Genomic DNA, 55,352 nt, shown 5'->3' with positions numbered 1-55,352 from the left:
TGACCTCTCCCCCAACCCCTCTCCTACGAGGAGAGGGGAGAAGAGGGGAAACTTTTTCATCCTCTAATCTTTCCTCTCCCCCTTCCCTTGCAGGGAAGGGGGTTGGGGGGTTAGGTGACTCTAAAGAGCTGACCTCTCCCCCAACCCCTCTCCTACGAGGAGAGGGGAGAAGAGAAGAAACTGTATCATTCTCCCTTCTTTCTTCTCCCCCTTCCCTTGCAGGGAAGGGGGTTGGGGGGTTAGGTTTTCCCCCACCAACAACAATTAACCGCGCATCACTCAACTTTTGCAACACAGACTCCATCACCTCCTTCCCATACTTCTTACCCAACAACTCCGACTTCAACACCCGACGGCGAGTATCCTTTCCCTCCTCACCCAACTGCACCAACTCCAGAAAAATAAACTGAGCGCAACTCTTCTCCTCCTCACTTAAATCGTTAAAAACCTCCTCCGCTTTATCCTGCAACACCTCCTTAAAACCTTTAACTACCTCCTGATAAACCTGCAAACTCAACATTCCATCCCGCCTCTTCTCCCACAACTCCCGCAACACAAACTGCAACAAAGGCAAACCCCCCAACTCCTCCTGCACTCCATCCAACAACACATCCACCAAACCAGACTCCACCTTTAACCCCACCTTCTCAGCAGGTTTAACTATAGCGTCTCGATATTCCTCCTCCTGCAAATTCGGCGACACCAAAATCAAATTCTGCTCAACCAAAACCTCCAACTCAGGCACCTCCAAACAATTACCAATAAAATCATCCCGCAACGTAATTATCAACCTCAACTTATCCGACGTTTCCCGCAAAGCACCCAACAGCAAATTCAGAAACTCCAAACGTTCCTTTTCACCACTCAAAGTAAATAATTCCTCAAACTGATCGACCACCAAAACCACCATCGGTTCGACCCGACGACGCAACCACCACACAAACCATTCCACACCCAAATGCAACGAACCCTCCATTTCGTCAGCGTTCCCATTAGTCGCCAATACCTGAGCTAAAGCACTTATCAGAATTTTATGAGTTTTATGAGTTTTGTTAGTTTGGCCAGAGAGAAAATCACTAGGGCGAAAACAATAGCACAAACATTTACCAGGCGGTTGCTTCCCGGCCGCCAGTAGTGGCAAAACACCAGCTTGCACCACCGAAGACTTCCCACTACCCGAAGCACCAACCACCGCCAAAAACGAACTATCCCGCAACCTTGCCAAAATTTCCTGTGTCAGCTTTTGCCTACCAAAAAAGAACTCCGCATCCTGTTGACGAAACGCTTCCAAGCCCTTATAAGGGCAGATATTAGCATCAAAAATTGTATTAGTAGTTTCTCCAGGAAGTAAAATATCAATAGCATTCCCAGACAAATAAGTAGTAATTTTCAACCGTTGCTGCAATTCAATAATTAACCTTGCAACAGTCAAACCATGTCGAGCATTTCCCAATATTTTCACCAACTCCAGAGAAAACTGCAACGACGAGGAAGCAATAATACATTGAGACTTATTCGCTTGTTGGTTTAAGTCTTCCACCCATTCAGAAAGCACATCATTTTCAGCATCAGGAAAATCAAGAATAATCACCTGTTGACGCATATTAGAATTCCGTAACTGTTTCTGCAACCAAAAACAACTAATACGAACCCCTTCTCCCAAAACCAAATAAGACTCATCATCATTATTCTTTTCCACCCCACCCCGAATATACAAAAACAAGGTGTTATTGTCCGACTCCCCCCTTTGAAAGGGGGGTTGGGGGGGATTTTCAATATTCAAACATTCCAATATTCCGTCTTTTACTCTCTGCCAAGAGCTGTCTGTTCGTGGCCAATATCCCACAACAAATTCACCCCGACTGTGCAAAATACCTGATAAAGAAACAGTCTCTTCACATCCAGCCAAACCATTAATAATTACAGCCTGTCGCCGACTATTTTCATAACTATTAATCGGCACAATTCCTAATACAAATTCTCCCGCACCTTCCACAATTCTTAGAGGAGTTTGCCCAGGAGATTCCGACTGAATATTTGATTCACCACGATTAGCTTTTTGTTGATTAGTCAAACGAATTTGCTGATTAGTTTTATCAATATATTCCAAAGTGCGATGATAAACATATTTATATAAACTATCCGCCTCAATTACTCCCGACTTATCCGCAGCTTTCCCCAAAAAACCTTGAATCAAATAATAAGTAAATAATCCATGTTTTAAATTTTTCCATTCTTCAGATTGTTCATACTTATCGCAAGACAAAAGCGCATAAAAACCTTTACTTTTAGCAGCCCTTTGCCAAAATAATTCAATTAATTGTGGAGCAATACTAGATGTTTCAGATTCAGATAATTTCTTACTTTCAGACAAATGCTGAAAATTAATACTCGTTCCACCACTATGACAAGCATCAATAAAAATCAATTGATATTTAGCACCACTTTCTGCCAACTTTTGCAAAATTTCTGCCACAGGCAAACCTGTTGTAGCTAAATTATTAGTTTGAGTATCTTGCAGACATAATATTGGTTGCTGAGTTTGTTTATCTAAAAAACCATGACCAGAAAAATAAATTAAAATAGTATCTTCTTTAGTTGCTTGAGATACTAACTTTTCTAAACTATTTTTCACCACATCAAGATGAGGAGATTCAGGAGTATTGTCGTGATGGATAATAATAGTTTTATTGGTGAATAATTGTGTAGCTAATTCTAGTGCAGCCTTTAATTCTTGACAATCATTAACACAATAATTAAGGTTATTTATTTTGGCATCATTATATTGATTAATTCCCACTAAAAGAATTAAAAGTTTAGCTTCACCAGTTTGAAGTTTTTCTACATTAGAATTACCAGCCGATCTAGGCATATATTATTCTCCTTGAGGAAGTGAGGAAAGGGAGATAGAAGTCAGAAGTTTTTGTTTGTAGAATTGCTCTAGCCCATGAAATATTTATCGGGCTAGAGCAATTCTACGAGCCTTGTTTTAAGCATTTAGTAATTTGCTAATCTCTACTTCGACTGCTATACAATATATACGATGACAATCATAAAAATTATTCAAATTGAGGAGAATTATTTAGAATTACCTGCTGATTTCGGCATATATTATTCTCCTTGAGGAAGTACAGAAAGGGAGATAGAAGTCAGAAGTTTTTGTTTGTAGAATTGCTCTAGCCTAGAAATATCTATCGGGCTAGAGCAATTCTACGAGCCTTGTTTTAAGCATTTAGTAATTTATTAATTTCTACTTCGACTGCTATACAATACATACGATAATAATAAGAAAAATTATTCAAATTGAGGATAATTATAATGAACCATATTAACAACAATGTAGGGACGTTGCATAACAAAAATGCGAACGTCCCTACTTTGTTGTTAATTAATTTAACTTGATATTAGTCAACTAATTATTCAAGATGTTAACTAACACAGGACTTACGCATGAGGTACGAAAAACTAGGATTTGAGATTGCTTCCCTGTCGGTCGTAATGACGAAAATACGTTGTACTGCGTAAGTCCTATAACAATTAATTCACAGCTTGACAATATTCTTCATAAACACCATCAAGCAATAAATTCAAAGCATCTACCGCTTTTGCTGCTGCTGCTAATGCTTCCTGTTTTTGAGCATCAGTTTCACATAGTTTTACCAATGCTTCTTTTGTAACTTTGCTGTGAATTTCATCAGCTTTTTCATGTACTTTAAAAAAGGATAAAGCTGCTTCAGAATCAATACCATAAAATTCTTTCAAACCAGCAATTTTTGTAGTAGCAACTTCGGGAATTTGTGACTCATAAGCATAAAGAGCAGCCAAACCTTTAGCAGGATTTTCACTCCGAGCTAACTCCTTGAGAATACTTACAGATTCCTTAGTTTTTGCTAAATGTTCCCGCTCTTTAACTGCTTCTCTTTTTACTCCTAAACCTTCAGCAAAACGTAACCATAATTCAGGGTGATTTGCTGCTCCCATTTCTTCTTCAATCAAATTTTCTAAGAGCATTTTCCGAATTTCTAAATCGTCACAAGCTGCATGAGTAGCACTAACATAAGTAGGGAAATAATGAACTTGTAGATAATATTCTTGGGCGTACTCTTGCAACATTTCTAAAGATAATTTTCCTTCATTCCACATTTGATAGAATGTGTGCTTAAGTAAATGTTGTTTTTCAATAATCTCGTCGAGTAGGGAAATGAACTCTTGTGCAGTCATTTGTTTGTCTTGAAGCAACATACTTATTCGCTTAATTAATGGTTAAATATGGATAATAGCACAATTTTCTGGCTTGTCAAGAGAATAAAATGTTTTTTTGATAAATTAAATTCATCTGTGAATGCTGATAGCTGAATGCTAAAAGTTGATAGCTAGTTAATGATAAAATCTTTGTCGTGCGGGCATCTTGCCCGCCACAAGTGTACCTCCTATCCTCCAACAGGTTCGAGTCGAATTAATTGCCCATTTGGCCGATCGGTGAGAATGTACAATAGTCCATCAGGTCCCTGTCGCACATCCCGGACTCTCTGACCCACAGGAATAGAATGCTGACCGATAACGTTACCTGCTTCGTCTAGCTCAATGCGACGAATATCTTGTGAAACTAACCCACCCGCAAACAAATTGCCTCGCCACTGGGGAAAGCGATCGCCGTTATAAAAAGCTAAACCAGAGGGAGCTATGGAAGGAGTCCATATCACTTTGGGGTCTATCAGACCGGGGCGAGATTTTTCGGGAGAGATGAGTCCTCCAGAATATTCACGACTGTGAGTAACTACAGGCCAACCATAGTTTTCTCCCCCCTCAATCAAATTTAGTTCGTCACCACCTCTGGAACCATGTTCGGTTGCCCAGATTCGATTTTTTGCCGGGTCTAATGTAATTCCCTGGATATTGCGGTGTCCATAACTCCAGACGGCAGGTTTGGCATCTGTAGAGGTGGCGAAAGGGTTATTGGAGGGTATAGATCCATCATCATTCAATCTGATCGCCTTGCCTAGATGACTATTGCGGTTTTGAGCTTGTTGCCGAATAAATTCGCCATTGAATTCAATAGGTGGGTTGCCACCATCGCCAATACTTGCCACTAGAGTTCCGTCAGACAACCAAACAAGACGCGACCCAAAATGTTGTGCGCCTGGTTTAGTTTGGGAAACCTCAAAAATTACCTTTAGGTTGCGCAGAGTATTATTCTCAAGTCGAGCGCGGGCGATACGAGTCCGGTTTGCCGAGCGATCGCCGTGGGAATAGGTTAAATAGATCCAACGATTTTCTGTAAAGCGCGGGTGAACTGAGACATCCAATAAACCACCTTGACTAACAGCAAAGACTTGAGGAACTCCGGCAATAGGAGTCGGGTCTAAAATTCCATCACGAACAATTCGCAACCGCCCTGGTCTTTCGGTAATTAGCATTGCTCCATCTGGCAACCAGGCAATACCCCACGGATGTTCTAAGTTTTCTACTACAGTTATTTTCTGGTAGTCTGAAGTAGAGGCGATATTTTGATTATTAGAGACGGATGAATTTACGGTAGATTTGCTTTGAGTCTGAGCAACGGTGGGAGATTCAAGTTGAACTTTTGTGGTACAGCTTACAGTTCCTAATAGAGCGATCGCCATTGTAGTACGAAAGAATATTGTGCTTCCCCTTGTTATGAAGCAATAGATAATATTAAGTGGTTTTTGTTTTGGTTGAGAAAACAAATTGTATTGAAACATACTTCACTCTGCTATATGATACTGAAATTTAATCTATTTTAGCTATACTGAAACTCTTGTTAAAAAGAGTCTTAATATGATATAATATTTAACAAAAGTTTTGAATTTTTTTGGACATTTTGAAACAAGGAAAATCTAGATGACAAATACAACCTGCTTTGATATTTTTGAGCAGTGCGTAGGGGATAAAATCAAAAATTTTCGTTGATAGGATTTTACCCCTTCTTTTAAGAAGAGGTAATTATTAATTGTTAATTGCTGAATGATTTTTTGGTCATCGCATTTGTCTTTGTTGACGCAACTGCTCTTGTTGTTCTTCAGTTAAAATATTTGCGATTTGTTGGCGTGATGACTGCATGATTTCACGCATTTGAGTTTTTTGCTCTTCAGAGAGATTTAACTGCTTCATTACTCTTCTTCCTCGTTGACCTTGTGAAGTTAAAGTTTGGAACTGTTCCTGTTGTTCAGGAGTAAGAATATTTTGAATTTGAGCTTTGGTTTGCGCCCTAATTTCTTCCCACTGGGTTTTTTGTTCGGGAGTCAGATTCAAATTTTCAAGTTGGGCAACAACTCTCTGACGAAACTGCCCAAGTTGTTCTTCAGTTAAAATATTTGCCATTTCTTGGCGTGATGACTGCATGATTTCACGCATTTGAGTTTTTTGCTCTTCAGAGAGATTTAACTGCTTAATCGCTTTTCGTCTTCGTTGACCTTGTGAAGTTAAAGTTTGGAACTGTTCCTGTTGTTCGGGAGTGAGAATATTTTGAATTTGAGCTTTGGTTTGTGCCCTAATTTCTTCCCACTGAGTTTTTTGCTCGGGAGTCAGATTCAAATTTTTAGGTTGGGCAAGAACTGTCAAAGGATTAGCAAAAAGAATGGTGGTAATAATGCTAAATAATATAGCCAAAGAACGACGTTTCATTGTGTTTATTCCCAATTAATTTTTTTTATTGAGTGTTTACTTATGTTCTATCCTACAAGTCGCAACTCTCAAATAACCTGAGATAAAAGTCCTAAATTCCTCTAGGACTTTAGTCCTACAATGTATCTGATTAGATATTTATTTAACTTGACTTATGTAGAGAAATTTTCTGCTAGACATGAAAATTTTAGTCTGATGATTCATGCTAAAATTGTGCCAAAATTAGCTCTCGACAGACTTATGATTATTTTCCCGAAAATAGCTAAACATCCTATTCGTTTTTTACTATACTTAGAATGGATTTTATTGGTAATCATTGCTCTGAGTGAAATTCTGAAATTCCCTCTCTATGGTCGTCGTAGAATACAGTTTTTTCCTACAACAGAAGTATCAAATCTACTATATATAAATCTTTTGCTCCTGATAGTATTTAGCATAATGGGGCTATTTTTACCTATTAATAAATCTCGTTACCAGAAAATTATTTATACTACTGTCGAAATTATTTTAATAATTATTATGTCGTTCTTGGCTGGTTTGCATTTATCTCCACTTTTATGTCTAATTTTGGTGATTCGGGATTGTTTTATTTTTGCAGAACGGCAAAATATAATTATCAATATTTTTGTTTTTTCTTTATTTACACTTATTCAAATTCAAAGATTACAAAAACTGACTAGACTGCCATTATTTGCTAGAGAAAGATTCATCTTAGTTCTCTTCAGTTCAATAATTTTATTTGGATTATTAATAATTTTTCTCCAGTTATTAGTAAAAGCAGTGATGTCAGAACGAAAAAGTCGAGAAGAACTAGCAATTGCCAATGAAAAACTACGACAATATGCCCGAAAAATAGAAAACATTGTCGCTTTAGAAGAACGAAATCGGATTGCCAGAGAAATTCACGATTCTTTAGGGCATTATTTAACAGTTTTAAATGTTAGTTTAGAGGCAGCTTGGAAACTGAGAAAATCAGAACCAGAAGAATCAATAGAATTTTTGGCTTCGGCTAAACAACTAGGTTCAAAAGCTTTAAATGAAGTGCGTCAGTCAGTGGCAGCTTTACGGGATAATTGGTGGCTAAATCAATCTTTAGAATCAGCGATCGCTAATTTAATAGCAGATTTTTATAAATCTACTGGTATTTTACCCACAAGCAATATAAATATCAATTATTCTCTGAATTATGAAGTAAAAATTGCTATTTATCGTATAGTGCAAGAAGCGTTAACTAATATTTATAAATATGCCTCAGCAACTATAGTAGAAATTCATATTTTCACCACCACAAATTTACATCTAATTGTTCAAGATAATGGCCAAGGATTCAACTTAAAACAAAATACTACTGGATTTGGCTTGCAGGGAATGCAAGAACGTACTGTAGCATTAGGAGGTGAGTTGGAGATTTTGACTGATCCTGGTGCAGGATGTAAAATAATTGCTAATTTTCCCTCTTTTAGGGAATAGGGAATAGGGAATAGGGAATAGGGAAGAAAAAAATATAGGTGTACCTCATTCGTATTAAAAACGCTATATTATATAAAGTATGCTAATGTTTTCTACCAAAAATTGATGGGAAGATGGGCTGATTCATAAGTAGGACAATTTTTTGTATTTCATAAGTGCTTATGCAAAACTAATTACACATTAGTGTTGATGCAAAATTAATTGCACATTTTATTATAAATCTCGAATATTATCCATAATATCATGTCCGGTTGAATAGTTATAATTAAAGCTCGTAGTTTTGCCCTAGTCCTATCTATTATCGGGCTGAAGCCCTACTACAAACAAAAATTTTTTTATCACTAATTATCCGGACATGATATAAATTATCAATTATTTATCCCTATTCCCTATAAATTATGATTAAAGTCTTATTAGTTGATGATGAAAATTTAATTCGGCGTGGATTAAAAGCTTTATTAAAGTTAGAAAATAATTTAGAAATAGTGGGAGAAGCGGAGAATGGAGCCACTGCAATAAATCAAATAGAAAATCTACAACCAGATGTAGTTTTAATGGATGTACGAATGCCAATTATGGATGGAGTAGCTGCTACTAAAGAAATTTGTCAGGGTTTTCCAGAAATAAAAGTGCTAATATTAACTACATTTGATAATGATGAATATGTTACTCAAGCATTGAGATATGGGGCAGCAGGATACTTATTAAAAGACACACCTTCAGAAGAATTAGCTCAGGCAATTCAATCTGTATATAAAGGCTATACGCAATTAGGACCAGGTATAGGTAAAAAAGTGATTTCTCAAATCTCAATTCCTGTTAATAACCCTCCCCAAAATTGGCAATATTTAACACCAAGAGAACAAGAAATTTTACAGTTAATTGCTTCTGGTGCAAATAACCGAGAAATAGCTCAAACTCTCTATATTTCTGAGAAGACTGTCAAAAATCATATTACTAATATTCTCCGGAGGTTAAATTTGCGCGATCGCACTCAAGCTGCTATTTTGGCTTATTCAATTTTATCTCGGCAAAGTCAGTAGTGTTGCTCAAAACTTTGTTGCTCCAAGCAATTTATGGAATTTTTAGAGAAATAATTGTCATTCACCCCAACTCAAGGAGCTTAGACTGCAGTTTCATATACCGTCGTTGACCTTCATCAAGAGTTATTGGTATTATGCCAATTCCCAAAAATAATGCTATACTTCCGATGGAACTTCAGTTATTAAGTAATAATAATGCTTCAGCAATGTTTGTAAAGATTATCGGTATTAAATCAAAATATCTTATGTCTTTTAACCCTACTCCCTACTCCCTACTCTGTACGGACGTTGCATGCAACGTCCCTACTCTCAAGGAGATGTAGCAATACTTTTGATAAATGGTATTACTGATAAACAATTTAAAAAATTAAGAGAAAAGGCTCAAATTATAGCCGAAAATCAAAAATCAGAAATATAGCAATCAGGAATGAGATGTGAGAATTGAGGTGTTCCTTAAAAGGATAGAATATAGCAGTTATCTTATGAAGAAGATACATTTTCTTGTTCCATGTTCCCTATTCCCTGTTCCCTATTCCCAGTTAAGTGTTCCCTAAAATTCTCCAATATCTCACAACTCAAATCATATTGCTATAGATCAAAGAAAAAAAGGATTAATTAAAGCAGGAGGAGGCAGAAAAAAGTGCTTAATTCTCATTGCTTAAAGAAGATTGCTAGAAAAACTGAGTTTATTCAACAACTCGGTTTTTCTAATTAATCAAAAATTACTCCCCACTAATATGAATTACTAATTCTCGGCAATGACTACGTTGGCGATGTTCCCAAACATAAATTCCTTGCCAAGTACCCAATACTAATCTGCCATTATTAATAGGAATTTGTTCAGAAGTATGGGTTAAAACACTACGAATATGAGCTGGCATATCATCAGGTCCTTCTGCACTATGAATATAATGATAACCTTCTGGTACTAATTTAGAAATAAAGTTTTCTAAATCAACTAATACATCTGGATCGGCATTTTCTTGAATTATTAAGCTGGCGGAAGTATGGCGTAAAAATAAATTACATAAACCTGTTTTTACCCCTGACTTTGCTACAGCTTCTTGCACTTTAGAAGTAATTCTGGATAAAGATTTACCAGAAGTATTAATTTGGAGTAATTGTTGATAGTGAGTCATTTCAGTTATCAGTTATGAGTTATGAGTTATCAGTACCTCTATGGAATAGGGAGGCTTGAAATACTCAAGTCTATTATTTTCATCCCCCTTAAAAGCAGAGGTTTAAAACCTTATTTGGTATAATATAATTATAGTTACCTGAAAAATTTATAGGGGTGAGAGTAGAGAATAGGCAATAAGTAATAGTCAATATTTTCACTGTTAATTTTTCTGCATTTTATACTCACAATTTTGAAAAAATGCCTGTTTTTTATATTTATTTAGTCATTTTCTAGGAGTTTTTTATAATTTAGCAACACTTAAACCTCTAATATAACAAAAAAAGAGTTGCTTAGGAAATAGACTAATGATGAATATTAGACGGGGAAGTATTTTTCCCACTGTTGCCTATTGCCTTCTATATATATGGGTTTTAAATTTATTCAGTCATTCCTAATTATTCATGACTTTACTATTGATTTTTGCGTAGTTTAACCCGTAGAGGTTTTAAAAATATTGGGATAGGTTGATCGTTACTCAGTTTTACATGATTAACCACGGGAAGTTCAATATTTGCTTCCTCAAAAGCTTGTTTAATCATTATACCTAAGACTTTCTGAATAATTAAATGTTTTCCTGGTTTAACTCGTGTAACTACTTCGATTAATATTTGATTTTCAGAAAATTCTTCTACTCCTTCTATTATTGTTGGTTCAATTATGTCTGTCGAATAATCCTCTAGAAGCTTATTTCCAACTTTTTCTATAACTTCATAGATTTGATTCATTTTAACTTGATAAGGAATTTTGAGCATGACCACTGCATTACTGTAGCTGGAGTGATTAACTATATCCTTAACATCACGATTATGGATAATGTGATGTTTATCTTCATAATTAATCCGAGTTGTTCTTAATTCTATTCCCGTAACAAAACCACTTACACCATTTATCTCTACAAAATCTCCTACTAAGTAATAATTTTCAAACAAAATAAAGAAACCTGCAACTATATCTTCAACCAGACTTTGCGCTCCCATTCCAATTGTTAAACCTAAAATACCTACACCTGCTAAAATAGGAGTCGGGTCAATTTTAATAGTATACAGAATTGCTATACCTGTACCAAAGTAAATCAGGTATTTTGTACAACTTTGAAATAAAGGTAAAAATGTCTCTCGTCTCTGTTTAGATAAATCATCTGTATCACCCTCACGCAGTAGTACTTCTTCTAGTAAAAGTTGACCAATTTCTTGCACAACACGACTCATAAATATAATCCCTATTATTTGCAAAGATAAAGGACCATAAGGAGCTAAACTAGCAATAAAATCAATTTTTTGAGTTACTAAAGTCGCTGTAGTAATATAGATTGCATATTCAAGACATCGTTTGGCAAGAGGAATTAATTTACGTAGGCGATTGTAGATCCGGACAATATTTCTTTGATCGGAGTATTTCTTACTAACAGCATCCACAGTTTCAATAACTGTTGTATTAGCTTTAGTAAATAGTAATCCCATAATAATAATCATATAAATCTGCAAACTTATATATAAATATTTGACAATTACTTCTGGGAAGACCATAATTTGAGCTGATATAGCAACATATAACAGCCAGATAATATTATTAAAGTTACTTTTGAAAAATTCAAATAATTTTTCAATACTGGCGTCATTGGCAGTGATTTGATCGACGTTTTTTGCCCACTCTGTTAACCAAGTTATAAATTTTTTTATATATGGAATACTCCATTTAGTTAAAATTAGTATGCCCAAGATCTTGAGAACTCTAATTCCTATAACTAGCAAGTAATCAAAGGAAATATTTTTAATCAAAGAAGTTTGGTATTCGATTAAATTTTTTCCTTGATAAATAAGCCATCCATTAATTCCTGCCACTAATAAACATAGTAGTAAACAACTTACAGTTAATAATATCTGAGTATTTTGGTAGATAAATTCAACCTCTTTTTTCTTTTTTTTGACTGATGATACTTGTATTAATTGTTTATATGCTCTGCCGAAAAAAAATTTAATTGCTACAAAGAGACATATTATAAATACGATTTCAACTCCAGTTGCAATGATACTGTTAATATCAATTTCAATGAAGTTATTAATATTAATTTTAGGGATCATAATTGTTTTCCTTGAATCAAATAATTGGACAGTTGAAAATAATTATTGTAAATAATCTACAACAGCTTGAGCGATCGCTTCACTACCATTTTTATCTAATTTTTCAGATTTACGGGGTGCTTGTAGGGGTTGTTTGAGAAATTCCCAATCACCATCAAAAAATTCTATTGGAGGTAAGATTTGATGATAACTATAATCTTGAATTCCGTCTAATAATAATTTCGATTCGGCAAAACCTTCTCTAACTAATGACACAATAGGTACTTCTAAACGCAAAGCTTCAGCAAAGGTACTATATCCTGGTTTAGAAATAATCCTGCCACAAATCGGCATTAAATCTACAGGGCGAATATGTGGTAAATTTGTATCTATTTTTTCAGATTCTTTTCTGACATTTATGAGATTGGGAAGTTCAGGAGTGTTACTATCAAATGTAATAAATTGCCACTCAGGAAAACGAGAAAGATTTTGATAAGGAATATGGTCTAAACCTAAACCACCAAAAGTAAGTAAAATAGTTTTTTCTTTGTCGGCATGAATATCAAATTTTGCTTTAATTTCCTCTGGTTGATAACGTGGAGTTCCCCCAGTTAAACCAACATCAAAAATATTAGGAAAAGCACTCATAGTTTCGTGGAGTGGGAGGCGAAATAAACGGTCACACTCTCCAAAACATTCACTAATCCAATCAGCAATTTCCACAAATTCACCACCCCAAGGACGATAAATAAAATCCCAACCAAAATTATTCATCATCCAACCAGGAATATTAGCAGCTTGAGAAATTTTAGCAGCAATTGGTGGAATATCTGCTAACAATAAATCTACTCGATTTTGTTTAATAAAATTTACTTCTGCAGCAATAATTGACCGTTCTTTACTCCGAATTTCTTTCAATTTTTCTAGGGTAGTTTCTTTATCCATGGTGATACTATCTGATTGAATAACTCCCACATCGAAAGCACGGGGACGATAAATAAAATCACCAGAAATATAAGATTCCAATAACCAACGGGGAGCAGTTGTCACCATAATTAATAAAACATCTGGACACATTTTTTGCACCAGATTAGCAACTGATGATATGGGGACAACATGACCAAATCCATGATTAGTAATTGCGATATATAAGGTAGGTCGAGACATAGATTTTTTTCTAGTTTAAAGAGTAATACTATCTATTAGAATAACATAAGTATTTCATTAATTGATAATGGATAATGGATAATTATCTCTGGTTAAAACCGCAACGTAATTGAATATCAGGAAATATCCTAGCACTTTTTTTCCCCTGGAAAGGAGAGGCTTTAAAGGGTGAATTATTTAATTAATAATTATTAATTATTAATTATTCGATAAGTTATTTCAGTTATCAGTTAACAGCTAGCAGTACTTCCTGGAATAGGGAGGCTTGAGATACTGAATTTTATTTTTTTATCCCCTTGAAAAGATGGTTCATTTGATGAAAAAGCTAGAGAAGTTTATGGAAAATTATTGTTGACAGATGAAGTGCAAATATTAATTAAACAAGCAGGATATAGTCCAATTCGTTAAAATTGACCTGAAAGCAAAAAGCTGACGGCTGAATAATACTAAATCTGGTTATCAAAAGGCACTTTTAAAAATACTCTCTAACTCTCTCGCTATCTACTCTATACCCCATCTCCTTATCTGCACAAAAGGGTACTCTATAAACCGGATTTAGTATAATTACCTGATAAATTTAATTGCTGGAATTTTGCATAAATTTTTCCTATTTACCTGATAAATTAGTAAATCTTCATTTAGAAACCCTCTCTATCTGTAGATATATGGTTGTCCAATTAAGCTATCATACCATTTTGAAAAAAGAATGTTACGAATAATAAGGACTATGAAAATATTTTATCAGAAATTTTTATTTGATGAAAAAGATAAGTTACGACACAAAAAAATGTATCAAACCTATTCGTTCTGACTTTTGACTCCTAAGAAGTACCATAGCTATTTGTAGCAAACACTTATCAAATTAGTATCACAGAAAAAATATATGGAAATAGTTAAGCAAACTAGAAAAGAACTGGTTTTTCAAAATATCTAATCTTATGGTTTTGACTTTTTACTCGCTTTTCCCCGGGTAGGAGCATTGTTGCTTTTTAATTTACTAATTTTACGGCAGATGGGAATCATTAGCGTTTTATAGCAATATGATTTGAGTTGTGAGATATTGGATATTTTTAGGGAACACTTAACTGGGAACAGGGAACACAGAAGAAGGAAAAATGTATATAAATGAATAAGATAACCGCTATACTATATTCTTTTAAGAAACATTCAATTCTTACATCTGATTCCTGATTGCTATATGTCAACGGCTCAAACCAACTCAAGTTAATTGTCAGGTTAATAACTCAGAGTATTTAGGTTTAATCCAAGATTTTTCTACTTCCTTAAATCAGGTAATTTTAGCTTCATTAAGAAATGGTATAATTTAAACTAAAATTTTTTTCGGGGTAACTTAAACCGAAAATACAATGAATAAAATAGGATGCTAGTATGAGTATTATTAAGATTAAACTAATTGAAATTGAAGCCCCTGGGTTTCATGTTACTCTCACTGTTAACGATAGTAAATTTGATTCTATTGATGGTTTTTTGCCACCTTTACCATCAGAATTAGAATTATCCCTAAGTAATTGGCAGTTAGCTTATAACCAGTTGGGTGAAGTTCGTAAAATCGCTACTCGAATTAGTCCAAAACGAATTATTACTATCTCTGGTTTAGAAGAAAGAGAACGGGTGAAAACTTACATTAATCAATGGCTAGATTCTGATGAACGTCGATGGCGACCTATCCGAGAAGAATTAATTTCTGTGTTTAGTTCTCTGCAAAATTCTGAGTCAGAAATTCGTGTATTTTTAGATGTAAAAAATCCCAAACTTCGACGACTACCTTGGCAAGAATGGAGTTTATTAACATCTCGGTTTCCTCAAGCAGAAATTGCTATGAGAGCTAGAGGTAAAGGTGAATTAAAACCTTATCCTAGCTGTAGCAAGATTAGAGTGCTTTTAGTAGTTGGAAAAAGTGCGGGGATTAATACAAATCTAGATATAGAAATAGTGCAAAAACTACAGGAAAAAGGAGCTGAAGTTATCTGTTTAAAGCAGCCCAGTCGAGAAAATTTTGCTAATACATTAAGAGAAGAATCAGGTTTCCACATCTTTATTTTCTCTGGTCATAGTCGCAGTGAAGAAGATGGTACAATTGGTTGGATTTCTCTCAACAACTCTGATGAATTAAGTATTGACGAGTTTAAGAATTCTCTGAGATATGTAATAGATAAAGGATTACAATTAGCCATATTTAATTCCTGTGATGGTTTAGGATTAGCCAGTCAATTAGCTAAGTTAAGTTTACCCCGTAGTATTGTGATGCGAGAACCCATACCTGATGAAGTAGCCGTCAAATTTTTAGAATATTTTTTTGCCGAATTTACTAATAATAAATCCTTATTTTCTTCCGTTCATACTGCTAGAGAACGTCTGGAATATTTTGAGGCTAATTATCCAGGGGCAATGTGGTTACCGACAATATGTATTCGAGAGTCAGCATTAAATAAACCTTTAACTTGGCAAGAACTTACCGATCATTTAATTCCTACTCCTAAAACTTCTGTTTCGTTACTGAATAAAAAAACTTTATTTTTATTAGGGGTTATAAGTTTATTGGTAGTTGGTGGGGTAACTTGGTGGCTAATTAATGGAGTTAAAGCACCAAAAGAAGAAGTGGAAAATCTACCATTTTTACCTTGCCCAGAACAATCAACTCAGTTTATACCTTCAAGAGAAAATCAAATCAAACTAACCAGATGTTTTGCTTATATTTCTGACGTTCCTAACGGTAATTGGCTACATGGAGGTAGTACAACTTGGGCGCCAATTCGTAGTAAAGTTAATCAAAAAATCCAAGAGATTTTTCCAGAATTTAAGTTGAGTTATAAACAACATCCTACTTTACCACCTGGTTCGGGAACTGGGATTTTAATGTTAATCAAAGGTCAAATTTCTTTTTCAGAATCTTCACGACCTGTGACAGATGATGAGTTGCAGAGAGCAAGAAATAGAGGCTTTCAACTCAAGCAAGTTCCTGTTGCTATTGATGGGATTGCTATTGTGGTTAATCACGAACTTGATGTTGCAGATTTAACTTTAAAACAACTTCAGGATATCTATACTGGTAAGATTAAAAATTGGGGTGAATTAGGAGGAGCTAATATTAAAATCATTCCCTATTCTCGTCCTCTTGATAGTGGTACAACTCCTTTCTTTCAAGAAAATATTTTAAACAATAAAAATTTTGGCAAAAATGTGTTTTTTATTCCTACAACTACTCAAGCTTTACGAGAGGTAACTGCAAATAAAGGTGGAATTTATTTTGCTACAGCTTCAGAACTTATTCCTCAGTGTAGTGTCAAACCTTTAGCAATTAGCTATGAATCAGCAGGTAGTTTTGTTGTTCCTTACAAAGGTGAGTTTGTACCACCAGAGAATTGTTCAGAACAACTTCGTAATGAGCCGAATTTAGAAGCATTTGAAAATGGAACATATCCCATTACGAGACGGTTATTTGTGATTGTAAAAAAAGATGCTTCCTTTGATGAGAAAGCTGGAGAAGCTTATGGAAAATTATTGTTGACAGATGAAGGGCAAAAGTTAATTAAAGAAGCGGGATATAGTCCCATTCGTTAAAATTCAAAACTCAAAAGTTAGAAGTTAGAACGCGCGAAGTTAAATTCCTATATTTGAGAGTTTGAGAATGTCCTAACTTCCCTGACGATTATCTATACCTTATAAATTTAATTGCTAGAAGTTTTCATAAAACTCTCCTGTCTGGCTGATAAATTAGTAAATATTCATTTGGGAACCTTTTCTATCTTTAGATATATGGGATAAGCAGGTACACAAAATTAATTACCGAAAAATAAGGGTTTAGAACCTCTCCTTTAAAGGAGAAAAAGCGGTCGGAAAGCGGAGCATGACCTGGTAGATGGGATGGCAAAGTTTCCCGCTCTTTCAGAGCCGCTCCGAAGTGCCCCATATCCAATCAACCAAGAAAAGAAAAAAATTTCCCTTTTAATCAATCCTATCTGTTTTCAAGAAGAGGTAATTATTAATTATTAATTAGACCTCTCCAGAAAATAAACTTGCTCTTTATTTAAGACAAGCTATAGTTGTAAAATTGACTATCCAAAATCATTTTTCGCATCTTTGTCGTGAAAATATATTCCCTTTTCCCTACTAAACGAAAAAAATCTATATCTTTTTCGGAGATATCTATTGTTAATTATTAATTATTGAAACATCTATAAAACTTGAATTATTTGCCTTATCAAGATTGCAGAAAATTAGAATAGGTAAATAATTTTGTTTAGGTACTTATCACAGGAAAAATATATGGAAATAGTTAAGTATACTCGAAAATAACTTATCCTAAAAGATGAATTATACCCTCGTTTTGGGTGCTTATTATTTTTTGTTTTTCCCTCAGTACGAATTTCGTTGCTTTTTAGTTTATTAAGTTTATGGCAGATGAGAGTCATTAGCGTTTGATGTCAAAGGGTTGAACCAACTCAAGTTAATTGTCAGGTCAATCACTCAAAGTATTTAGGTTTAATCCAAGATTCTTCTATTTCCTTGACTCGGCTAACAGAAGCCAAATTTAATTACCACAAAAATAGTGATGGAGTATATTATTCTGTGACCCTAGTAACTAAACCAGGAAAAGAAATTGTCAGTTGGCAAGGTAATTCATATCAAGAAATGAATGAAATGGTGGCAAAAATTAACACATTTCTCAATAGTTCAACTCAGCCATCTCTGCTTATTCAGTACGATCTACGTTGGAAAAAGAAAAATTTGAGACTTTTAGCTATCAGCATTACCTCTCTTAAAATTGGAGTTTTACTTCTATACGCAGTTTTTTATCTACAAACACTAACACTTAACAAAAGTGAACGACAATTAACCCACAAAGTCTTTTCTTTATTGGGTACTAAAACCAAACACTATTCCTTTGCACAAATCCAAGAATTAATTCTGGAAAGTAATACAGATGATGATGGAGATACCACCTACCGCTTCAAGATGGTATTACCAGAAAAAACTAACGTTACTTTAATCTCTAATTCTAAGATCGAAAAAGTTAAAAAATTTGCTAATACCGTGACTAATTTTATAGATATGATTTATCAAATAAATAATTCTTGTGTGAATCGTGTAATAGGTGATGTGGAAGAAATTCCTATATCTCTAAAATAAATAATGTTAATTTTTGTAAATGGTATGAACAGTATCTGTAAACTTGCCATACTTGATTGATGAAGAATACAGTAGGAGACTTGAGTTCCTTACTTTTATTCCTGGGGATATTAAATTTTGCATAAATCTCCAGAAACTAGCTGATTATTAAGTATTAACCTAGATATATAATGGTAAATAGAGTCAATCATTAGGGTGCCGATACAGAATCACATCAATTTTAAACAGGTGAAATACCATGATGAAAATAGGTGAAATTCTCATCCGCAGACAATTAATTTCTCAAGCTCAATTAGACCAAGCAATAGATATCCAAGCTTCATGTCATCAAAAACTTGGAGAATTACTAATGTTTAAAGGTTTGATTCAACAAGATGACTTAGAAATGGCTTTAACAGAACAATATTGGCGACAAAATGGTTATTGGGTAATTGACTAAGGATTAAATCAAGTCAAAAGTTAAAAGTCAAAAGTTAAAAGTAAGAATTACAGCAGTTTTGGAGTTAGTGAGGTAGAAAGTTTTATCACTTTAATAAATAGGGGTAAAAACAGAAGCTGAAATATTACTTAAATATACTTAAACTTACTTTTTTGGCAAATTTTTAGTCGTAAATGGCAAAGCTTATGTCATACTTAAATTATTAGGTGGAGTTCCCACCGATTTTAAGCCTGTGGAGAAGATAAGTTACAGCCCATGGGGCAGTGGTCTTCATTGAAGCAGGAAGCTTGTCTCCAAAGCTCAAACATCAGTTTGGGTAAGTTTGGGTAAGTTCAGCAGAACGGAAGAGAGATTATAGTCTTCAACTGTACCTCACCATCCTCAAAAGTGCTGTAAATCAAGTTAAAAGTTAAAAGAACACTGTAGGGATGTTCCATGGAACATCCCTGCTGGGTTTTGGTTTTGACTTGAGGTCATCAATCTGAAAAGTTCTGTAATCTTGAATCTGCTTGTTTGCATAATTTTTGAAACTATAGCTGATTAATAAATATAGAACAAAGCTGATTATTCATAAGGCATTCCGTGGGATGCCTATTTTTTTGCATAAAAAAGGGAGAAATGGCTGATTAATAAGTAGAACAAAGTTAGATTACAACCGAATAAAAATGAAAATTAACTGGCAAAAAAAATCTAATTCCTACTTTAGGACTTCTATTTCTGGGAGCTTGCGCTCAAGTCAATAATTCCCCAAATTATTCAGGTGTTGAAGTCAAATTTTTAGTCGGCAGTGCTTTAGAAAAATTCTGTAACCAAGCTGCCACTCAACTCAGTCAACAAAAACCATTACTCGATAATGGCAAACCTTTTTCCTTGAAATGTGAAGCAAAAGGTAGTGGGGATGTGGTGACAGAAATAGTTTCCCTTTCCCAAAAACTCAGAAGTGGAGCTATTCAACCAGACTCCCCAGAATTTCCCACCCTAATTTCCGTAGATGGCGAAATTTATCATTCCCAACTCTTATACAAAATTAATCAACTCTATCCCGGACAAAATTATATTCCTCAAATTACCGATGCGCCTTTATTAGCAAATAGTCCGATGATATTCATGACATCAAAAGAGGTCGCACCTGGGTTACAAAAACAATCAAATATATACCAAGCTCTCGTCAACACTCAAACTCACCGAGACCTAGACTCCAGTAGTCCCCAACTGCCAATACATTATGTTCATACTGCTCCCACTCGTTCCAATTCTGGTTTGCAGACTTTGGTCGCGCAATTTGCCTCCGTTGCCAATAAACGCCCCGAACAACTTACTGTTGCGGACGTGCAACAATATCAACCCCAAATTCAAAAAATTCAGAGCAAAGTCACTCGCTACGGCGTTTCTACCAGTTCCTTAGCTGAGGATATGGTGAAAAATCGTCCGTTTTGGGCATTGATCGCTTCTGTTTATGAGTCTTCTGTAATTCAGGCAAATACTGCTAATACTCAAACTTCCTATCAGGATCTGTGGATGATTTGCAAAGACAATTATTAGAAGTTAAGAACAAGCAAAAGTAAAGTTCTGGTATTTCTCAACAGCATTTACAACAATTAGCTGCTAGTTTAGAAAGAAATATTCAGTTAGTAAAAGCTGGCAAAGATACTCGGCAAGCAAAAATTTTTAGTCTACATACAATGGTTCAAGATTCAGCAGGATTATTGCAAGAACTAGAAAATAAATTGCGAACTGCCAACTTGAATAATTATGAATAAATTCAATAGTTGCGCAGTTTAAGTGATGAATTAAATAGCTACCAAGACAACATAAAAATGTTTCTTTAAATTTAGGAAGTAGGTAGGGATATGGGGTGATAGGGAGGTGGGTTTATTCGTATATTTGCACAATTTTTTGTATTTCATATAATTTGGTAAACAGGGAATAGAAAAGAAGAAAAAAAACTTTACCTAAGTAACTTGATAAAGGCTATCTCTATATTTGTTTTCTTGAATTATATCGATAGTGAAAATACCGATTTTTTTCTGGGTTTAAAGAATCAAGTTTGCATAAACAATGATATTTTTTCTGATATATCAATAAGTACCAGGAAGAAAATTATGAATAATAAACTTGATTCTCTTTCAGTTGGATTGTTGATAACAATAACTATTACTATGGTACAAGGGGCAGAAATACCAAATAATAAGTTCAATAATAGTTGCTATAAAGCTGAAAAAACTATTATTCAACAACAAAAAAATGATCAAAAAAATGAACAACCACCTGTTCCAGAGAAAGATGGTACTAGCCGTTAAAATTTATCTAAATATAATATAGGTTTTAGGGAACAGGGAATAGGGAATAGAATAGAAATAAAGATAGGTGTACCTCATGAATCTGAGAAACCTTATATGTATTAGCTTATCTAGATTTATTTTGTGGGTAAAAAAACCTAACCCCCCAACCCCACAACTATCCCCCCTTAACCCTCTTTGAAAGGGGACTCGAGGGAAGGGATAGCAGGAGAAGCCGCTCTCCTTGCAGGAGAGGGGTTGGGGGAGAGGTCTTAATTTATGAAACTGAAACTTATCTACTCTATGTATCTGAAATATCACGGATCAATACACTGTATTGACACTGTGAAAAATGTTAATTTCATGTTATTTCGAACAGGATATTGTCAGTTTGAGATAAGGAAAATTTGTTTTCTGATGTAACTTTCAGTATTTTTACTATAGAATATTTTTTATCAATGGTATAACATAGAATTAATGACAAAAAAAATAGCATAACTCTAGTACAAATATACATTGCATAAGGATACTCAGGGATAATGTTTTTTATAGGAATTGGCCTCTTAATTCTAGGTCTAATATCAGGAATAGTAGGCGGAATATGGGGCTTGGTTCAAGCTTTTGCTGAAGGCACATTATGGGGTGCTGCTTATTTATTAATTCCTTTTGCTTTTGTAATTTTTTATATGGCAAATTGGAGTCAAAGACAAATCAGAAAAAATTTCATCTTGATTCTAGTAGGTTTGATTTTGTCTCTTTCAGGGAGTGCAGTATTAGGAGATTACATAAATAATAAATTTGTGGTTGATGCTGCCAATATACCAGATAATTCAAATATTAGTAATAAATCGGAAAATACCACGGAAAAGACAGAAGCGATCGCAGCTATTTATGACCCATTTCGAGAGGGAATAAATGCAGCAACAAAAGCAGCCGAACTTGCCCAAGTTGCTAATACTCAAGCAGAGTGGAATGAAGTAGCAATAACTTGGCATCAAGCTTTAGTTTTAATGAAAGAAGTCCCCGAATCTCATCCTCAATATGAAGCTGCTAAAAATCGCATTGATTTATATCGAAATAATCGGGAAATTGCTAATAAAAAGTCGGAAACTTGAAGAATTTAAAATTAATAATTCAGAATTTATAATTTGATCTTAATTCTCTCAATTATGCAAGAAGTCTATTAATTTTTCGGGAATAAATATACCACTGAAAAAAGCTAATAGCTCAAAATAATTTAGAATTCAGAATTGAGAATTTTACCTTAATTCTCGGTAGTGGTATACAAGTAGTGATATATTAAAAAAAGTCAAGTAGTCAAGGAAATACTATTTCTTTGAAACTAAGAATTTAAGATAATTTCTGTTCCCAGTTAAGTGTTAAGTGTTCCCTACCTCTACCCTAAATCACTACATCTACAGGACTACCAATTCTCTAATATAGCAATATGAAATGATTTGTGAGAAAAAAACTGTAGGGGTTTGGTCTCCAAATCCCTTTGCGCTTGGGTTTGGAGACCAAACCCCTACGATAAAATCTTACAACCTATTTAGGATTGCTATAGCTCATTGTTAATTACTATAGATTAGGAAAAATCAGGAAATGCATAAATATAAATTCATCTTAGCAACAATTGTCTCATTATTTTTGGTTAATGAAGTTAGCATTAATCCCCATAGTAATGATCTCCGCGAATTAATTAATACAAATGCTTCCATTGCTTATGCAAGAAGAAGAGGAGGAGGCAGCAGTAGAAGCAGTCCCACTCGCAGTAGAAGTAGTTCCTCCACTAGCACTCAACCTAGTGACTCAAAACCAAAATCTACAAATAACAATATAGTTTTGCCAAAAACTAATAATACTCCCCCTAGCACTAAACCATCTCCTACTTCCAGTGGCACTTCTAACCGCAGTGGTTCACTTACAAAACCAAGCAACACTCCTGCGATCGCTAAACCATCCCCTACTTCCAGTGGGACTTCCAACCGCAGTGGTTCACTTACCAAACCAAGCAATACTCCTGCGATCGCTAAACCATCTCCTACTTCCAGTGGCACTTCCAACCGCAGTCGTTCATTTTCCCAACCAAACAATACCACTCGTCCCACTATCAATAACATCAACACTGGAGGACAAACTCGCAGTGGTTCATTTACTCCAACTACAAAGAAACGTTATTCTGTCGAACCTGCTACCGGACGACGTTATTATACCCGTCCAGGAACTCAAGAACGTTATTATCAGGAAGCAAGTACAGGGAGATTTTATTATGTACAACCAGCAACCCAACGACGTTACTACATGAATGTTAATAACGGACAACGTTATTTTATTGATGGCGGTACTAAGCGATATTATTACGAGGAAGTGGGTACAAGTCGATTTTATTATGTGCATCCAACTACTAGAGTTCGCTACTATTACCGTCCGACTTTCCGCGAACGAGTGGTTTACACCTATTACGATGGACCTGCAACAGTGTTGCCGATGTTTTTGCTAACACTTTTGCTGGGAATTATTTTGATATGTATTTTATATGAGTTGGTTATGTTGATCGCTTCTCTGTTTGGTTATCGTCGAGAAGTTTTGGTTGCAGAAGGAGATGGGTATGTAGAAATTATTGAGGAGTCACCAGGATATGTAGAAGTTATTAAGGAAGAACTACCAGTCGCAACTGTACCCGAAGATTTGGTTAATGATATTGTGACTGTGAGTAAGTTACAGGTGGCGATGCTTGCACCAGCAAATAATATTCAATCTAAGTTAGCAAGAATAAGTGAAAAGATTGATATTGAGACGTCAGAAGGTCGGGTGGAATTTTTGTTGCAGTCGGCGATCGCTCTGCTTCAGACTCAGGAATATTGGACTCATGTTGCTGCGAGTTCGGAAACGGTGGAGACTAGACAAGAAGCAGAACGTATTTTTGAGCAATTTTCTTTTGCAGAGAGGTGTAAATTTGAAGTTAATAGTGTTGATAAAAATGTGGAAATTGGCGATCATATTGTTGTAACTTTGTTGTTAGGTACAGAGGATGATCATCCTTTATTTGATGAAGTTAATGATAGGGAAAGTTTCAAGAAAACTTTTAAAGAGTTAGGCAAAATTACCCCTGATTATTTATTAGTATTTGAATTAATTTGGAGTCCGACAACAGCAAGTGATCGTCTTACTTCTGAGCAGTTTGTTAGTGAGTATAGGGATATGATTCAGATTAGTTAATATTTATTTGAGGTAATTAGATCGTATTAGCTCAAACACCTATAATTAGTCGCTTAGTTGCGCTTTAGCACTTATATAAATATTTGGATCGCTAAAGCGCAACTACAAACAAAGACTCAATACGAATCAATTGTTTTCTTGATTTATGCTGCCAAAACATTTGACAAGAAACATATTTTTTTATCTAACTTTGTTGTGTTTGATAAGAAGTGATAAAAGTAGTTAACCAAGTTCCCGGAGCAAAAGCCATATTAATTTTTGCTCCTTCATCTGTGTGTTGCAGGAACAATAAAACACCATCTTTTACCTGTGCTTCATCTGCCTGAACATATTGTTCTTGATTTTCGGCTATATCTTTAGTTACTCGAACATACCAATAATAACGACCATAATTAATCGGTTCACTATTACTCACTTAGTTTTACTCCTAGTTAACTACATTAGTCTTACACGATTATACCATTTCACGGAATTCATGCATCGAGTGCCTAATTCTGAGGTCTCTTCACAATGTAAGACGCATATCTGACAGTTATGCATTAAGATTTTTATAGGCTCAAAACTTTGACACTACACTAATTTCAGGAAATTATATTAAATCCGGTAGTATCAGTATAAAAAAGCAGAGAAACCGGGTTTGTCTCAAATGCTCTACGCTTCCTAACATTGACCTCGTACAAACCCGGTTTCTTATAATACTTCCGTTGCCAAGCGGATTTGATATTATTCCACATCTAAAGTTTAAAACTATTTGTAATATTCTTGTTTTTAATTGGGACTGTAAGTCTCTATGGTTATTTTTTCAAGCTAACATTGACAAAGAAATAATATGATGAAAAATTAATACAAAATCACCTGTTTTTTAGCAAGATTAAAAAATAGAAAAATTAGGAATTTTCAATAATTGCCTCATCAAAAATTGCATTAGTTAAATCTGCATTGTCAAAAGATGTTTTTGATAACTTTTCTAACTCCATAACAACTTGAAAAAACAAAATAACAGCAACTCCAAAAATTACTCCCGAACCCAAAAATAATAATAATCCTTTGACACTATTTCCTGCAAAAAAATAGATAATACCACTGGAACCAATAACAGCAGCAACCCCTGCTAAAACAGCAGCAATAATCTCACTCTCAGCATTAGTAATAGCAACTGCCACAGCGCCAGTTGCAATCAAAGCAGCAACCCCCGCCATTTCACCAGCAATAAAACTAGCAAAAGCACTAGCAAGAGTAACAGCGATCGCCGCTCCAGCACAACGGACAATCAAAATCCTAATTTTGCTCCTACTTTGCCCAATTCTTGCACCTTGAAAATTTGCCCCTACTAGGATAGCATCCTGAAAATTACAACCTCTTAAGTCAGAACCGCTAAAATTAGCTCCTGTCAGGTCTTGGCCTTGAAAATTGCGATGCCGTAGGTCTTGCTGAGAAAAATCTAAAGGTAATAGTTGATTCATAGTATTCGATCGGGAAGAAATAATTAATCTGACAAAGACGCTCATTTGAAGTTTGTCACATCTTTATTAAAATGGTATTATAGGTTTTAAATCTAAAATCGCCATTTTCTTATGAAAAATCTAACTCTACTATCTGCCACAGTCCTCACTGCTACATCTGCATTGATTTTTGGGAAAATACAAGCTGCCTCTGCTTTAATTTGGAACTGGAGTTATTCTGCTCCTGGCATAGAGGCAAGTGGTAATTTAACTACTAATGACACTCCTGACGATTTAGGTTTTTACCTAATTACTGGAATTACTGGTACGCGAAATGACGAAACAATTATTGGTTTACAACCTACGGGAACTTCAGTACCAGGAAACGAACCTTTTGAACTTGACAATTTAATCAGCCTTAATCCTGAGCAGTTAACAAGTGACGGTTTTGGGTATTTCACCTCGGAAGGAAACTTTGTTAATATGTTTTTTGCTGATTTTTTGCAGCCTCCGGGTTATTTTGAGATTTTTTCTGCCCCGCCATTTATACCAGGTTTTGAAAATCTTGGGCCAGAAGATAGTGAATTGCCCGTTAGTTTTTCTGCCGCACCAATCGTGGTCCCCGAACCAACCTCCACCTTAAGCTTCCTCGCTCTCGGTACTCTAGGAGCAGTTTCAACCTTCAAACGCAAACTGAAGCCTTCCAAATCCAAAGTTAACCCTAGCTAGTAAGTTGGGCAAATATTACAGCGGTTTTCATTTCTGTAGACCACAGTAGGGGCGATTCGCGTAATTAGGAGCATTCCGTAGGAAATCGCCCCTACAATGTTTTGGTTATGACGATGTGGTTTATAAATCCGAAAAGCGCTGTAAGTAATCAAAATCAATCACAAATCAATATGATATTTGCCAACATTATAGCGGTTTTCCAAAATGTTGACGAGAAAACTTCTGTTTATGAATGTAGAATGAATGAATGTAGAATTCAGAATTATTAAATTAAGGAATTATAGGGGTTTTCCCAAATATTGACGAGAAAACTTCTGCCCTATGTGTGCCCTCAGCATAAGTACCTTCAAGCCAAAATATCTGTACTCTACATTAATGAAAACTGCTATAAATTAGTATAATTAATCAAGATTAGGCAAATTAGTATTTAAAGTAAACTTTTACTATTTCCGTTGCCCTTTTTCAGGAATTGGCGATCGCTACTGGAGAAGATTCGGTTTCATAAAGTGCTAGATTAGGAATGTGAATCTAAACTTATCGTTTTGTAGGAAGTTGATTTTATCTTGATCAGGTAAATCTTTGGGCGGGCAAGATGCCCGCACTACAAACATCGGAACGTTAATATTTGTACCTCATATACTTGGAATCTGTTGTAATTAATGAGATAATAAGACTGCCAAAAAATTAACTCAATTTTCCCATTATAAATTATGTCACAAACTCCTTTTTCCTCAGAAGAAATAGCATCCGAAGGCATCAAACCAGAAGAATATCAAGAAATTCTCAACCGCCTCGATCGCCACCCCAATAAAGCAGAACTGGGAATGTTCGGGGTCATGTGGTCCGAACACTGCTGCTACAAAAACTCCCGCCCTCTCCTCAAACAATTTCCCACCACAGGCAAACGTATTCTTGTTGGACCTGGAGAAAACGCCGGAGTCGTAGACCTAGACAACCGACTCCAACTCGCTTTCAAAATCGAATCCCATAACCACCCATCCGCTGTCGAACCATTTCAAGGTGCTGCCACCGGAGTCGGCGGTATTCTCCGAGATATATTCACAATGGGTGCCCGTCCGATCGCAGTACTCAACTCCCTCCGTTTCGGTTCCCTAGAAGATGCTAAAACCAAACGCATTTTTACAGGAGTAATTTCCGGCATTTCTCACTACGGAAACTGTTTCGGAGTACCTACCGTAGGAGGAGAAATTTACTTTGACCGCGCCTACACGGGCAACCCCCTAGTCAATGTGATGGCATTGGGATTAATGGAAACCCCCGAAATAGTTAAATCTGGTGCATCCGGTATTGGCAACCCAGTCTTATATGTCGGTTCCACCACAGGTCGAGACGGTATGGGTGGAGCAAGTTTCGCTAGCGCCGAACTGAGCGAACAGTCAATAGACGATCGCCCTGCCGTGCAAGTAGGCGATCCATTCCTGGAAAAATGTCTAGTTGAAGCTTGTCTAGAAGCATTCAAAACTGGGGCAGTAGTGGCAGCGCAAGATATGGGAGCTGCTGGCATCACCTGTTCCACTTCAGAAATGGCTGCAAACGGAGGTGTTGGCATTGAATTTGACCTCGACAAAGTACCAGTGCGAGAAACTGGTATGGTGCCTTATGAATATTTGCTTTCAGAATCTCAGGAACGGATGTTATTTGTTGCCGAAAAAGGTCGCGAACAAGAATTAATTGATATTTTTGAACGTTGGGAACTTCATGCAGTGGTGGCAGGTACGGTCATTGAGGAACCTATTGTCCGAATTTTATTTGAAGGCAAGGTTGCTGCTGAAATACCTGCTACTGCTTTGGCAGATAATACTCCTATTTATCACCGGGAGTTATTGAGTGAACCGCCAGAATATGCTAAAAAAGCTTGGGAGTGGAATGTGGCATCGTTGCCAGCATCTACGGAAGGGGGTATTGAAATTCAGGGAAACTTCCAAACCTGGAATGATATTTTACTGACTTTATTAGATACTCCAACTATTGCTTCTAAAAATTGGGTGTATCAGCAATACGACTATCAAGTACAGAATAATACTGTGATGCTCCCTGGTGGAGGAGATGCTGCTGTGATTCGGTTACGCCCGCAAATTCCTGACCTGAACAACCCGATCGCAAATTCAGGTGTTGCTGCTACAGTTGATTGTAATTCCCGTTTGGTTTATCTCGATCCATACAATGGTGCAAAAGCAGTAGTGGCAGAAGCAGCACGAAATCTCAGTTGTGTAGGTGCTGAACCTGTGGCAGTTACAGATAATCTCAATTTTGCCAGTCCGGAAAAACCTGTGGGATATTGGCAACTAGCAGAGAGTTGTCGCGGTCTGGCTGAAGGTTGTCGGGAGTTAGGAACGCCTGTTACTGGGGGTAATGTATCTTTGTATAACGAGACCTTGGATGCTGACGGTCATCCCCAAGCAATTTATCCTACTCCAGTTGTGGGAATGGTGGGATTAATTCCCGATATTACTCGTATTTGTGGGCAAAGTTGGCAAACTGAAGGGGATCTTATCTATTTAATAGGGAATTTAGGAGTTAGGTCTTTAGCTGCTTCTGAATATTTGGCAACTGTTCATGGCGCTATCGCTGGTAAACCGACCGAAGTAGATTTTGATTTGGAAAAGCGGGTGCAAGCGGTATGTCGTCATGGTATTCGTGAAGGTTGGGTACGTTCTGCTCACGATAGTGGTGAGGGTGGTTTAGCGATCGCTCTAGCGGAGTGTTGTATTAGTGGGAAGTTCGGCGCTGAGATTATTTGGGAATTGTCTGATGTTTCTGGTTTGCGATGGGATGAATTTTTGTTTGGCGAGGGTGGTTGTCGAATTTTGGTTTCTGTTGCGCCGGAAAATCAGATGATTTGGGAATCGTATCTTCAGGAAAATTTGGCTGATTTTTGGCTGAAAATTGGTCTGGTGAATAATGCTGAAAGTGGTTTGCAAATTTTAGTGAATGAGAGTGTGTCTTTGATTAATTTAGAGATGGGAGAAATGAGCGATCGCTTTCAAAATGCTATTGAAAGACGTTTGAGTTTTTAGCTTAAAGTTGGAAGTAGAATAGACGATCGGCATTTAGCTAGAGTCAAAACTATTATCTAGGACTTGCTGAAAAAGTCTTATGAGTAAGGGAAGGAAACAGGATAAATGGGAATTACAGAGGATGTAGTCGGATATTTGTCCCTGAATTTTTCTGCTCTTGTCTGCTCAAAATTCTCACATTTTCAGCAATGTTCTATCCGAGCGCCATTGCCGAATCTTTCTATATCTTAGGACTTACCCAATACAAGGTATTTTCGTCATTGCGACCGACTCTTAAGCAATCTCAAACCCTAGTTTTTCCTACCTCATGCGTAATATCATGTCCGGTTGAATAGTTATAATTAGAAGCTCGTAGTAAAGCTCTAGCCCTAACTATAGATGGGGCTAAAGCCCTACTACAAACAAAAACTTTTTTTATCACTAATTCTCCGGACCTGCTTCTCTATTGACTAAAGCGATCGAACTTTGTACCTCACGCGCCTCCAAAACTTCTGTCAATACCTTAAAATAAGTCGCTAACAGGCATGACAGGAGATTCATTGGAGTTGAATATGTAATTTTGTCCATTAAGTTGTCCTGTATACAAACCTTGATTCGTAAGTGAGGCAATCTCAGTGTTTCCATACATTACTGATGTGTGTCCTGCATCATTTATCCGAAGTTCCACAAGGTTTGGATCGGCATAAATATCATTTTGAACCAATTGCTTACCGAAGCCGCCGGTGATTGAAACTTGGGCAGTCTGTTCTTCTACTAGCTCATAGAGGTCCAACTTATCTATACCTAGAGTAAAGTCTGTGATCATTGGTGTTGCACTTGGGTTAGTCAGCAAATTAAAGGTGTCTGCACCACCACCACCAGTAAGGGTATCGCTACCACTACCACCAATGAAACTTTCTGGAGCATCAGTACCACTAAAGCTATAGGTCGCAATGACACCTCGTTTGGGAGTATAAATACCACCATGTATTGCATCATAGGCGTAATATCCACCAGTTAGAGTATCATTGCCATTACCACCGTCGATATAATCGTTACCAGAATCACCAACTAGAAAATCATTGTCATTTTGGCCGTAGATCCAATCATTGCCACTACCACCAATCATTTGATCGCCATAATCACCACCGTACATGGTATCATTGCCACTACCGCCAAACATATCATCACCACGGTTGTCGCCGTCCATCCAATCATTGCCACTACCACCGTAGATATCATCCCAACCATCCCTACCATGTATAGTGTCATTACCTCCTGCGCCTCTCATTGTGTCGTTGCCCCAACCACCATCGATGGTGTTATTTTTGCCGCTACCAGTGAGGTCATCATCGTAACCCATGCCATTGATTGTATCTGCATCTCTTTTGTTGATTTTTTTCCGGTCGTTACCATTTTTCATTTTAAAAGGATGATAATAATTTTTTCTGTTAGTATCATTCCATGTAGTCATGATTAGTTTCTCCTATTATTTGTTTGCTTTGTTGAGGAAGAGGTGTTCTCTTTCCGTTGTTGATACTACTATCGCTGAAATTTTCGGAAATGACAATACCTAAAAGTTCAGTTTTGGTAATGAGTTTCCCACCTGAATAAAACTGAACTTTTCTGTGGATAATTTGTCTAGTAATCTTGAGACTATAACAATGGATAGGTGCAGTCATAATCCATGCTAGGAGTGGAAATTATCTATTTTTAGTAGATGTTAAATTAACTTTATTACTCAGTATCTTGGCGTAGATATACGACAAATATCATAGAATTTTATTCAGAAAAGTTCAGTTTTATTCAGTGGTTGAAAAAATCAACAAATAAATTATTGTATTGTCAAAGTTTTTGGTCGATCAAATTTAACTTCTGAATTCAGTGAAGCCGCATAGAAATGGCCATTTTACACATCACGCCCAAGATACTAAAAAGTGACTTTTGCTTTGCCCATAGCGCTATATTGGTGCACTCAAAAGCAGATGAATCTAACCTAGATTCACCTGCTATCAAGTTGAGGAGTTGAAATCATAAAAATTCTAATTACATCAGATCAACTCTACACTGTTGTTAATATTAAAGCCAGTTGCATTTTCTAGAACGGCAATTACTCTGTTATTTCCTAACAATTCACCATTTGAATTGAAGCTCAAATCATTGAGACTGCTAATACCATAATCATTTTTTCCGATCCAAATCTTATCCCCTTCACTAGCAGTGAAGTCAAGAATCTTGTCCGTACTATCTATACCTCCTGCCCAGAAAGCAAAGGTATCAGCACCAGGACCACCAATCATAATATCATCGCTTCCAAGGCCGCGCATAAGATCGTTACCATCTCCTCCTAGCATCACGTCACGGCCGTGTCCACCTAAGAGCGTATCGTTGCTTGCACCGCCATCAATGTAATCATTGTTACCATGACCTGCTAGTGTTTGACTTCTATTGTCTCCGATGAGAATATCAGGACCATTTGTTTCGCTATAACGATAATCTTCGTCTGAAGTAATAAACTCAATTTTTTGTAAGGCATCTGCCACTTGAGAACTAGAGATATTTTCTAGAATGGCAACATCCTGACTACCAAGAGAAATAGTAAGAGTATTATTAGTCGCAGAATGAGTGGAGTTTAAGCCTGTAAAGTTGTAATGGTTTTGATATTCTTTAATATCTATCTGAATCTTATCCGCAGCATTGAAGTCTGTAATTGTATTTGTTCCATGAGAGAGGACGAAAGTATCAATACCACCATTACCAGTCAGAGTATCGTTCCCTTTTGCACTGATCAAGATGTTAGGCTTACCATCTCCTGTGATACTGTCATCATGATCGCTACCAATGATGTTCTCAATGCTGTTTAACGTGTCTGTGGTCCCGAAGCCATCATTGGCCACCCCATTCTGTAAGTTAATGGTGATACCTGATGTAGAGTCCATATAGTTTGCTGAATCCGAACCATCACCACCATAAATACGGTCCTTACCACTTCCACCAAAAAACTGATCGTCGCCCCCAAATCCATACATCACATCATCACCAGATGTATCTACTCCGTCTCGCTTTTCATACCCATAGATAACATCACCAAATTGTGTCCCGTAGAAATAGTCAGCATTATTGCTACCCCTGATATCTAATCCGGAATAGGCTCCCAGAACCAGAAATTTGTTTGTTCCTAGGTCTTCGATATCTTGAGCTGCAATAGCCAGTTGTGTATCACCTTTGAAATTTTTGGCACCACTAGAATCAAGAATTAATGCGTTGCTTTCAAGAATATTAAAAAAGCTTGATTTCATTGTGTTGTTTGAATCATTACCTTCAAGAGTACCAAAGTCATCAGATAGTTGAACAGTTGCAATGACATCAGTTTGGTTTGTATCGTGAAAAACCTTGAAGAGATTGTCATCAGTGTTATTTTTATCAATGTAGATATCACCATCCGATGGTAGAGGAATAAATATGACATCCTCGGTAGGGTTGAAGTCTGTAATGGTGGCAGAACCCGTTTCAAGATCATTTTTGCCTTTTTCAACTGGGGCTGTAACGTTATTTGAAGTGGCTTTGGCTACATCAAACAGCATTGGCACGATTTCTTTGGTCTTTTTCAGAGGCGTCAAGAATGGAACAGCTGTGAATAATAAGTCACTAACGTCTCCAGCTATACTTAAACCTAGCTTTCCCCAGTCAAAACCTTTTCCTGTAGTGACCTCGGGCTCTTGCGGCGTCCTAGCATCTCCTAAAAAGAAGGTATCAGCATTTGCACCACCTTTGAGTATATCGCTTTCGCCATTACCTAGTGGGCCTGTATATAATAAGTCACTGCCAATTCCTCCGTCAAGACTGTCACTTCCTTTTCCACCATGAAGTGCATCATTGCCGATTCCTCCGTCAAGACTGTCATGTCCCTCTCCAGCATGAAGTACATCATTACCCTCCTCACCTCTGAGAGTATCATGCCCATTCAAGCCACTAATAACGTCGTTTCCTTTTCCTCCATTAATTTCTTCGTCGAACCAACCATTCCAGTGCCTGCTAGAACTCTTAGTATTGTTAATACCATGATACCAAGTATAGCTCTGTGGCTGTGCGCCAGTAATGTTGTTATCAGCATCGTTGCCATTAATAGTAGAGTAAGAGAGATATTCCTTCACATGAACGTTTCTATAGTTCAAGCCTAGCTCTTTCCTCTCCTGCCTGGTTTCATGTTTTATGTAATGGGAATTACCAGCATCGTAGCGATTCTCGTTATTTCCAAAGTTTACCTGCCAGTTTGGCATAGTGTAGGGGTTTGATTCCTCGATAATTCGGAGTGCGAAGCGACCTAGTCCAACAAAAACTCCAGATACTTGTTCATTAAAGACAGTTTCTGCCATTTTTTTTCTCCTTCAAATTAATTTGTTTTGTGATCCGGAAAATATTGTTCTCTTTCCATTGTTAATATCACTATCACTGAAATTTCCGGAAATGACAATACCTAAAAGTTCAGTTTTGGTAATGAGTTTTTCACCTTACCAAAACTGAACTTTTTTGAGGTAAATTGGGACAATAAAATTAGGTTTACCCAAAAATAAATCTGCTTCTAATCAAGTCTAGACCTGATATACACAGATTATTTGGCAACTAAAAATATATTTTTGAATTAATTTATGAGTAAGTATTTTGGTGTAGATATACGACAAATATTGTAGAGTTTTATTTAGGAAAATTCAGTTTTATTCAGTGGCTCAAAAAATCAACAAATAAATTACAGCGGTTTTCATTTCAATAGACCACAGTAGGGGCGAATGACCATTCGCCCCTACAGGGTTTTGGTTATGACGATGTGGTTTATCAATCTGAAAAGCGCTGTATTGTATTGTCAAAGTTTTTAGTGGATCAAATTTAACTTCTGAATTCAGTGAAGCCGCATAGAAATAACCATTTCATATCAAATTCGCTTAAACAGTTATAGATTGCTTCAGTCTTGATTGAGTCAGAAGTCAGGAGTCAGGAGTCTGGATTCATATAGAATCCGGTTATATAGTATATGTTCATTATTCAATCTCCCCATCACCCTATCTCCCCTACTCCCCTACTCCCCCAACTATACAATAAGTATTCAAGCGGATTTGATATCAGGAGGGGAGAGAATTACAAAGATTGAGTAATTATGACGATTTGAGATTTTTTTTATGTCCAATCAAGCGGACATGATATCACACATCACGGCCAAGATACTAAAAAGTGACTTTTGCTTTGCCCGTAACGCTATATTGCTGCACTCAAAAGCATATGAATCTAGTTGTTAGATTCATATGCTATCAACTTCAGGAACTGAAATTAAAAAACCCTAATTACACCAACTGTACACTGTTGTTAATATTAAAGCCAACTGCATTTTCTAGAACGGCAATTACTCTGGTATTATTTGCTAACAATTCACCATCTGAATTCAAGCTCAAATCATTGTGACTGCTAATACCATAATCATTTTTCTTGATCTGAATTTTATCCCCTTCACTAGCAGTGAAGTCAAGAATCGTATCAAAACCATTTGTATCATAACCCTGGAACTGAAATCTATCAGCACCACGACCACCAATTAAAATATCATTTTGTTCAAAGCCCCGCAGAAGATCGTTACCATCTCCTCCTAGCATCACATCATCACCGCGTCCACCTAGAAGAGTATCATTACCAGCGCTACCATAAACATAATCTTGACCACCAACACCAAAGATATGGTTATTGTTATTGTTTCCAATGAGAATGTCAACAGTATTTTCTCTACCGGAAGTGTTTTCTTCTCCAATAAACTCAATTTTTTGTAAGGCATCTGCAACTTGAGAATTAGAGATATTTTCTAGAATAGCAGCCTCTTGACCAGCAATAGAGATAGTAAGGGTATTATTAGTATCAGAATGAGTCGCATCAAAGTCTACAGATTTGTAATGGTCGTAATATGCTTTAACATCAATCTGAATCTTATCCTCAGCAGGATTGAAGTCTTTAATAGTTTTTGTTCCGAAATCAGGGGCACTGGCCACTCCCATCTTGTCAATATCTGTATCCCCGGTACTGAAGACAAAAGTATCAGCACCACCATTACCTCTCATCTCATCGTTTCCTTTGGCACTAGCTAAGACGTTAGGAGCATTGTTTCCTACAATCGTATCTGTGTAATCGCTACCAACAATATTTTCAATACTATATAGCTGATCTGTACCACCAAACCCATTACTTACTTCAGCATAAACTTTGTTATTTGCTAAGTTTAAGTTGGCATTAATCCCTGCCTGAGAATGGACGTATAATACCGTATCTGAGCCTTCTCCTCCAAAGAATTTATTACTTCCTGCACCGCCGTAAAAGAAATCATCACCGCCATACCCACGGAATTCATCATTGCCTGCTGTCTGAGGTGAAAAGCTGGTTCCTCCTTCATTATCAAGTTGGTATCCAGCTAGCACATCACCGTACTTAGTACCATACATATACTCTGATGAGTTGCTACCAGTCTGCTCAAGTCCAGAAAAAGCACCTATCACCTTAAATCTGGTATTGCCTAAATCTTCTTTGGCGGATGCAGCGATCTGAGTAGCACCTGTTCCTGTTTGGAAAATTGTCTGAGAGCTGTTTGTATCTCCTTGAGATACTTTATTTGAATCAATAGTGAGACTATTTTGCTGGAGACTGTTAATCACACTATTGACAGCTTGGGTATCTGAAAAATCACTGGTAAGTGCAATAGTGCCTAGCAAATTCAGTCCATTACCATCTTGATATTTGATAGTTATATCACTATCACTGGTTGTATCTTTTGAGAAGATTAGTTCTTTAGTTTTATCTGTAGGAATTAACAGAACATCTTCTCTAGGATCAAAGTCAGTAATTTTAGCAAAACTTCCTCCTGTGAGTGGCTCTGGTTGACTAGATGCCCCTGTAAATGCTTTGGTCACATCAAATATCATCGGCATAATTTCTTTAGCGATTTTTTGACCGGGCAGGAATCTTGTGAATCCTAAGTCACTAATATCTCCAGCTAAACTCAGAGCCAACCTTCCCCAGTTAACGCCATTACCAACATTAACGTTATCACTCTCTAGAGGTGCATCTCCTGGTCTTTCACCCCAGAAGAAGGTATCAGCACCAGGACCTCCTGTTAGCACTTCCCTTTTTCCTACGTCTTCACCTTCAGCCGAGCTGGAGATCGTACCTGTGGACATAAAATCACTTCCCTGACCACCTATAATGGTATCAAAACCAGGTCCACCAAATAGGTTATCATCTCCTGCTTCACCATTGATTCTATCGTTACCTTCCCGGCCATAAACTGTATCATTACCTCCCTTGGCATTTATCGTTTCGGCAATAGCATCAAAAATTATTCCACCGTTACTATTTTTTAAGTCAGTATTTCCATAAATGGTATCAGCAGAATTTGTTCCTTCGACTGTCTTGTAATAAGTGTATACTTGGAACTGATCGGTATTAGTGGGTGAACCGGCTGGTGCATACAGTTGAAAAGCATTATCTGTAGTTTGACCGGATGAATACTCATAGGCTTGATTAAATCCTTTCGTTAACGTCTGGGGAGCATCTGGTCTCGGCCGTAATGCCCCACCAACATCAGTACCTGTCGCCTCACCCAAACCGTCTGACACTCCTGGTACTGATAGGACTAAATCTTCAGCCAGATCGCCAATTGGATTTGAATTTTTCTTTTTAAACCATGTTTTTGGTTTAAACAAGTTGAATTTCATTACTCTTATCTCCTTAATTTGTTTTGTGATCCGGAAAATATTGTTCTCTTTCCTTTGTTAATATCACTATCGCTGAAATTTCCGGAAAACACAATACCTAAAAGTTCAGTTTTGGTAATGAGTTTTTCACCTTACCAAAACTGAACTTTTTTGAGGTAAATTGGGGCAAGAAAATTAGGTTTACTAAAAAATAAATCTGCTTCTAATCAATTCTAGGCTTGATATACAGAGATTTTTTTGTAACTTAAAATAGATTTTTGAATTAATTTATGAGTAAGTATTTTGGCGTAGATATACGACAAATATTGTAGAGTTTTATTCAGGAAAATTCAGTTTTATTCAGTGGTTGAAAAAATCAACTTTTTTTGGAAAAAAATGTATGAAAACACACTTTTTTTTCGCTTGCTTCAGTAGTTTTATTTAGCTAGTATGATTCTTTCTCCTTTCTCCCCTGCTCCTTTCTCCCCTGCTCCCTTATCCCCCTCTCCTCACAAGCTTTTGAGGAGTTATGGGTAAGGAATAGCTTTTCCGGAGAGGTCTAATGAGTTGATATGAAAGCTCAATCAGCCTTATTCACCAACCTAAACCAGTGAAATATTAGTGTCGTTAATTTCAAAGCCAGGACGGTTTTCCAAAGTTAGAATTGGTTCGTACCCAGGAATAGTTATAGGTACATTGATGTTACCCACCTGACGTGTGCTTGTAACTAGACCAAACTTACTCAGTGTATTAGTATTTATGTCATATCTGAGGGCATCGAGACTAGGTATCCCGTGAGCATCCTTGTCAATTCTAATTATGTCTCCTTCAGTGCTATCAAAGTCAGCAATAATGTCTTGTCCTTCAGATAAGATAAAAGTATCAGCTCCATTCCCACCTTTAAGGGAGTCGTCGCCTCCACCACCATTTAGAAGGTCATCTCCTGCTTGACCCAACAGGGTGTCGTTGCCTCCGTCACCATTTAGAAGGTCATTGCCCTGCCCACCAAAGAGGGAATCACCCTTAGTTCCACCATTCAGAGTGTCATTTCCTATTTGGCCATACATGAAATCGTTACCTGCACCACCCGTTAAAATATCATTTCCATTACGACCCTTAATATCATCGTTATACTTTGTACCATTGAGAGTGTCATTATTGGGAGTACCAATAATTTTCACTCCCGGTCCTCCTGTCTTGAGGCTGCTTATCCCTGATGGTCCAGAAGTCTGATACTGAAAATTATCGACAATACTGACAACTTCATTACGGGCGATATTTTCCAAAACCGCAACAGTTGTATCCACATTCCCATTGGAATTTAATAACGTGAGATTGTTATTTGAATAGTCAAAAGACAGATTGTTGGAAAGCTCTTCAGGAATTATTAGCTGATCTTCCGCAGCAAAATCCTTGATAATATCACCTTCACCAACCCAAAAGGTATCAGCACCTCCACGACCTCTTAAAATATCAGTTCCTGGACCACCGTTGAAGACATTAGCGTTACCATCTCCTGCGATATTGTCATCATGGTTACTACCGATAATGTTCTCAATGCTGTATAGCTTATCTTTGCCACCGAATCCATCGTTTTCGACTTCAGCATAATCTTCACCAGTCGTCAGTTCTTTAATGTTAGTTAAATCAACTGTAATGCCAGCGGTAGAGTGTATGTAGGAAGAAGTGTCTAAACCATCATCTCCTTTAATAATGTCATGTCCAGCTCCACCAAAGAATATATCATCACCATTAAATCCTCTCAACTGATCGTTATCTACTGAGGCTGGGTCAGATTGTATGTCATCATTTGGATCGAGGTTGTACCCAGAAATTACATCGCCGAAGTTGGTTCCGTATTGGTAGTCTACACCACCCTTACCTTCTATTTCTAGACCCGAGTAAGCACCTAGAACAAGGAATCTATTGCTTCCCAAGTTTTCCAGATATTGACTTTCGATAGGTAAAGTTGTTCCATTGTAAAGTCCCTGGGTTGCACCGTTAGAATCAATAATTAAGGCATTATCTATCAAAGTCTCTCTAATAGAGGTCTGACCAGCCCTGCTGATTGAGTTCGTTCCTTGTCCAAAGATATCTGATGGAGTCGCTAACTCAAGAGTTGCAAAGGTCTTGTCGCCATCTTCACTGTTATACTTAAAGCTTAATGTACTGGTAGTGTTGGTGTCCTCTGAGATAAAAACATTTGCCTTTCCTGTAGGAGCTAGGGGAATAAAAACAACGTCTTCTCGGGGATTAAAGTCTTTGATAGTTGCATAAGTTCCAGTCTTAGGTAGTGGCACTGTAGGAATTGCATCAGGATTTTCTATCCCTCCTACAATGCTTTTGCCTATATCGAATACCATTGGGACGACTTCTTTAACCAGTTTGCTCCAACCGAAATATTGAAAAGCTAAGTCACTAACATCTCCAGCTATACTCAAACCGAGGTTTAGCCAATCAATACCAGTAAATTTAGCTTTGCCCGGGTCTTCTGGTTCTTGTGGTTGTGGAACCTCACCTAAGAAGAAGGTGTCTGGATCTGCTCCTCCATACAAGTCGTCACTCTCTGTTCCAGTCAAAAGACCAGTGTAGAGTAAATCTTGACCTGCATTACCACGTAGGGTATCAGTTCCCAAACCACCACGGAGAACATCACTGTCCGCACCACCAACTAGATTGTCATTTCCCTCATTGCCCCAGATCTCATCGTTGCCAGCATTCCCTTTGAGGGTATCATCTCCTTGATGACCTCTGATTACATCATCACCCCCTCCCCCAGAAATATCATCATTTGCTTGTGTTATTTTTATTTCGAAGCCATTAGGATCATCACTAAATAAATTAGCATATTGATCGATGATAGGAAAGGCAGTAGCATTCATATCACCATTACCATCAATAGTATCATTAGTATCTGAGCCAATAATCTTACTGTGGTAATACAACCTCGAATTTGCGCTCCGATCCCCCTCCTCTGGTTGGAAGTCATTATTGAAAGACCCTGAAATATTTTTAGTGCCCATATCAGTCAAGTCCGGAGCCGATGAATCAAAAAAAGTGCCGGGGCCGAAAGCTTCATCCCATGTCATTACTACCTTATCCGCCATAGTTCTATCCTCCGTAATGGGTGTTTTTGTTGTTTTTGTTTGAAGAGATTGTTCTCTTTCCATTGTTGATATCACTATCGCTAAAATTTTCAGAAAACACAATACGGAAAAGTTCAGTTTTGGTAATGAGTTTTTCACCTTACCAAAACTGAACTTTTTTGAGGTAAATTGGGACAATAAACTTAGATTGGCAAAAAAATAAATCTGCTTATAATCAAGTCTAGACTTGAGATATACATATTTTTTAGTAACTAAAAATTGATATTCAATTAATTTTGTATAGGTATTGATGACTAAGTTTTTTGGCGTAGATATACAACAAATATTGTAGAGTTTTATTCAGGAAAATTCAGTTTTATTCAGTGGTTGAAAAAATCAACAAATAAATTTCCGATAGAAGTGGCTGTTCAGCATTTTAGCGTAGATGTCCCACAAATACAATAAGGGACAATCCATCTGTATAGCGCGTAGCACTAGGGAATAGTATACTGTCAAAGGGTTTCAGGATTTATAAATATCCTAACCTTAATGTGTAACGCTATAGAAAGGAGCGATCGCTCTAATTATGCACCAACACAGTATAACTACAAAAAAAAGCAGATGAATCTAACAGCTAGATTCACCTGCTATCGAGTCGAGGAGTTGAAATTAAAAATTCATCAGGACTTACACATGAGGCAGGAAAAAGTAGGATTTGAGATTGCTATCCGTTCCGAACTGCTCCGCAAACCCTGTCCGTCGCAATGACAAAAATACTTTGTACTGCGTGTGTAAATTCCAAGACTTACCCAACGACACCAGAAGTTAAAAGTCAGATTTGAATGGTTTAAAAGTATAGTGAATTGGTATAAATACTGATGATATCAAAAGCGATCGCGACTTTCCTAATATCCTGTGGTATATTGGCAACTGGCGGAGAGTTGTCGCGGTCTCGCTGAAGGTTGTCGAGAGTTGCGAACCGCTGTTATATCATGTCCGGTTGAATAGTTATAAATAAGTAGGGAGGAGTCAGGAGTCAGGAGTCAACCCACCCCTAACCCCACCCAGGAGGGGAAGAGAGGAGAAAGAAAGTATAAAAAGGAGAAAGTTTTTTGGTCGCGTAAGCGGAACGGAGTTCTATCGCGCTCTTATCCAGACATAATATTATTAAGCATTTGGGAAGTAGAACCATTGGAACTTTGAATTAAGTGCCTTTTTTTTATTAGAATTTAATTTGTCAGCTCTTTCTTCTTTTCTATATCGACAAACTATCTAGAGCCAATAACAGACTCACTTTTGTGAGTAGACATTATAACAAAATTAGTTTTGCCTATTTGTCCAAAAATATGATAAACAGAAAGAGCTATTTAATTTGCCGTCCAAATCTTTTTCAATGTCAGACCAGAAAACATTACTTGATTTTGCAGATAATTTAGTTAAAGGCTATACAGGCTCAGTATTGAGTGAAGCACAACGTCTTATTTTGACGGAAGCCTTAAACTTTAGTACGAAAATGAAGACCTATGGCCAGGTGGCGGCAGAAATAGGCTACTCTAGCGGGTATATCAAAGTGATGGCTGCTCAACTGTGGAGATTATTGTCGAAAGTTATTGGTCAAAAGGTCACAAAAGGTAATCTTCGGAAAATATTGCAATGGCAGCTTGAGCGTGAATCCTTAGAGTCTTCACCGCAGTTTGAGAGCTTGGCTAAAGAAACAGCAATCTCACAGCTAGATCGACAACAAGTCACTGCTGAAGTTATTCTCCCTGAAGTTGTTCTCCCTGTAGCTACTACCCATGAAGGTCAAGAAATGAAGGATGAGCGTTCTAGAATGGCCAGCATTCTTGTAGTGGACGATCAGCCCAATAATGTAGCTCTACTAACCGACATCCTGGAAGAGGATGAGTATGAAGTCTGGCAAGCTACCAGTGGTGTAGAAGCTTTGGAAATGGCAAGGAAGATACTACCAGATTTAATTCTGCTCGATATTAATATGCCAGATATGGATGGTTATACCGTCTGTCAAAACCTTAAAGCGGATAGAGGAACTACAGCCATTCCGATTATTTTTATCAGTGCCTTAGATGGGTCTTGGGAGCAAGTCAAAGCTTTTTCTGTGGGTGGGAGTGACTACATCACTAAACCCTTCAATACATTAGAAGCGATCGTTCGTATTGAGCATCAACTGCAAATTCGCCAGATACAAGAGAAAATTATTGGAGTTGAGGAGCAAGGTCAGGTAACTCCTGACCAGACTGTTGCCTCAGAGTCAAAGCAGATTCTGATGGTGGATGATGAACTTAAAAATTTAGCCCTCTTGACTGATTTATTAGAAGAAGAAGGCTATGAAGTCTGGCAAGCAGATAGTGGCTCGGAGGCATTAAGAATTGCTGAGATGGTATTGCCGGATCTGATTTTGCTAGATATTAATATGCCAGATATAAATGGCTACGATGTTTGTCAAAAACTGAAGGCAGATGCCAAGACCAAACTTATCCCGGTGATTTTCGTGAGTGCTCTGGATGAAGCCTGGGATAAAGTGAAAGCGTTTTCTGTAGGTGGTAGTGATTATGTGGGTAAACCTATTGATATAATTGAATTAATGGCTCGGATGAGATATCAATTGCAAATTTGGAGTCATTATAAATAATATTATGTCCGGTTGAATAGACATCTCCAGAAAAGAGGGAACAGGGAACAGAGAACAGGGAACAGGGAACAGGGAACCCACCCCTAACCCCTCCCAGGAGGGGAGTAATTGATAATTTATCGATAAGAATTGATTTTATTTTTTATTTTTGGAGATTTCTAATAGTTATAATTAGAGCTTGTAGTTGGGCTTTAGCCCATGAAATATGTGTATTGGGGCTAAAGCCCAACTACAAACAAAAATTTTTTTATCACTGATTATCTGGACATGATATTATTATATTGTTTTAGTTAAAAATTTCAGATTATCAAAGCTAGATTTAAGGATCGTACAAAAAAGCTCAAAACTAAGGAGATTTAGACAATACTGACCCAGTATCTGTAGACGGATAATTAGTGATGAACAGGACTTACGCATGAGGTACGAAAAACTAAGATTTGAGATTGCTTCCCTGTCGGTCGCAATGACGAAAATAGGTTGTACTGCGTAAGTCCTGATGAAAAAACTTTTGTATCCCGATCGATTATTTTCTACTAACTCCTGACTCCTATCTCCTGTATCCTGACTCCTCCCTAATTATTTATAACTATTTAACCGGACATGATATAACAATGAAAAGACGAGATGTATTGCGTTTAGGAACATCAGCAGCATTGGGATGGAGTGCAACTTATGCACTCAAAGCCTGTAGTCGCTTTTCCTCTTCTTCATCTGTTAAATTATCTCTTGAAGAGACTCGCGGTTTAGAATCAGCAAGCGTCATCGGAACCGATGCTTACCACTTTCTCAAAGATGTAGGTCAAACATTTTCCGGCACTACTCTAAGATTGATTACAGAAGACGTACCCAGTGCACAAGTGGCTTGGGAATTAGTTCAAAAAGAATTTATTCCCCTAACGGGAATCAAAGTGCAATGGGAGCTATTACCCCTCAAACTTGTTTTGGGACGGATCGAGCAAGACATTGCCAGAGAAACTGGAATCTACGACATCATGTATTGCGATCGAGATTGGGTCGGTCGTCTTGCTAATATTGGGGTCGCTCCCAAATCGTTGCTAGAGAACAATGACCTACAATATCCCAACTACAATTTTGAGGATTTTTTTCCGTCTTTGGTTGCTAATATGGCTTCCTATAAAGGACAGTTGGTAGCAATACCCTATGACATCCCCATATTTATCATGTTCTACCGCCGAGATATTTTTGAAGAATTGGGGTTGTCCGTACCGACAACAATGAAAGACTACTTGGCAACAGCGCAAGTAATTAACGAAGCCAAAAACCCTCAAGTTTATGGAACAGCAGGACAGTGGAAGGCAGGGCATAACAGCTTGCTTTGCAATATGACCGCTTGGCTGTGGTCCCATGGCGGGTCGTTTTATCATGCGGATGGAACGCCAGCCATTAACGACGAGCGGGCAATTGCGGGAATGGAATATTTACTAGCTCAACGACAATATGCTCCTCCTGAAGCATTAACCTGGGATTGGTATGGGGAAGCAGAAGCCTTTCGCCAAGGTCGAGTAGCTATGTTGATCTCTTGGGGAGAGTGGTTTCCATGGTTTGAAGCATCGCCGATGTCTCAAGTGTCAGGACGAGTTGCAACTGTTCCATGCCCCCAAGAAATTGCCCTGCGTTCTCCCAGCGAATGTGCTTTTGGAGAAGTTCCTGGCATCAGCCATTGTGGAGGAAGCAGCTTGTTACTATCTCACTATAGCAAGCAACAAGAGGCAGCATGGGTATTTTTGCAATGGCTCACAAGTGCAGACACCATGACCAGAGTGGCAATATTGAGCAACACCAACGGCGTTCGTCGCAGTACCTATAGCGATCCTCGATTACGAGTTGGGTTTGGAGCGCAACCCCAGGTTATCAAGTATTTTGATGTGACTCTAGATGCTATTGAAAATCGTATGGGAGTAGAACCCCACCTTCCTAACTGGATCGAGCTTGGTTTCAATCGCTTTCCCGTGGAACTTGGAAAATTAATGACCAATCAACAGAGCATTAAAACTACTTTGGACAACATGGCGCAAGCCGCCACCCAAGCAGCAGAGACTATATAGAAGAGTGTGGGAAGAGAGGGGAGTGTGGGAAGATGGGGAGGTGGGGAGAGTGGGAGTATTTTTCCATCTTTTTCCCCTATTCTATTTCGAGCTGCTCCTGAATTCTGAATTCTGAATTCTCACGCACCTGTACCCCTTGCCAAGATACCAAATGGCTTCTTAAACATCCTCCTAATTTTCAAATTCTGAATTCTCAACTCCCAATTCCCACATTCGATATCCTGAATTCTGAATTCTCCCGCGCCCGTAGCCCTTGCCAAGATACCAAATGGCTTCTATAATTTAAACAATGAAACTTATCCGTAGAAATATTCGTCCTCTAAAATACTTCTTCAAGCATTACAGCTTGCGCTATCAATTGTTAGGTGTATTTTGCTTCATTTCTCTGACTCCTCTTGCAGGCTTTGTTTGGTGGAATCAACAAACGACGCAAACGGCTTTGATGAAATCGGCTAATCAATCCCTCAATGCTGCCGCTTCTCAAACTGTCGCAACCATTGATGCGTTCATCCGTGCCAATTTAATGGCAATTGTTACCGAAGCGCAACAAGAAACCCTTGCCTCCTATTTAAAAGCTGCACCAAACACTTCTCCTGGCCTGAAAGATGGAGCACTCAACACGCTAAATACCTTGATTGCCAAAGATAAAATATTTTTAGTGTCTTCGGCTCTTCTGGATACCAATGGGCAGAATCTGCTTGATACCCACTTTCCTCAGATTGGACAAGATGAGTCAGAGCGCGACTATTTCCAAGTTACTCTAGCAACAGGAGAACCTTTTGTATCCAACGTAGAATTTTCTGAACTTGATGGCAAGCCTTACTTGTATTTCAGTCAGTCAATCCGCGATCGCACAACGGGAAGAGTAGTCGGAGTGTTACGCAGTCAGTACAGCGCAGCCAAACTCCAATATATAGCCTTGGAAAATAATAATTTAGCAGGTTCTTTTTCCTTTCCCATTCTGCTGGATGATCGAAATTTACGCTTGGCACAAGGATGTGGAGATGATGGCAACCTACCTGAAAAACTTCTCTTCCAATTTATCGCTCCTCCAGAAGCCGAAACTATTCAGGAGTTACAGGCAATTTATCGGTTGCCCGCTTCCATCCCTACCGATAACGCAACTAAACTTACCAAATTTGATGAATTTGCTGCGAATTTTAATCGCGATCGCCCCTACTTTGATATTATTCTTTCTGAAGAAAAGAAAATAGAATATGCTGGAGCACTACAACCTAGCCAAACCATATCTTGGAAGGTCGCTTATTTGCGACCGAAATCTGTTTTTCTGCAACCCATCAAGATTCAAACCCGAAATAACCTCCTCCTTGCTTTTGGGACGACAATTGTAGCAATTGGCGTGGGATTTGGCATGGCAAATGTTATTTCTTCTCCCATTGGCAGTTTGACAGGGATTGCTAGGCAAGTTGTCGATGGTAATTTAAACGCTCGTGCAGACATCGCATACGGCAATGAAATTGGCGAATTGGCTCGTACTTTTAATACCATGACTCACCAACTTAAGGAGTCTATCGAATTGCTGGAACAACGAGTACAAGAACGAACAGCCGAACTAGAAGAGCGAACGGTCGAGCTTAGATGTGCCAAAGAAAAAGCAGAAGTAGCTAACCAAGCTAAGAGCGAATTCCTTGCCAATATGAGTCACGAATTACGCACTCCCCTCAATGGCATTCTCGGCTATGCCCAGATATTGAAACGCTCCCCAGCTTTACCTGAAAAAGAAAAAGAGCAAGTCCAAATTATGCACAAATGTGGCAACCATTTGCTGGGCATGATTAATGACATCTTGGATTTAGCCAAGATTGAAGCTGGCAAGCTTGATCTGATTCCCAAATCAGTTCATCTAGCCTCCTGTTTACAGGGGGTCGTGGAAGCCTGCCGAGTCCGTGCTGCTCAAAAAGGTTTGGAGTTTGTCTATCAGGTAGAATCAGGATTACCCGAGGGAGTGGAAGTGGATGAACAGAGACTGCGACAGGTATTATTCAACTTGTTAGGCAATGCCATTAAATTTACTGGCCACGGGACTGTCACCTTGCAAGTATGGGCTGCTGCTGCCCCCAATTCAGATTGTCGTTGCTTGGGATTTATGGTGAGGGACACTGGAGTGGGCATTGCCTCAGCAAATCTGAAACGGCTGTTTGAGGCTTTTATGCAAGTAGGCGATCGCCGAAAGCAATCGGAAGGCACAGGGTTAGGTTTGGCTATTAGTCATCAGATTGTGCAATTGATGGGGTCAGACATTGAAGTAGAAAGTGAAGTTGGTAAAGGCAGTCAATTTAGCTTTGAGATCGTCGTGCCCTTAGCCACTGAATGGGAGATGCCCCCAAGCAACCTACATAACCACACCATTGTTGGCTATACTGGAAGACGACGGCGGTTGTTGTTGGTAGATGATCGTTGGGAAAATCGCAGCGTTTTAGTAAATTTGTTGGCTCCTATTGGCTTTGAAATGGTGGAAGCGGAGGATGGTCAACAAGCATTGGAAAAGCTACAGCAACAGTCTTTTGATTTAGCGATAACTGATTTAGCTATGCCAGTGATGGATGGGTTTGAGCTACTACGGCAGGTACAGCAGTCTCCCAAGCTGCAACCTCAAAAAATTATTGTCTCTTCTGCTTATGTGTCGAAGCCAGACCAAGAAATGGCCTTGAAGGCTGGAGCGAATGCCTTCCTGCCCAAACCCATTAATGCTGAAAAACTGTTCAAGCTTTTAGCGGAGGAGCTAGAGTTGGAGTGGGAATATGCTGAGGATGAGATGCTTGATGGAAGCACTTCTGAGGCAGAGGTAGGGATAACAATACCACCCCGAGAACAATTGCGAGCAGTGTATGAAGCTGCGGAAGCAGGAGACTTTCGTCGAGTTCGGCGAGAGTTGGAAGGGTTAATGGCAAAGGCAGCGGAATATGAAGCATTTGTGTCACCGCTGTTGGCACTAGCAAAAAAGCTCAAAACCAATGAGATTAAGACAATACTGGCCCAGTATGTCTAGACGGAATCGCTAACGCAGCTATGATAGATAGATAGCGCCATGGTGACTGAAATCTATTTCGGGGCGGGTTGATTTAACCAGCGTGTAGGGGCGGGTTTTGAGGATAACATCCTGCTGATATCAAAGATTTAGCTAAACCCGCCCTATTATTGTTATACCGTTTATCAAAAACTTTTCTATATTTACTTGAGTAGGAGAGTAGGGGGAGGGAGGTTGCATTCAACGTCTGTACAGCATAATTAAACACAAGAATAATTAACTTTAAATTACCTCAAATTAGCAAAAAGGTGTTTGGCCTGTATTAATTACTTAATAATTGAAGTATTCCCTAAGTATAGCATTACTTTTGGTAATTGGTATTACCTGCACCAATTTCGGGGCGGGTTTATTTAATTTCTGTGCTTTTGTCAATGTTTTTGGCTGAACCCGCCCCTACTTCCCGCCTATTCAACAAAGCAGAGCGCTTAATTAGGTATAAAAAAATGTTGACTTCACGAGCGCTATTGTCAAATATTTATAGAACTTCCCATCTCCCACATCACAGCCAAGATACTAAAAAGTGACTTTTGCTTTGCCCGTAGCGCTATATTGCTGCACTCCAAAGCAGATGAATCTAACAACTAGATTCACCTGCTATCAAGCTTCATAATTCTGACTAATATAAAGTTTTAGTTAGTACAGCTCAACATGAGTGTTAAGATCAAAGCCAGATTGATTTTGGAGCATAGCAATTACTGTAGCATTCACGGACAATTCGTTATTTTCAAAGGAAAGATCTGAGAGACTGCCAAGACCTTCAGGAGCAAAATGACTTTTCAAGATATTAATCTTATCCCCTTCAGCAGCAGTAAAGTCCATGATGCTATCGGGAGTAGTATTCCTTACTAGTCCGCCGTTACCAGCACCCCATCCTCCAAAACTATAGAGAGCAAAGGTATCAGCACCAGTACCACCAATCAAGATGTCACCTTTGTAAGAGCCACCGAGGAAATCGTCACCATCTCCTCCTAGTAACACATCCTTACCACTCAAAGCTCTGAGACTATCTGCGCTGCCACCACCATAGATATACTGACTAGAAGACGAGGCACCGAGACCAGTGTTACTGTCATCATCACCGATAACAATTGTGTTGTTTGCGATGACAATTGTATTTTCTTCTTCTCCTTCTCGAATAAACTCAATTATTGGTAAGGTATCTACCACTGGAGAACTAGAGATATTTTCTTCAAAAGAAAAGATATTTTCGTGCATCGCAGCCAGTTGAGCTTTAAAAGAGATATTGGTATTATCAGTATCAGAATCAATTGTGTTGTTTTCTTGTCCAATAAACTCAATTTTTTGTAAGGCATCTGCCACTTGAGAACTAGAGATATTTTCTAGAATCGCAGCCTGTTGACCAGCTACAGAGATAGTAAGGGTATTATCAGTATCAGAATGAGTTGCATCAAAGTCTACAGATTGATTGTTATTGTAATATGCTTCAACATCAATCTGAATCTTATCCTCAGAAGGATTGAAGTCTGTAATTGTATTTTTTCCATTCGAGAGGATGAAAGTATCTCCACCTCCATTACCTGTGAGAAGATCGTCCCCTTTTGCACTAGCTAAAACGTTGGGGTTATTGTCTCCTGCGATCTTATCATCATAGTCACTACCTACGATGTTCTCAATGCTGTATAGCCTATCTTTGCCACCGAATCCATCGTCGGCGACTTCAACATAGCTATCCTCTGGTTTATTGGTTAAATCAACTGTAATGCCAGCGCTAGAGTGTATGTAGAAAGAAGTGTCTAAACCATCATCTCCTTTGATAATGTCACTTCCAACTCCACCAAAGAATATATCATCGCCCGCACCACCAACTAGACTGTCATTTCCCTCATGGCCCCAGATCTCATCGTTGCCAACATTTCCTTTGAGGCTATCATCTCCTTTATGACCTCTGATTACATCATCACCCCCTCCACCAGAAATATCATCATTTAATTGTGTTATTTTTATTTCGATGCCTTGATCCCTATATGAATTGGCATATCTATTGACTTCAGCAAATCCAAGAGAAAATTGATTACCATTACCATCAATAGTATCATTAGTATCTGAGCCAATAATCTTACTGTGGTAACTAAAGCCATCAGCTCCTGCGAAAATCGTGTCGTTTCCTTGGATGTTACTGTCAAAAAAATATTGTGCTTGGAAGTTATTATTGAAATACCCTGAAATATTCTTAGTGCCGATGTCATTCAAGGCTGGAACCGACATATCGTATAAGCGGATATCATCCCATGTCCATACTTCGTTATTCGTCATAGTTCTATCCTCCATAATGGGTGTTTTTGTTGTTTTTGTTTAAAGAGATTGTTCTCTTTCCCTTCTTAATATGACTATTACTCAAATTCTCGGAACACACAATACAGAAAAGTTCAGTTTTGGTAATGAGTTTTTCACATAGCCAAAACTGAACTCTTTTGAGGTAAATTGGGACAAGAAAATTAGATATACCAAAAAACAAATCTGCTTCTAATGAAGTCTATGCCTGATATACATAGATTATTTAGTAGTTATAAATTAATTTTTAATTAATTTATAACTAAGTAATATACACAAGTTTTATTCAGTTTTATTCAGTTTTATTCAGTTTTGGTAAGGTAAAGTTCAGTTTTATATTGATAAATAAAGTTACTTGCCGCGTGCGTGGGATCTAAAAGTGCCACCTTTTGGCTATCAATAGCTCAAAAAGTAAGGATTTTGAGCAAACCTAAAAAATGACGGGAGGAAGTTATACCGTTTCACGGAAGTCAAAAGTCAAAAGTCATGCATTAAGATGTTGTAGACTTAAAACTTTTACGCTACGGTAATTTCAGGAAATTATTTCACATTTCAGTAAGACAATTAGTGTAGCCTAAGTTGATGAAATTGGTATTAGACAGCTCGTTTTAAGGGCTGGATGAATAACGACACGCGGGTAATAAAGCGGAGTTACTTTCCGGTTTGGCTTTCAATGTACTTCCTGACAGTCTCCATTGAAGCATTTCCTGTTGTTGCACAAAAAAAACTAGGAGTCCAAAGGGCTATCAACAGTATTAAAATAATTGGACAAAGTTTAACATAAAATGATGTGAAGCTCTTCCTTTGATGCGCTTAATTATTACCGACGGAGCAAAAGTTGGGTCAACTTCTAAAAATAAATGTACATAGTCTGGCATTATTCCTAATGCTATTAGTCTCCAATCATGCTCAGTACATAGCTCAAAAATAATCTAATAATATCAAAAGCGATCGCCACTTTCCTATATGAGGAGAATAGCGATCGCTCAGTTAGTTAGATCGAGTTGTTAATTAAGCTTCAACAGATGATTCACTTGTCACTAATGGAGTATAGCGAGCTTGGCATTCTTCGTATGTAGGTGTTTTTATTGCTTTTTCAGTAATTAGGCGAGCGCCACCTTGACCAGTAAAGTAGCTCCATGCCCACTGAATCATAACAATTAGTTGGTTATCAAATTCAATCATATAGTAGATATGAATAAATAACCAAGAAAACCAAGCTAGAGGTCCAGAGAAACGAATGGCTTTATACTGTACAACTGCTTGGTGACGACCAATAACAGCCAAACTACCATAATCAATATAGTGGAATGGTTTTAAGGTCTGACCTTTCAACCGCTTTCTAATTAGCTTCGCGACATAAACTCCTTCCTGCATTGCTGCTGGAGCAACTCCAGGTACTGGGGAGTCTCCTTGATGGGAGAAGTTAGCTAAGTCTCCAATCACAAAAATGTCAGGATAACCAGGTATTGTCAGGTCTTCATTGACAAAAACACGACCTGCACGGTCTAATTCAGCACCTGTGCGATTAGATATTGCTTCAGATACTGCTGATGCTTTCACTCCTGCTCCCCACAATATGGTATGAGCTGGAATGTCTTTTGTTGTTTCTCCAGAACGAACAGTAACTATATCGTTTTCGATATTAGTCACCCGTGTTTTGGTCATCACTGTGACGCCCAACTTCTCCAGTTCTATTCTTGCTTTCTCTGACAAAGCAGGTTTGAAAGAAGGTAAAATTCTTTCTCCACTTTGGATCAGATGAATTTGAGCTTCGGTAGTATTAATGGAACGGTATTCTTCTTTTAATTTAGTGTGAGCTAATTCTGCTAAAGCACCTGCTAATTCAACACCTGTTGGACCAGCACCGACGATCGCAAAGGTTAAAAGTGCTTTCCGTTTTTCTGAGTCTGGTTCTTTTTCTGCAGCTTCAAAGGAGGCGAATATTCTCCGACGCATTTCTAATGCGTCTTCTACTGTTTTTAGTCCGGGAGCTTTTTCTGACCAATCATTTCCGAAATAGTTATGGCTAACACCAGTAGCTAGAACTAATGTATCGTAATCTAATTCTTGATCGCGTAAAATGAGTTTTTTCTGTTCGGGATCGACATCCACGACTTCTCCCATAATAACATGGGTATTTTTCTGTTCGGCAACTACACCGCGAAGAGGAGAAGCAATATCTCCAGGGGAAAGACTACCTGTAGCTACCTGATAAAGTAATGGCTGAAATAGATGGAAATTTCTTTTGTCAACCAAGGTTACTTTTACAGGTGCTTTCCCAAGCTGCTTGGCAGCTTCTAGTCCTGCAAATCCACCTCCAACAATGACAACATGATGAGGAGATTGATGTTTTTCCTGGTTTAAACTCATAGTTATTTCCCCCTTTCAACTGAGTAATTGCTATTACTAATATAATGGTTTTTTTAGCCATTAATGGTCGTTATTTTCCGACCTTGATTTTAAAATATCACAATTTTTTCAAGGGTTTTAGTATCAACTGTTACCAATTGTTAATTTAAAATAAAGCTCATATAACTATTGACACAAATAAAGGTTTTATATATAATTTTAAACACAAAATTACATTAAATTGATTAGAAATTAAGGTTATTTTTACTTTCAAAACATCCTTATTGCTAGATAAATATTTAAAAAAATACTGTCAATCAAGGTTTATTCTCTTGATAATTTGCAAGTTAAATGTACAATAACTGCTATCTTGAATTTTTGCTCCCAGGGTAGTCCAGTAGGGTGCGTTAGAAAGCTACAATGATTACTGTAAAAGGCATTTAATATTATGTGCCCCCTCCGGGGAGCTACGAATTGCGGATAATCAGTGATAAAAAAGTATTAGTTTGTAGTTGGGCTTTAGCCCACTAAATGTTTATCTAGGGCTAAAGCCCAACAGAAGAGCCTAATTAGTAAGTATTCAACCGAACATGATATAACAATCTGTCATAACGCACCATTAAATATGTGTCTTGTAGTGGTGTGACACACCTAAAATGTTGCAAAGCGTAGGGGCGGGTTCCGCATTATAGCAGTTTTCATTAATATAGAGTACAGAGATTTGGGTTTAAAGGAAGAAGGAAGAAGGAAGAAGGAAGAAGGAAGAAGTTTTGTAGTCTACCTTTGTGAAAACCGCTATAAATTAATGAGCTTAACCAGTTGAAACGGTCCAGTAGGGTGCGTTAGACAGCTATTAATGATGACTGTGAAAGGCATTTAACAATCTGTCGTAACGCACCATTGCATAAGGGGCGGGTTCATCTCATCTCAGCTTGATATCATTAATTGTTGGAGAACCCGCCCCTACCTGAATATTGATATCTTTACCCACCAATATATAAAACTCGCTTGAATACTTGTCATTGCGACGGTAGCGAAGCAATCTCAGGATTTTAGAGATTGCTTCCTTATATCATGTGCCCCCTCTGGCGGTACCTCCGCTATGGGATAATTAGTTATAATGAAGTTTTTGTTTGTAGTATTGCTCTAGCCCATGAAATATCTATCTTTTTGCTCAAGCCCTACTACGAGCTGTTCTACCGGACATGATATTACACTCCTTTCCAGTCGCAATGACTTTACAGTAATTATATGAGAGATAAATGGGTTATCAAAAACTGATAACTAATATAGAATCCGCTATGGAGTCGTCTGCAGCGACCAAAGGGAAGCAATCTCGCGCCACCCCTCAGATTGCTTCCTTCCACTCCGTTCCAGTCGCAATGACTACAATAACTAATCATCCGGATTTGATATGATAACTGACTAAAGGAGACAAGAATCAGCCCTTCCTTTTTACTTTTGATTGTGTATGGCAGCAGTGCCGGATTGTCGCAGCATCCAAACCAAGGCAGCTCCGGTAATTGCTCCATATATAGCCCCGAACACAGCCCCCAACACAGCCCCGCCCACAGCCTCGCTCACAGCATTGCTCAAAGGAGCGTACACAGCCACGCCCACAGCCCCGAACACAGCCACGCCCACAACATTTGCCAGTATCCACCAGCCAGCCTGGGAAAGTCGTTTTCTGAGCACCAACCACTGGACTAATCCCATAGCAACCCCGCCCACAGCTACGCTCACAGCCCCGCTCACAGCCGCGCCCACAGCCGCGCCCACAGCCGCGCCCACAGCCCCGAACACAGCCCCGAACACAACAGTTACCAGTATCCACAACCCAGTCTGGGAAAATTGTTTTCTAAGCACCAACCACTGCGCTAATCCCATAACAGCCCCGATCACAGCACCGAACACAGCCCCGAACACAGCCCCGAACACAGTCACTAATCTGATCGCAATTCCGATCACGACTACGATCACGATCACGATCAAACTCGGATCGCGACCACGATCAAAACCCCGCTCACATCCCCGATGACAATCCCGATTACAGCCCCGATTACAGCCCCGATTACAACCGCGATCACATCCCCGAACACAGACCCGATCACAGCCCCGATTACAGCCCCGCCCACAGCCCCGCCCACAGCCCCGCCCACAGCCCCGCTCACAGCCATGATCACAGTCAAGCCCACAGCCCCGCCCACAGCCCCGAACACAGCCCCGCTCACAGCATTGCCCACAGCCCCGCCCACAGCCCCGCCCACAACATTTGCAAATACCCACTGAAAC

Annotated in this window: 35 protein-coding genes and 1 pseudogene; 16 read left to right on the top strand and 20 right to left on the bottom strand. The window is 38.0% G+C overall.

The genetic code is table 11. The features are described 5' to 3' along the window. From ACP6PM_RS09045 to ACP6PM_RS09030, 4 genes are all read right to left on the bottom strand, one after another. Positions 1 to 2,872 (bottom strand): nSTAND1 domain-containing NTPase (locus ACP6PM_RS09045; RefSeq protein ID WP_426583826.1); only part of this gene is annotated, 2,872 nt, incomplete at its 3' end. A gap of 665 nt (positions 2,873 to 3,537) precedes the next feature. Then, positions 3,538 to 4,242 carry a CADD family putative folate metabolism protein gene (locus tag ACP6PM_RS09040; protein ID WP_426583824.1) on the bottom strand — a complete coding sequence of 235 codons (705 nt, stop codon included), beginning with the start codon at positions 4,240 to 4,242 and terminating at the stop codon, positions 3,538 to 3,540. Between the two features lie 188 nt (positions 4,243 to 4,430). Then, the gene (locus ACP6PM_RS09035; RefSeq protein ID WP_426583822.1) at positions 4,431 to 5,723 is read right to left on the bottom strand and encodes a PQQ-dependent sugar dehydrogenase; all 1,293 of its coding nucleotides are present in this window, start codon (positions 5,721 to 5,723) and stop codon (positions 4,431 to 4,433) included. A 274-nt stretch (positions 5,724 to 5,997) separates the two neighbouring features. After that, positions 5,998 to 6,645, bottom strand: coding sequence for a hypothetical protein (locus tag ACP6PM_RS09030; protein ID WP_426583820.1), 648 nt, complete (start codon positions 6,643 to 6,645; stop codon positions 5,998 to 6,000). Between the two features lie 120 nt (positions 6,646 to 6,765). On the opposite strand from ACP6PM_RS09030, the gene ACP6PM_RS09025 reads away from it, so the two are divergent. The 3 genes from ACP6PM_RS09025 (at position 6,766) to ACP6PM_RS09015 (ending at position 9,576) form a co-directional block, all read left to right on the top strand. Continuing rightward, on the top strand, positions 6,766 to 8,115 hold the full coding sequence (locus ACP6PM_RS09025; protein WP_426583818.1) for a sensor histidine kinase: 1,350 nt from the start codon (positions 6,766 to 6,768) through the stop codon (positions 8,113 to 8,115). 398 nt (positions 8,116 to 8,513) lie between these two features. Further along, the gene (locus ACP6PM_RS09020; RefSeq protein WP_426583817.1) at positions 8,514 to 9,158 is read left to right on the top strand and encodes a response regulator transcription factor; all 645 of its coding nucleotides are present in this window, start codon (positions 8,514 to 8,516) and stop codon (positions 9,156 to 9,158) included. 292 nt (positions 9,159 to 9,450) lie between these two features. Further along, positions 9,451 to 9,576 carry a hypothetical protein gene (locus ACP6PM_RS09015; RefSeq protein WP_426583815.1) on the top strand — a complete coding sequence of 42 codons (126 nt, stop codon included), beginning with the start codon at positions 9,451 to 9,453 and terminating at the stop codon, positions 9,574 to 9,576. A 304-nt stretch (positions 9,577 to 9,880) separates the two neighbouring features. On the opposite strand, the gene ACP6PM_RS09010 is transcribed toward ACP6PM_RS09015, so the two are convergent. From ACP6PM_RS09010 to ACP6PM_RS09000, 3 genes are all read right to left on the bottom strand, one after another. Next, positions 9,881 to 10,297, bottom strand: coding sequence for a secondary thiamine-phosphate synthase enzyme YjbQ (locus tag ACP6PM_RS09010; RefSeq protein ID WP_426547154.1), 417 nt, complete (start codon positions 10,295 to 10,297; stop codon positions 9,881 to 9,883). A gap of 451 nt (positions 10,298 to 10,748) precedes the next feature. Next, on the bottom strand, positions 10,749 to 12,419 hold the full coding sequence (locus ACP6PM_RS09005; RefSeq protein WP_426583813.1) for a mechanosensitive ion channel family protein: 1,671 nt from the start codon (positions 12,417 to 12,419) through the stop codon (positions 10,749 to 10,751). A 42-nt stretch (positions 12,420 to 12,461) separates the two neighbouring features. After that, positions 12,462 to 13,565, bottom strand: coding sequence for a glycosyltransferase family protein (locus tag ACP6PM_RS09000; RefSeq protein ID WP_426583806.1), 1,104 nt, complete (start codon positions 13,563 to 13,565; stop codon positions 12,462 to 12,464). Positions 13,566 to 14,954: 1,389 nt separating this feature from the next. Here ACP6PM_RS09000 and ACP6PM_RS08995 point away from each other — a divergent pair. The 7 genes from ACP6PM_RS08995 (at position 14,955) to ACP6PM_RS08965 (ending at position 24,653) form a co-directional block, all read left to right on the top strand. Next, positions 14,955 to 17,147: a substrate-binding domain-containing protein gene (locus ACP6PM_RS08995; RefSeq protein ID WP_426583802.1), complete on the top strand. Its 2,193-nt coding sequence runs from the start codon at positions 14,955 to 14,957 to the stop codon at positions 17,145 to 17,147. Positions 17,148 to 18,092: 945 nt separating this feature from the next. Continuing rightward, entirely contained in the window at positions 18,093 to 18,716 is a 624-nt protein-coding gene (locus ACP6PM_RS08990; protein WP_426583796.1) for a hypothetical protein, read from the top strand. Positions 18,717 to 18,954: 238 nt separating this feature from the next. After that, positions 18,955 to 19,155 (top strand): hypothetical protein, encoded by a 201-nt coding sequence (locus ACP6PM_RS08985; protein WP_426583794.1) that lies wholly within the window; start codon positions 18,955 to 18,957, stop codon positions 19,153 to 19,155. Between the two features lie 870 nt (positions 19,156 to 20,025). After that, positions 20,026 to 20,697: an extracellular solute-binding protein gene (locus tag ACP6PM_RS08980; protein WP_426583793.1), complete on the top strand. Its 672-nt coding sequence runs from the start codon at positions 20,026 to 20,028 to the stop codon at positions 20,695 to 20,697. A 560-nt stretch (positions 20,698 to 21,257) separates the two neighbouring features. Beyond that, positions 21,258 to 21,455 carry a hypothetical protein gene (locus ACP6PM_RS08975; protein ID WP_426583791.1) on the top strand — a complete coding sequence of 66 codons (198 nt, stop codon included), beginning with the start codon at positions 21,258 to 21,260 and terminating at the stop codon, positions 21,453 to 21,455. Between the two features lie 518 nt (positions 21,456 to 21,973). Beyond that, positions 21,974 to 22,549 (top strand): hypothetical protein, encoded by a 576-nt coding sequence (locus ACP6PM_RS08970; protein WP_426583789.1) that lies wholly within the window; start codon positions 21,974 to 21,976, stop codon positions 22,547 to 22,549. Between the two features lie 487 nt (positions 22,550 to 23,036). Further along, on the top strand, positions 23,037 to 24,653 hold the full coding sequence (locus tag ACP6PM_RS08965; protein WP_426583787.1) for a DUF1517 domain-containing protein: 1,617 nt from the start codon (positions 23,037 to 23,039) through the stop codon (positions 24,651 to 24,653). Positions 24,654 to 24,837: 184 nt separating this feature from the next. Here ACP6PM_RS08965 and ACP6PM_RS08960 read toward each other — a convergent pair whose 3' ends face one another. Further along, a complete protein-coding gene (locus tag ACP6PM_RS08960; protein ID WP_426583786.1) occupies positions 24,838 to 25,068 on the bottom strand; it encodes a hypothetical protein in 231 nt (76 codons plus the stop codon). Positions 25,069 to 25,540: 472 nt separating this feature from the next. Further along, positions 25,541 to 26,116, bottom strand: a complete 576-nt coding sequence (locus ACP6PM_RS08955) for a pentapeptide repeat-containing protein (protein WP_426583784.1) — start codon at positions 26,114 to 26,116, stop codon at positions 25,541 to 25,543. A gap of 111 nt (positions 26,117 to 26,227) precedes the next feature. On the opposite strand from ACP6PM_RS08955, the gene ACP6PM_RS08950 reads away from it, so the two are divergent. Together ACP6PM_RS08950 and purL are read left to right on the top strand one after the other, a co-directional pair. Next, positions 26,228 to 26,824 (top strand): PEP-CTERM sorting domain-containing protein, encoded by a 597-nt coding sequence (locus ACP6PM_RS08950; RefSeq protein WP_426583782.1) that lies wholly within the window; start codon positions 26,228 to 26,230, stop codon positions 26,822 to 26,824. A 710-nt stretch (positions 26,825 to 27,534) separates the two neighbouring features. After that, complete coding sequence (gene purL, locus ACP6PM_RS08945) at positions 27,535 to 29,862, top strand: phosphoribosylformylglycinamidine synthase subunit PurL (protein WP_426583781.1); 2,328 nt, start codon at positions 27,535 to 27,537, stop codon at positions 29,860 to 29,862. A gap of 502 nt (positions 29,863 to 30,364) precedes the next feature. On the opposite strand, the gene ACP6PM_RS08940 is transcribed toward purL, so the two are convergent. From ACP6PM_RS08940 to ACP6PM_RS08920, 5 genes are all read right to left on the bottom strand, one after another. Continuing rightward, the gene (locus ACP6PM_RS08940; RefSeq protein WP_426583779.1) at positions 30,365 to 31,315 is read right to left on the bottom strand and encodes a calcium-binding protein; all 951 of its coding nucleotides are present in this window, start codon (positions 31,313 to 31,315) and stop codon (positions 30,365 to 30,367) included. After that, on the bottom strand, positions 31,299 to 31,523 hold the full coding sequence (locus tag ACP6PM_RS08935) for a hypothetical protein (RefSeq protein WP_426583777.1): 225 nt from the start codon (positions 31,521 to 31,523) through the stop codon (positions 31,299 to 31,301). The genes ACP6PM_RS08940 and ACP6PM_RS08935 overlap by 17 nt, the downstream gene beginning before the upstream one ends. Positions 31,524 to 31,892: 369 nt before the next feature. After that, positions 31,893 to 34,217 carry a calcium-binding protein gene (locus ACP6PM_RS08930; protein ID WP_426583775.1) on the bottom strand — a complete coding sequence of 775 codons (2,325 nt, stop codon included), beginning with the start codon at positions 34,215 to 34,217 and terminating at the stop codon, positions 31,893 to 31,895. 960 nt (positions 34,218 to 35,177) lie between these two features. Beyond that, on the bottom strand, positions 35,178 to 37,586 hold the full coding sequence (locus ACP6PM_RS08925) for a calcium-binding protein (RefSeq protein ID WP_426583774.1): 2,409 nt from the start codon (positions 37,584 to 37,586) through the stop codon (positions 35,178 to 35,180). Between the two features lie 581 nt (positions 37,587 to 38,167). After that, entirely contained in the window at positions 38,168 to 40,735 is a 2,568-nt protein-coding gene (locus tag ACP6PM_RS08920; RefSeq protein WP_426583772.1) for a calcium-binding protein, read from the bottom strand. A gap of 465 nt (positions 40,736 to 41,200) precedes the next feature. Here ACP6PM_RS08920 and ACP6PM_RS08915 point away from each other — a divergent pair, with 465 nt between their 5' ends. From ACP6PM_RS08915 to ACP6PM_RS08900, 4 genes are all read left to right on the top strand, one after another. Further along, on the top strand, positions 41,201 to 41,419 hold the full coding sequence (locus ACP6PM_RS08915) for a hypothetical protein (RefSeq protein WP_426583770.1): 219 nt from the start codon (positions 41,201 to 41,203) through the stop codon (positions 41,417 to 41,419). 625 nt (positions 41,420 to 42,044) lie between these two features. After that, positions 42,045 to 43,301 carry a response regulator gene (locus ACP6PM_RS08910; RefSeq protein WP_426583768.1) on the top strand — a complete coding sequence of 419 codons (1,257 nt, stop codon included), beginning with the start codon at positions 42,045 to 42,047 and terminating at the stop codon, positions 43,299 to 43,301. Positions 43,302 to 43,912: 611 nt separating this feature from the next. Continuing rightward, positions 43,913 to 45,367: an ABC transporter substrate-binding protein gene (locus ACP6PM_RS08905; RefSeq protein ID WP_426583766.1), complete on the top strand. Its 1,455-nt coding sequence runs from the start codon at positions 43,913 to 43,915 to the stop codon at positions 45,365 to 45,367. 289 nt (positions 45,368 to 45,656) lie between these two features. Continuing rightward, a complete protein-coding gene (locus tag ACP6PM_RS08900; protein WP_426583764.1) occupies positions 45,657 to 48,377 on the top strand; it encodes an ATP-binding protein in 2,721 nt (906 codons plus the stop codon). A 672-nt stretch (positions 48,378 to 49,049) separates the two neighbouring features. Here the strand turns inward: ACP6PM_RS08900 and ACP6PM_RS08895 are convergent. The 6 genes and pseudogenes from ACP6PM_RS08895 to ACP6PM_RS08870 form a co-directional block, all read right to left on the bottom strand. Next, positions 49,050 to 50,690 (bottom strand): calcium-binding protein, encoded by a 1,641-nt coding sequence (locus tag ACP6PM_RS08895; protein WP_426583762.1) that lies wholly within the window; start codon positions 50,688 to 50,690, stop codon positions 49,050 to 49,052. 669 nt (positions 50,691 to 51,359) lie between these two features. Next, entirely contained in the window at positions 51,360 to 51,458 is a 99-nt protein-coding gene (locus tag ACP6PM_RS08890) for a transposase (RefSeq protein ID WP_426583760.1), read from the bottom strand. Between the two features lie 5 nt (positions 51,459 to 51,463). Further along, on the bottom strand, positions 51,464 to 51,637 hold the full coding sequence (locus ACP6PM_RS08885; RefSeq protein ID WP_426583899.1) for a transposase: 174 nt from the start codon (positions 51,635 to 51,637) through the stop codon (positions 51,464 to 51,466). 82 nt (positions 51,638 to 51,719) lie between these two features. Continuing rightward, complete coding sequence (locus ACP6PM_RS08880; RefSeq protein WP_426583759.1) at positions 51,720 to 53,081, bottom strand: NAD(P)/FAD-dependent oxidoreductase; 1,362 nt, start codon at positions 53,079 to 53,081, stop codon at positions 51,720 to 51,722. A 1,434-nt stretch (positions 53,082 to 54,515) separates the two neighbouring features. Then, positions 54,516 to 55,052 (bottom strand): hypothetical protein, encoded by a 537-nt coding sequence (locus ACP6PM_RS08875; RefSeq protein WP_426583757.1) that lies wholly within the window; start codon positions 55,050 to 55,052, stop codon positions 54,516 to 54,518. Further along, positions 55,049 to 55,352: pseudogene (locus tag ACP6PM_RS08870) on the bottom strand (hypothetical protein); the annotation flags it as partial. The gene ACP6PM_RS08875 and the pseudogene ACP6PM_RS08870, both read right to left, overlap by 4 nt.

This window comes from Dapis brunnea BLCC-M229 (genome assembly GCF_050015995.1).
Lineage (GTDB): Bacteria > Cyanobacteriota > Cyanobacteriia > Cyanobacteriales > Microcoleaceae > Trichodesmium.
This window is presented reverse-complemented; position numbering and strand designations above follow the sequence as displayed.

What these genes read in the sequence shown, in the direction of transcription:
- ACP6PM_RS09040 (WP_426583824.1), bottom strand. Translation starts at nt 4,242, where the DNA reads ATGTTGCTTCAAGACAAACAAATGACTGCACAAGAGTTCATTTCCCTA.
- ACP6PM_RS09035 (WP_426583822.1), bottom strand. Translation starts at nt 5,723, where the DNA reads ATGTTTCAATACAATTTGTTTTCTCAACCAAAACAAAAACCACTTAAT.
- ACP6PM_RS09030 (WP_426583820.1), bottom strand. Translation starts at nt 6,645, where the DNA reads ATGAAACGTCGTTCTTTGGCTATATTATTTAGCATTATTACCACCATT.
- ACP6PM_RS09025 (WP_426583818.1), top strand. Translation starts at nt 6,766, where the DNA reads ATGTATCTGATTAGATATTTATTTAACTTGACTTATGTAGAGAAATTT.
- ACP6PM_RS09020 (WP_426583817.1), top strand. Translation starts at nt 8,514, where the DNA reads ATGATTAAAGTCTTATTAGTTGATGATGAAAATTTAATTCGGCGTGGA.
- ACP6PM_RS09015 (WP_426583815.1), top strand. Translation starts at nt 9,451, where the DNA reads ATGCAACGTCCCTACTCTCAAGGAGATGTAGCAATACTTTTGATAAAT.
- ACP6PM_RS09010 (WP_426547154.1), bottom strand. Translation starts at nt 10,297, where the DNA reads ATGACTCACTATCAACAATTACTCCAAATTAATACTTCTGGTAAATCT.
- ACP6PM_RS09005 (WP_426583813.1), bottom strand. Translation starts at nt 12,419, where the DNA reads ATGATCCCTAAAATTAATATTAATAACTTCATTGAAATTGATATTAAC.
- ACP6PM_RS09000 (WP_426583806.1), bottom strand. Translation starts at nt 13,565, where the DNA reads ATGTCTCGACCTACCTTATATATCGCAATTACTAATCATGGATTTGGT.
- ACP6PM_RS08995 (WP_426583802.1), top strand. Translation starts at nt 14,955, where the DNA reads ATGAGTATTATTAAGATTAAACTAATTGAAATTGAAGCCCCTGGGTTT.
- ACP6PM_RS08985 (WP_426583794.1), top strand. Translation starts at nt 18,955, where the DNA reads ATGATGAAAATAGGTGAAATTCTCATCCGCAGACAATTAATTTCTCAA.
- ACP6PM_RS08975 (WP_426583791.1), top strand. Translation starts at nt 21,258, where the DNA reads ATGAATAATAAACTTGATTCTCTTTCAGTTGGATTGTTGATAACAATA.
- ACP6PM_RS08970 (WP_426583789.1), top strand. Translation starts at nt 21,974, where the DNA reads ATGTTTTTTATAGGAATTGGCCTCTTAATTCTAGGTCTAATATCAGGA.
- ACP6PM_RS08965 (WP_426583787.1), top strand. Translation starts at nt 23,037, where the DNA reads ATGCATAAATATAAATTCATCTTAGCAACAATTGTCTCATTATTTTTG.
- ACP6PM_RS08955 (WP_426583784.1), bottom strand. Translation starts at nt 26,116, where the DNA reads ATGAATCAACTATTACCTTTAGATTTTTCTCAGCAAGACCTACGGCAT.
- ACP6PM_RS08950 (WP_426583782.1), top strand. Translation starts at nt 26,228, where the DNA reads ATGAAAAATCTAACTCTACTATCTGCCACAGTCCTCACTGCTACATCT.
- purL (WP_426583781.1), top strand. Translation starts at nt 27,535, where the DNA reads ATGTCACAAACTCCTTTTTCCTCAGAAGAAATAGCATCCGAAGGCATC.
- ACP6PM_RS08940 (WP_426583779.1), bottom strand. Translation starts at nt 31,315, where the DNA reads ATGACTACATGGAATGATACTAACAGAAAAAATTATTATCATCCTTTT.
- ACP6PM_RS08935 (WP_426583777.1), bottom strand. Translation starts at nt 31,523, where the DNA reads ATGACTGCACCTATCCATTGTTATAGTCTCAAGATTACTAGACAAATT.
- ACP6PM_RS08930 (WP_426583775.1), bottom strand. Translation starts at nt 34,217, where the DNA reads ATGGCAGAAACTGTCTTTAATGAACAAGTATCTGGAGTTTTTGTTGGA.
- ACP6PM_RS08925 (WP_426583774.1), bottom strand. Translation starts at nt 37,586, where the DNA reads ATGAAATTCAACTTGTTTAAACCAAAAACATGGTTTAAAAAGAAAAAT.
- ACP6PM_RS08920 (WP_426583772.1), bottom strand. Translation starts at nt 40,735, where the DNA reads ATGGAAAGAGAACAATCTCTTCAAACAAAAACAACAAAAACACCCATT.
- ACP6PM_RS08915 (WP_426583770.1), top strand. Translation starts at nt 41,201, where the DNA reads ATGTGTAACGCTATAGAAAGGAGCGATCGCTCTAATTATGCACCAACA.
- ACP6PM_RS08910 (WP_426583768.1), top strand. Translation starts at nt 42,045, where the DNA reads ATGTCAGACCAGAAAACATTACTTGATTTTGCAGATAATTTAGTTAAA.
- ACP6PM_RS08905 (WP_426583766.1), top strand. Translation starts at nt 43,913, where the DNA reads ATGAAAAGACGAGATGTATTGCGTTTAGGAACATCAGCAGCATTGGGA.
- ACP6PM_RS08900 (WP_426583764.1), top strand. Translation starts at nt 45,657, where the DNA reads ATGAAACTTATCCGTAGAAATATTCGTCCTCTAAAATACTTCTTCAAG.
- ACP6PM_RS08895 (WP_426583762.1), bottom strand. Translation starts at nt 50,690, where the DNA reads ATGACGAATAACGAAGTATGGACATGGGATGATATCCGCTTATACGAT.
- ACP6PM_RS08880 (WP_426583759.1), bottom strand. Translation starts at nt 53,081, where the DNA reads ATGAGTTTAAACCAGGAAAAACATCAATCTCCTCATCATGTTGTCATT.